58 protein-coding genes and 1 pseudogene are annotated in these 55,413 nt (G+C 74.3%); 39 read left to right on the plus strand and 20 right to left on the minus strand.

Going from position 1 to position 55,413, the window contains the following annotated elements:
- Positions 1–523: pseudogene (locus tag VGI02_RS21945) on the minus strand (hypothetical protein); the annotation flags it as partial.
- A complete protein-coding gene (locus VGI02_RS21950) occupies positions 517–984 on the minus strand; it encodes a GNAT family N-acetyltransferase (RefSeq protein WP_331630847.1) in 468 nt (155 codons plus the stop codon). The gene VGI02_RS21950 and the pseudogene VGI02_RS21945, both read right to left, overlap by 7 nt.
- Before the next feature lie 327 nt (positions 985–1,311).
- On the opposite strand from VGI02_RS21950, the gene VGI02_RS21955 reads away from it, so the two are divergent.
- The 7 genes from VGI02_RS21955 (at position 1,312) to VGI02_RS21985 (ending at position 6,456) form a co-directional block, all read left to right on the plus strand.
- Positions 1,312–1,788 (plus strand): OsmC family protein, encoded by a 477-nt coding sequence (locus VGI02_RS21955; RefSeq protein WP_331630849.1) that lies wholly within the window; start codon positions 1,312–1,314, stop codon positions 1,786–1,788.
- Positions 1,789–1,804: 16 nt separating this feature from the next.
- Positions 1,805–2,254, plus strand: coding sequence for a hypothetical protein (locus VGI02_RS21960; protein WP_331630851.1), 450 nt, complete (start codon positions 1,805–1,807; stop codon positions 2,252–2,254).
- Positions 2,255–2,376: 122 nt separating this feature from the next.
- A complete protein-coding gene (locus tag VGI02_RS21965; RefSeq protein WP_331630853.1) occupies positions 2,377–2,937 on the plus strand; it encodes a YceI family protein in 561 nt (186 codons plus the stop codon).
- 28 nt (positions 2,938–2,965) lie between these two features.
- Positions 2,966–3,853 (plus strand): patatin-like phospholipase family protein, encoded by an 888-nt coding sequence (locus VGI02_RS21970; RefSeq protein WP_331630855.1) that lies wholly within the window; start codon positions 2,966–2,968, stop codon positions 3,851–3,853.
- Positions 3,854–3,947: 94 nt separating this feature from the next.
- Positions 3,948–4,442, plus strand: a complete 495-nt coding sequence (locus tag VGI02_RS21975; RefSeq protein WP_331630857.1) for an inorganic diphosphatase — start codon at positions 3,948–3,950, stop codon at positions 4,440–4,442.
- Positions 4,439–5,092 (plus strand): hypothetical protein, encoded by a 654-nt coding sequence (locus VGI02_RS21980; RefSeq protein WP_331630859.1) that lies wholly within the window; start codon positions 4,439–4,441, stop codon positions 5,090–5,092. Before VGI02_RS21975 ends, VGI02_RS21980 begins: the two co-directional genes overlap by 4 nt.
- Positions 5,089–6,456 (plus strand): carboxylesterase family protein, encoded by a 1,368-nt coding sequence (locus VGI02_RS21985; protein ID WP_331630861.1) that lies wholly within the window; start codon positions 5,089–5,091, stop codon positions 6,454–6,456. The genes VGI02_RS21980 and VGI02_RS21985 overlap by 4 nt, the downstream gene beginning before the upstream one ends.
- Here VGI02_RS21985 and VGI02_RS21990 read toward each other — a convergent pair.
- Complete coding sequence (locus tag VGI02_RS21990; protein ID WP_414638345.1) at positions 6,423–9,962, minus strand: indolepyruvate ferredoxin oxidoreductase family protein; 3,540 nt, start codon at positions 9,960–9,962, stop codon at positions 6,423–6,425. The genes VGI02_RS21985 and VGI02_RS21990 overlap by 34 nt on opposite strands.
- Positions 9,963–10,199: 237 nt before the next feature.
- Here VGI02_RS21990 and VGI02_RS21995 point away from each other — a divergent pair, with 237 nt between their 5' ends.
- Positions 10,200–10,688 carry an Lrp/AsnC family transcriptional regulator gene (locus VGI02_RS21995; RefSeq protein WP_331630863.1) on the plus strand — a complete coding sequence of 163 codons (489 nt, stop codon included), beginning with the start codon at positions 10,200–10,202 and terminating at the stop codon, positions 10,686–10,688.
- A gap of 124 nt (positions 10,689–10,812) precedes the next feature.
- Positions 10,813–11,013 (plus strand): hypothetical protein, encoded by a 201-nt coding sequence (locus VGI02_RS22000; RefSeq protein ID WP_331630865.1) that lies wholly within the window; start codon positions 10,813–10,815, stop codon positions 11,011–11,013.
- A 7-nt stretch (positions 11,014–11,020) separates the two neighbouring features.
- Here VGI02_RS22000 and VGI02_RS22005 read toward each other — a convergent pair whose 3' ends face one another.
- A complete protein-coding gene (locus VGI02_RS22005; RefSeq protein ID WP_331630867.1) occupies positions 11,021–11,860 on the minus strand; it encodes a Clp protease N-terminal domain-containing protein in 840 nt (279 codons plus the stop codon).
- A gap of 370 nt (positions 11,861–12,230) precedes the next feature.
- On the opposite strand from VGI02_RS22005, the gene VGI02_RS22010 reads away from it, so the two are divergent.
- The 11 genes from VGI02_RS22010 to VGI02_RS22060 all read left to right on the plus strand — a co-directional run bounded on the left by VGI02_RS22010 (position 12,231) and on the right by VGI02_RS22060 (position 23,798).
- Positions 12,231–13,178 (plus strand): helix-turn-helix domain-containing protein, encoded by a 948-nt coding sequence (locus tag VGI02_RS22010; RefSeq protein ID WP_331630868.1) that lies wholly within the window; start codon positions 12,231–12,233, stop codon positions 13,176–13,178.
- 75 nt (positions 13,179–13,253) lie between these two features.
- Entirely contained in the window at positions 13,254–14,222 is a 969-nt protein-coding gene (locus VGI02_RS22015) for a phosphotriesterase family protein (protein ID WP_331630869.1), read from the plus strand.
- Positions 14,223–14,324: 102 nt separating this feature from the next.
- Positions 14,325–14,825, plus strand: a complete 501-nt coding sequence (locus VGI02_RS22020) for a MarR family winged helix-turn-helix transcriptional regulator (RefSeq protein WP_331630870.1) — start codon at positions 14,325–14,327, stop codon at positions 14,823–14,825.
- Positions 14,826–14,939: 114 nt separating this feature from the next.
- Positions 14,940–16,208, plus strand: coding sequence for an FAD-dependent monooxygenase (locus VGI02_RS22025; RefSeq protein ID WP_331630872.1), 1,269 nt, complete (start codon positions 14,940–14,942; stop codon positions 16,206–16,208).
- A 45-nt stretch (positions 16,209–16,253) separates the two neighbouring features.
- Positions 16,254–17,654 carry an MFS transporter gene (locus VGI02_RS22030; RefSeq protein ID WP_331630874.1) on the plus strand — a complete coding sequence of 467 codons (1,401 nt, stop codon included), beginning with the start codon at positions 16,254–16,256 and terminating at the stop codon, positions 17,652–17,654.
- 91 nt (positions 17,655–17,745) lie between these two features.
- Positions 17,746–18,669, plus strand: a complete 924-nt coding sequence (locus VGI02_RS22035) for an FAD binding domain-containing protein (protein ID WP_331630876.1) — start codon at positions 17,746–17,748, stop codon at positions 18,667–18,669.
- Positions 18,670–18,782: 113 nt separating this feature from the next.
- A complete protein-coding gene (locus tag VGI02_RS22040) occupies positions 18,783–21,143 on the plus strand; it encodes a xanthine dehydrogenase family protein molybdopterin-binding subunit (RefSeq protein ID WP_331630998.1) in 2,361 nt (786 codons plus the stop codon).
- Entirely contained in the window at positions 21,136–21,624 is a 489-nt protein-coding gene (locus VGI02_RS22045) for a (2Fe-2S)-binding protein (protein WP_331630880.1), read from the plus strand. The genes VGI02_RS22040 and VGI02_RS22045 overlap by 8 nt, the downstream gene beginning before the upstream one ends.
- The gene (locus VGI02_RS22050; protein WP_331630882.1) at positions 21,621–22,313 is read left to right on the plus strand and encodes an SRPBCC family protein; all 693 of its coding nucleotides are present in this window, start codon (positions 21,621–21,623) and stop codon (positions 22,311–22,313) included. The genes VGI02_RS22045 and VGI02_RS22050 overlap by 4 nt, the downstream gene beginning before the upstream one ends.
- Complete coding sequence (locus VGI02_RS22055; protein WP_331630884.1) at positions 22,300–22,965, plus strand: isochorismatase family protein; 666 nt, start codon at positions 22,300–22,302, stop codon at positions 22,963–22,965. The genes VGI02_RS22050 and VGI02_RS22055 overlap by 14 nt, the downstream gene beginning before the upstream one ends.
- The gene (locus VGI02_RS22060) at positions 22,962–23,798 is read left to right on the plus strand and encodes an alpha/beta fold hydrolase (protein ID WP_331630886.1); all 837 of its coding nucleotides are present in this window, start codon (positions 22,962–22,964) and stop codon (positions 23,796–23,798) included. The genes VGI02_RS22055 and VGI02_RS22060 overlap by 4 nt, the downstream gene beginning before the upstream one ends.
- Before the next feature lie 49 nt (positions 23,799–23,847).
- Here VGI02_RS22060 and VGI02_RS22065 read toward each other — a convergent pair whose 3' ends face one another.
- Together VGI02_RS22065 and VGI02_RS22070 are read right to left on the minus strand one after the other, a co-directional pair.
- The gene (locus VGI02_RS22065) at positions 23,848–24,639 is read right to left on the minus strand and encodes an aspartate racemase/maleate isomerase family protein (RefSeq protein WP_331630888.1); all 792 of its coding nucleotides are present in this window, start codon (positions 24,637–24,639) and stop codon (positions 23,848–23,850) included.
- The gene (locus VGI02_RS22070; RefSeq protein WP_331630890.1) at positions 24,636–25,667 is read right to left on the minus strand and encodes a 2,5-dihydroxypyridine 5,6-dioxygenase NicX family protein; all 1,032 of its coding nucleotides are present in this window, start codon (positions 25,665–25,667) and stop codon (positions 24,636–24,638) included. The genes VGI02_RS22065 and VGI02_RS22070 overlap by 4 nt, the downstream gene beginning before the upstream one ends.
- A 150-nt stretch (positions 25,668–25,817) precedes the next feature.
- Between VGI02_RS22070 and VGI02_RS22075 the strand changes: the two genes are divergently transcribed.
- Both VGI02_RS22075 and VGI02_RS22080 read left to right on the plus strand, forming a co-directional pair.
- Positions 25,818–26,345: an SRPBCC family protein gene (locus tag VGI02_RS22075; protein ID WP_331630893.1), complete on the plus strand. Its 528-nt coding sequence runs from the start codon at positions 25,818–25,820 to the stop codon at positions 26,343–26,345.
- Complete coding sequence (locus tag VGI02_RS22080; RefSeq protein WP_331630894.1) at positions 26,342–27,376, plus strand: LLM class flavin-dependent oxidoreductase; 1,035 nt, start codon at positions 26,342–26,344, stop codon at positions 27,374–27,376. The genes VGI02_RS22075 and VGI02_RS22080 overlap by 4 nt, the downstream gene beginning before the upstream one ends.
- A 13-nt stretch (positions 27,377–27,389) precedes the next feature.
- Here the strand turns inward: VGI02_RS22080 and VGI02_RS22085 are convergent, their stop codons facing one another.
- The 3 genes from VGI02_RS22085 to VGI02_RS22095 are packed head-to-tail and all read right to left on the minus strand — an operon-like array spanning position 27,390 to position 30,396.
- Complete coding sequence (locus tag VGI02_RS22085) at positions 27,390–28,091, minus strand: LutC/YkgG family protein (RefSeq protein WP_331630895.1); 702 nt, start codon at positions 28,089–28,091, stop codon at positions 27,390–27,392.
- Positions 28,091–29,545 carry a lactate utilization protein B gene (locus VGI02_RS22090; protein ID WP_331631001.1) on the minus strand — a complete coding sequence of 485 codons (1,455 nt, stop codon included), beginning with the start codon at positions 29,543–29,545 and terminating at the stop codon, positions 28,091–28,093. The genes VGI02_RS22085 and VGI02_RS22090 overlap by 1 nt, the downstream gene beginning before the upstream one ends.
- A gap of 17 nt (positions 29,546–29,562) precedes the next feature.
- A complete protein-coding gene (locus VGI02_RS22095) occupies positions 29,563–30,396 on the minus strand; it encodes a (Fe-S)-binding protein (RefSeq protein ID WP_331630896.1) in 834 nt (277 codons plus the stop codon).
- A 161-nt stretch (positions 30,397–30,557) separates the two neighbouring features.
- Between VGI02_RS22095 and VGI02_RS22100 the strand changes: the two genes are divergently transcribed.
- A complete protein-coding gene (locus VGI02_RS22100; protein WP_331630897.1) occupies positions 30,558–31,019 on the plus strand; it encodes a group II truncated hemoglobin in 462 nt (153 codons plus the stop codon).
- Between the two features lie 7 nt (positions 31,020–31,026).
- On the opposite strand, the gene VGI02_RS22105 is transcribed toward VGI02_RS22100, so the two are convergent.
- Both VGI02_RS22105 and VGI02_RS22110 read right to left on the minus strand, forming a co-directional pair.
- Positions 31,027–31,893 carry a hypothetical protein gene (locus VGI02_RS22105; protein ID WP_331630898.1) on the minus strand — a complete coding sequence of 289 codons (867 nt, stop codon included), beginning with the start codon at positions 31,891–31,893 and terminating at the stop codon, positions 31,027–31,029.
- 191 nt (positions 31,894–32,084) lie between these two features.
- Positions 32,085–33,236, minus strand: a complete 1,152-nt coding sequence (locus tag VGI02_RS22110; protein WP_331631003.1) for a lysylphosphatidylglycerol synthase transmembrane domain-containing protein — start codon at positions 33,234–33,236, stop codon at positions 32,085–32,087.
- Between the two features lie 171 nt (positions 33,237–33,407).
- Between VGI02_RS22110 and VGI02_RS22115 the strand changes: the two genes are divergently transcribed.
- A complete protein-coding gene (locus VGI02_RS22115) occupies positions 33,408–34,409 on the plus strand; it encodes a helix-turn-helix transcriptional regulator (RefSeq protein ID WP_331630900.1) in 1,002 nt (333 codons plus the stop codon).
- Between the two features lie 32 nt (positions 34,410–34,441).
- Positions 34,442–35,731, plus strand: a complete 1,290-nt coding sequence (locus VGI02_RS22120) for an aminotransferase family protein (protein ID WP_331630902.1) — start codon at positions 34,442–34,444, stop codon at positions 35,729–35,731.
- A 48-nt stretch (positions 35,732–35,779) separates the two neighbouring features.
- Here VGI02_RS22120 and VGI02_RS22125 read toward each other — a convergent pair whose 3' ends face one another.
- The 3 genes from VGI02_RS22125 to VGI02_RS22135 all read right to left on the minus strand — a co-directional run bounded on the left by VGI02_RS22125 (position 35,780) and on the right by VGI02_RS22135 (position 38,329).
- A complete protein-coding gene (locus VGI02_RS22125; protein ID WP_331630904.1) occupies positions 35,780–36,544 on the minus strand; it encodes a putative hydro-lyase in 765 nt (254 codons plus the stop codon).
- A 25-nt stretch (positions 36,545–36,569) separates the two neighbouring features.
- Positions 36,570–37,628: a magnesium and cobalt transport protein CorA gene (locus VGI02_RS22130; RefSeq protein WP_331630906.1), complete on the minus strand. Its 1,059-nt coding sequence runs from the start codon at positions 37,626–37,628 to the stop codon at positions 36,570–36,572.
- Positions 37,629–37,696: 68 nt separating this feature from the next.
- Positions 37,697–38,329, minus strand: coding sequence for a hypothetical protein (locus VGI02_RS22135; RefSeq protein WP_331630908.1), 633 nt, complete (start codon positions 38,327–38,329; stop codon positions 37,697–37,699).
- A gap of 140 nt (positions 38,330–38,469) precedes the next feature.
- Here VGI02_RS22135 and VGI02_RS22140 point away from each other — a divergent pair, with 140 nt between their 5' ends.
- Entirely contained in the window at positions 38,470–39,093 is a 624-nt protein-coding gene (locus tag VGI02_RS22140; RefSeq protein WP_331630910.1) for an L-threonylcarbamoyladenylate synthase, read from the plus strand.
- Positions 39,094–39,128: 35 nt separating this feature from the next.
- On the opposite strand, the gene VGI02_RS22145 is transcribed toward VGI02_RS22140, so the two are convergent.
- Together VGI02_RS22145 and VGI02_RS22150 are read right to left on the minus strand one after the other, a co-directional pair.
- Entirely contained in the window at positions 39,129–39,776 is a 648-nt protein-coding gene (locus VGI02_RS22145; RefSeq protein ID WP_331630912.1) for a DUF4333 domain-containing protein, read from the minus strand.
- A gap of 216 nt (positions 39,777–39,992) precedes the next feature.
- A complete protein-coding gene (locus VGI02_RS22150; RefSeq protein WP_331630914.1) occupies positions 39,993–40,493 on the minus strand; it encodes an Hsp20/alpha crystallin family protein in 501 nt (166 codons plus the stop codon).
- 122 nt (positions 40,494–40,615) lie between these two features.
- On the opposite strand from VGI02_RS22150, the gene VGI02_RS22155 reads away from it, so the two are divergent.
- From VGI02_RS22155 to VGI02_RS22165, 3 genes are all read left to right on the plus strand, one after another.
- Positions 40,616–40,894, plus strand: coding sequence for a hypothetical protein (locus VGI02_RS22155; RefSeq protein ID WP_331630916.1), 279 nt, complete (start codon positions 40,616–40,618; stop codon positions 40,892–40,894).
- 105 nt (positions 40,895–40,999) lie between these two features.
- The gene (locus tag VGI02_RS22160) at positions 41,000–41,767 is read left to right on the plus strand and encodes a PP2C family protein-serine/threonine phosphatase (RefSeq protein ID WP_331630918.1); all 768 of its coding nucleotides are present in this window, start codon (positions 41,000–41,002) and stop codon (positions 41,765–41,767) included.
- A gap of 29 nt (positions 41,768–41,796) precedes the next feature.
- On the plus strand, positions 41,797–42,531 hold the full coding sequence (locus VGI02_RS22165) for an HAD family hydrolase (RefSeq protein WP_331630920.1): 735 nt from the start codon (positions 41,797–41,799) through the stop codon (positions 42,529–42,531).
- 184 nt (positions 42,532–42,715) lie between these two features.
- Here the strand turns inward: VGI02_RS22165 and VGI02_RS22170 are convergent, their stop codons facing one another.
- Complete coding sequence (locus tag VGI02_RS22170) at positions 42,716–43,537, minus strand: N-acetylmuramoyl-L-alanine amidase (RefSeq protein WP_331630922.1); 822 nt, start codon at positions 43,535–43,537, stop codon at positions 42,716–42,718.
- A 114-nt stretch (positions 43,538–43,651) separates the two neighbouring features.
- Between VGI02_RS22170 and VGI02_RS22175 the strand changes: the two genes are divergently transcribed.
- Positions 43,652–44,500 (plus strand): SAM-dependent methyltransferase, encoded by an 849-nt coding sequence (locus VGI02_RS22175; protein ID WP_331630924.1) that lies wholly within the window; start codon positions 43,652–43,654, stop codon positions 44,498–44,500.
- A gap of 4 nt (positions 44,501–44,504) precedes the next feature.
- Here VGI02_RS22175 and VGI02_RS22180 read toward each other — a convergent pair whose 3' ends face one another.
- The gene (locus tag VGI02_RS22180; protein WP_331630926.1) at positions 44,505–45,944 is read right to left on the minus strand and encodes an MFS transporter; all 1,440 of its coding nucleotides are present in this window, start codon (positions 45,942–45,944) and stop codon (positions 44,505–44,507) included.
- Between the two features lie 54 nt (positions 45,945–45,998).
- On the opposite strand from VGI02_RS22180, the gene VGI02_RS22185 reads away from it, so the two are divergent.
- The 5 genes from VGI02_RS22185 to VGI02_RS22205 all read left to right on the plus strand — a co-directional run bounded on the left by VGI02_RS22185 (position 45,999) and on the right by VGI02_RS22205 (position 49,853).
- Positions 45,999–46,859: a class I SAM-dependent methyltransferase gene (locus VGI02_RS22185; protein WP_331630928.1), complete on the plus strand. Its 861-nt coding sequence runs from the start codon at positions 45,999–46,001 to the stop codon at positions 46,857–46,859.
- The gene (locus VGI02_RS22190) at positions 46,856–47,218 is read left to right on the plus strand and encodes a YciI family protein (RefSeq protein WP_331630930.1); all 363 of its coding nucleotides are present in this window, start codon (positions 46,856–46,858) and stop codon (positions 47,216–47,218) included. Before VGI02_RS22185 ends, VGI02_RS22190 begins: the two co-directional genes overlap by 4 nt.
- Positions 47,219–47,221: 3 nt before the next feature.
- Positions 47,222–48,457 carry an RNA polymerase sigma factor gene (locus VGI02_RS22195; protein WP_331630932.1) on the plus strand — a complete coding sequence of 412 codons (1,236 nt, stop codon included), beginning with the start codon at positions 47,222–47,224 and terminating at the stop codon, positions 48,455–48,457.
- A 221-nt stretch (positions 48,458–48,678) separates the two neighbouring features.
- A complete protein-coding gene (locus VGI02_RS22200; protein WP_331630934.1) occupies positions 48,679–48,939 on the plus strand; it encodes a DUF2795 domain-containing protein in 261 nt (86 codons plus the stop codon).
- Between the two features lie 89 nt (positions 48,940–49,028).
- Complete coding sequence (locus VGI02_RS22205; RefSeq protein WP_331630936.1) at positions 49,029–49,853, plus strand: alpha/beta hydrolase; 825 nt, start codon at positions 49,029–49,031, stop codon at positions 49,851–49,853.
- 34 nt (positions 49,854–49,887) lie between these two features.
- On the opposite strand, the gene VGI02_RS22210 is transcribed toward VGI02_RS22205, so the two are convergent.
- Complete coding sequence (locus VGI02_RS22210) at positions 49,888–50,730, minus strand: SAM-dependent methyltransferase (RefSeq protein WP_331630938.1); 843 nt, start codon at positions 50,728–50,730, stop codon at positions 49,888–49,890.
- Between the two features lie 207 nt (positions 50,731–50,937).
- On the opposite strand from VGI02_RS22210, the gene VGI02_RS22215 reads away from it, so the two are divergent.
- From VGI02_RS22215 to VGI02_RS22230, 4 genes are all read left to right on the plus strand, one after another.
- Complete coding sequence (locus VGI02_RS22215) at positions 50,938–51,846, plus strand: helix-turn-helix domain-containing protein (protein ID WP_331630940.1); 909 nt, start codon at positions 50,938–50,940, stop codon at positions 51,844–51,846.
- Positions 51,847–51,980: 134 nt separating this feature from the next.
- Positions 51,981–52,217, plus strand: coding sequence for a DUF397 domain-containing protein (locus VGI02_RS22220; protein WP_331630942.1), 237 nt, complete (start codon positions 51,981–51,983; stop codon positions 52,215–52,217).
- Positions 52,217–52,495 carry a hypothetical protein gene (locus VGI02_RS22225; RefSeq protein ID WP_331630944.1) on the plus strand — a complete coding sequence of 93 codons (279 nt, stop codon included), beginning with the start codon at positions 52,217–52,219 and terminating at the stop codon, positions 52,493–52,495. The genes VGI02_RS22220 and VGI02_RS22225 overlap by 1 nt, the downstream gene beginning before the upstream one ends.
- Positions 52,496–52,654: 159 nt before the next feature.
- The gene (locus VGI02_RS22230; protein ID WP_331630946.1) at positions 52,655–53,881 is read left to right on the plus strand and encodes a LuxR C-terminal-related transcriptional regulator; all 1,227 of its coding nucleotides are present in this window, start codon (positions 52,655–52,657) and stop codon (positions 53,879–53,881) included.
- A 110-nt stretch (positions 53,882–53,991) separates the two neighbouring features.
- Here VGI02_RS22230 and VGI02_RS22235 read toward each other — a convergent pair whose 3' ends face one another.
- Entirely contained in the window at positions 53,992–55,347 is a 1,356-nt protein-coding gene (locus tag VGI02_RS22235; protein WP_331630948.1) for a cytochrome P450, read from the minus strand.
- Between the last annotated feature and the right edge of the window lie 66 nt (positions 55,348–55,413).

Genomic DNA, 55,413 nt, shown 5'->3' on the forward strand with positions numbered 1-55,413 from the left:
CCGGGCGGCCGGCCACGTTGCCGCCCGGGTAGTAGTGGGAGTTCTGGGTGGACGTGCTCGGCGAGCCGGTCACGGTGCGCCCCTCGACGTCGACGCTGCGGTCGCCGGTGAGCTCGCCTGCGCGGGCGCGGTCGGTGCTCGACGGGAGCTCGGGACCCGGGTCCATGCCCATCGCGGTCCGGGCCGCGCGGACGAAGTGCAGGCCCTCCAGCGCGGTGTCGGTGACGAGCCGGTACTGGCCGGGCGTCGTCGCGGACGACAGCTGCGACCCGGCGGCGGTGTACCGCTCGGAGGCGTCGGCGAGGGCCTGGCGGGACGGGTCGTCGCTCCCGGTCAGGGAGAGGACCTGGCCGCCGAGGCGGTCGTACCAGCGGCGGGCCTCGGCCTCGGCGTCGACGTCGGCGGCCCCGGAGCCCGCTCCGGGCGAGGACGCTCCGGCGCCGAGCGCACGGGGCGCCCGGCGCGACACGGCCAGCGCGATCAGGCCACCGACGACGAGGAGGAACAACAGGACGGTCAGCACGATGTTGACGATCCACCACGTTCCTGAACGGCACCTGTGGACGCCCTGAGCATGGGAACGTGCGGGATGCCGTCCTCGTCGTAGCCGGGACCGTCGACCACGAAGCCGAGGCGCTCGTAGAAACCCTGCACGCGGACCTGGGCGCCGAGCACGACGGGCCCGGGCAGCGTGGCCAGCGCCGCGCGCATCAGCACAGCACCCGCGCCGGTCCCCCGGGCGGCGGCCGGGGTGACGACCCGTCCGATGCGGTGGACCCCGGGCTCGACGAGGACGCGGAGGTATCCGGTGAGCGCGCCGTCGTCGTCGCGGCTCCACCAGTGGACCGCATCCGGCTCGACGTCGCGGCCGTCGATCTCGGCGTAGGCGCACTCCTGTTCGACGACGAACACCGCGACACGCAGTGCCAGGACGTCGTGGACCTCGCGCGGCGACATCCTGTCGAGGGCAGCACTGTGGATCACCGATCCACGGTAGGACGACGCGGGTGGGACCTGGACCACCGAGGGTGGCACCGGCCCGGGAGATCGGTGTATGAACATCACGTGACGTCGGCGGGCGAGGTTCTCGAGCGGTTCTGGCCGAGCCGCCGCCTCGACGCGTTCGACGAGCTCTGTCGACGCTTCGGCTGATCGCGCCCCTCCCGCGCCCCCGCTCGGCTCCCCGCCCTCCCGCCCGATACGGGCAACCGGCGGTGTGCGCCCGTGCCGGGTCACCGCGCGGTCGAGTTCCCGGATCGCCCCACGGCCGAGCCCGCGCTCGCCCGTCCCCATCATCGGAGGACCATCCGCATGCCCACCGTCACCTTCTCCGCCACCGGCACCGGCACCGGCGTCCGCCAGGACCTCGACGTCGTCGGCTCCGGGCACGTCATCCGCTCCGACGCCTACGAGTCCTTCGGCGGGAAGGACGAGTTCCCGAGCCCGCTGGCCTACGCACTCGCCTCGCTGACCACCTGCAACCAGGTGACGGCGTCGATCGTCGCGAAGGAACAGGGTTTCGAGATCCGCTCCTACGCGTTCTCGGTCGACGGTGATTTCAACCCGACCGTCATGACGACCGGCCGCCAGGCCGACGACGACCACCCCGACACGTTCACCGCGGTACGGCTGAGCGCACAGGTCGACACCGACGCGAGCCCCGAGCAGGTCGAGGCGCTCGGCGCCGAGGTGGAGCGGCGCTGCCCCGTGAGCGCCCTCTACCGCCGGGCCGGCACCGCGCTGTCGAGCACGTGGACCGTCCGTACCGCCGCCACGACGGCGTCCTGAGCCGAGGAGTCCGACGATGAGCATCACCACCGAACGACCGGTCGCACTCGCCGACCACACCGTCGTGCTCGACCCGGTCCGCCACGGGCTCGTCGATCCCGTCGGTGGCAGCCGCGACCTCGACGCCATGCTCGACGAGGCCCGCGAGGCCGAGGAGGCAGGCGCCACGACGGTCGTCGTCCCCGCGGCGAACGCGGGCGCCCCGGAACCGCGCCACTGGCCCGCCACGGCGCAGGCCCTCGCGGTCCTGCTCGCCACGACCCGGGTGCGCGTGGTCGTCCCGATCCGTGCCCGCGTGTGGGACTTGGAGGCCGTGGTCCGTTTCGCGACGAGCGCGACCGGCCTCGCCGGTGACCGCCTCGTGGTGCACGTCGTGGGAGCCGGGGCCGAGTCCTTCGCCCGCCGGCTGGGTGAGCGCTGGCCGGGCACCGTCGTGCTCGGTGACACGGAGCCCGCGGCCGCCTGACCTCCCGCCCTCCGGGGCCTGGGCACTGTGATCGGTGCCACAGCTCCAACAGTTGAAGCTTGAAGCGATGGTGTTAGGCTCGTGTCCGCAGTAAGTTGATGCTTCAAGCGTGGAGGAACACCATGACGGAGACCGCCGCCCCGACCCTCACCCTCGCCGGCGAGTACCAGATCGACCCGGCCCACAGCCGGATCGGCTTCACCGCCCGGCACGCGATGGTGACCAAGGTCCGTGGCCAGTTCGGGGAGTTCCGCGGAACCGCGCGGCTCGACTCCGCGAACCCGGCCGCCTCGGCCACCGAGATCGTCATCGTCGCCGGCAGCTTCGACTCGAGCCAGGAGCAGCGCGACGGTCACGTCCGCAGCGAGGACTTCCTCAATGTCGAGGTCTACCCGGAGATCACCTTCCGCTCGACCGGCGTCGAGAAGGCGGGGGACGACGTCTGGCGCGTGACCGGTGACCTGACCATCCGCGACGTCACGGCGCCGGTCACCGTGGACTTCGAGTTCACCGGCCTCGCCAAGGACCCGTTCGGCAACGTCCGCGCCGGCTTCGAGGGCGCCACCACGATCAACCGCAAGGACTTCGGCATCACCTTCAACGCCGCGCTCGAGACCGGTGGCGTGCTGGTGAGCGAGAAGGTCGGGCTCGAGTTCGACATCTCGGCGATCAAGCAGGCCTGATCCCGGAACACCCGTTAGCGTGCCCGTCGTGACCTCGGGAGACGGCCCCGCAGCCCGGTCCGGCACGACGGCGCTGGTGCTCTCCGGCGGTGGGGTGGCCGGCATCGCCTGGGAGATCGGCGTCCTCCACGGGCTGCGGGCCGCGGGCGGAGCCCTCGCGACGGCGCTCGACGCCCCCGCCCTCGTCGTCGGGACCTCGGCCGGCTCGGTGGTGGGGACGATGGTCGCCGCCGCCGCGGACCGCGACGCGGACTGGGACCTCCACGACGCCTCGGCGGCGCAGCACGAGCCCGCCACGTCCGAGGTCCGGCGCACCCTCGATCTGCAGGGGCTGTTCTCCCGGATGGCCGACCCGGCGGTCGCGGACGACCCGGTCACGGCCCGGCGCCTCGTCGGCGCGTTCGCCCGCGAGGTCGACCCCGCCGACGCGCCGGGTCGCGGCCTGTCGGTGTCGGCCCGGCTCCCGGTGCACGAGTGGCCCGCCGTTCCGCTGCGGATCACCGTGGTCGACGCGCACACCGGGGAGGTCGTCGTCCTCGACGCCCGCAGCGGGGTCGAGCTCGACGACGCGGTGACGGCGAGCTGTGCCGTCCCCGGGGTCTGGCCGGTGGTCCCGATCGGCGGCCGCGAGTACATGGACGGCGGCATCGCGTCCCTCGCCCACGCGCCACTCGCCGCGGGCCACGACCGGATCGTCGTCCTGGCTCCCATGATCACGCCGACCGCGGGCGCGGTGCGCGGGCTGGAGGACGAGCTCGCCGAGGTGCGGGCGACGGGCGCCGAGGTGGTCCTCATCGGCCCCGACGACGACTACCTCGCCGGACCCGGCGCCGCCGCCCTGGACCCCGCGGGGCGCGCCGAGGCCGCCGCCCTCGGCGAGCGGTTCGGCCGTGCGGTCGCGGCCGCCCACCCCTGAGATCGACAAGCCCCGTGCGCGGCGGGCTGGCCGTCGGGCATCACGCACGCCACACTGAGTGTCCGCACGAACGGTGACCGGACAGGAGCAGCGCGTGGATTTCGACGTCTTCGTCGAGGTGCCCCGGGGCAGCCGCAACAAGTACGAGCTCGACCACGAGTCGGGCCGGATCCGGCTGGACCGGACGCTGTTCACCGCGACCCAGTACCCGGCCGACTACGGCTTCATCGAGAACACCCTCGGCCAGGACGACGACCCGCTCGACGCGCTCGTGCTCGTGCAGGAACCGACCTTCCCCGGCTGCCTCGTCCGGAGCCGGGCCATCGGCATGTTCCGCATGACCGACGAGGCAGGCGGCGACGACAAGGTCCTCTGCGTGCCCGTCGACGACCCGCGCCTCGAGCACCTGCGCGACATCCACCACCTCGACCAGTACCACCGCATGGAGATCCAGCACTTCTTCGAGGTCTACAAGGCGCTGGAGCCCGACAAGCAGGTCGAGGGCCACGAGTGGGTCGGCCGCGCCGCGGCCGAGAAAGAGGTCCAGGCCTCGGTGGAGCGGGCGACGAAGGCGGGCTTCACGACATGACGCGCGCGGACGATCCTGACGGCCTCGGGTACTCGACGGGGGACGGGCCGCTGCCCAAGTTGGTGATCGTCGCGATCGTCTGGGCCGGTTTCGGCGCGGTCGGGCTGCTCACCGCCCTGCTGATGCACTCCGCGGGGATCGCCGTGTTCGGCGTCCTGTGCGTGCTCGCCGGCGGGGGGCTCTACCTCGGCCAACGCACCCGGGAGCAGCTCGAGCACGAGGAGGAGCGCCTGCGCGCCGACCCGTGGGGCACCCCCGAGGACGCGGAGGAGGTCGACGACACCGACGACGCCCCGCGCTCGGCCCCGGCCGACGAGGACACCACCGCCTACGGGAGCGAGCACGACGAGGACATCGTCGATGCCGAGTTCTTCGAGTACTTCGACTACGACCAGGCGCCCGCGGACCAGGACGACGGCACCGGCTACGACGAGGAGGAGATGGCCTACCAGCGCTATCAGGCCGACCGTCGCGCCCGCGAGACCGAGACCGTCGCCGCGGACGACGAGGACGCCCCGGCCGAGAGCGCCGAGGACGCCGGGAACGACGACGCCGCGGACGACGCCGGCCGCACGTCCCGTATCCCGACCGGCGGGGTCATCGAGGCGGACCCCCCGACGCACGAGGGTTCCGACGGGAGCCGCCGGTGACCCCGACCGCGGGCGAACCGGTGGTCGTGGACACCCCTTCGGGGGCGGTGCGCGGCCGCGTGCACGCCGACGGCGACGTCGTGGAGTTCCTCGGCCTGCGCTACGCCCGCGCGGAGCGCTTCGCGCCGCCCGACCCAGAGCCTCCGTGGCCCGGGGTCCGCGACGCCCGCGCCCCCGCCCCGCAGTGCCCTCAGCTGGCCTCGCGGATGGACGAGGTCGCGGGCCCCTCCGAGGCCGAGGAGCTCGGCCAGGACGAGGACTGCCTCACGGCCACGGTGCGGGCCCCCCGCGATGCCGCACCCGGTGACCGGCTGCCGGTGCTGGTGTGGATCCACGGCGGGGCCTACGTCATCGGCGCCCCGTCGCTGGCCTGGTACGACACCGCGCGTCTCGTCCGCGAGGGCCGGGTGGTGACGGTCAGTGTCGGCTACCGGCTCGGGATCCTCGGCTGGTTGCGCGCCCCGGGCCTCTCGCCCGGCAACCTCGGTCTGCTCGACCTCGCCGCTGCGCTGAGATGGATCCGCGACCACGTGGCGGCCTTCGGCGGCGACGCGGCGGCGGTGACGCTGATGGGCGAGTCGGCGGGCGCGCACGCGATCGCCTGCCTCATGAGCGTCCCCGGCTACCGGCCCCTGTTCTCCCGGGTGATCCTGCAGAGCGGCCAGCTCGGCCTGGGGCTGGGCACCGAGCGCTCGGCGGCGCGGGTGGCCGGGTTCGTCGACGACGCGCTGCGCGAGTGCGCCGGGCCCGACGCCGACCCGCGCACCGTCGACGTCGGCACCCTCCTGCGGGCCCAGAAGCGCACGATGGTCCGCCACGCCGGGCCCGGCGGCGTGAACTCCGCGCCTGCCTTCGCCCCGGTGGCGGGGGTGGCGCCGCTGGTCGGGGTCCCGGCCGGTGACCCGTGGGTCGCCGCCGCCCACTCCGGGCACCCGATGATCGTCGGGGCGACGGCCGACGAGGCGAACACCTTCATCCGGATCGCCCCGTCCCTGCGCCGGCTCGGGGAGGGCCCGCTGGCCCGCCTGGTCGCCCTCGGCTCGCGGGTGGCGACCCGCCGGGTGTTCACCGCGCCCGCCGACCGGCTCGCGACCCGCGCCGCGGCCGCGGGGACCACGGTGAGCACCTACCGCTTCGCCTGGCACGCCCCCGAGGGCGGCCTCGGGGCCTGCCACGCGATCGACCTGCCGTTCGTGTTCGGCAACCGCGCCGCCTGGGAGCGGGCCCCGATGCTCGCCGGGGCGTCGTGGGACGACGACGTCGAACCGGTGTCCCGGGCGCTGCGCCGCTGGTGGCTGGCGTTCGCCACGAACACCGACCCGGTCGCGGCTCAGACGCCCTCGGCGACCAGCGCCTCCCGGTAGCGGGCGACGTTGGCCAGCTTCACGCCCTCGTAGCCCCGGACCATGTCGGGCAGCGCGGCGATGCGCACCGCGCGGTCGGCGTCGCCGTCGGCCGCCATGGCCGCCAGCCGCGGCACGAGCGCCCGGTACTCCTCGGCGAGCGCCCGCTCGACGCGCCGCACCTCGGCCCGGCCGAACGGGTCGAGCGGCGTGCCCCGCAGTCGGCGCATCGCGTGCAGCGTCGAGTACGCCGGACCGAACCACGGCCCCAGCGTGAGCTTGCGGCGCAGCCCCATCGCCCGCAGCGACGGCGGGTGCAGCTTCCACGAGATCCGCGCGTCCGGCCCGAACTCGGCCCGTACGCCCGCCCCGAACGCCGGGTCGGTCGAGAGCCGCGCCACCTCGTACTCGTCCTTGTAGGCCATGAGCTTGTGCAGGCCCACCGCGACGGCCTCGGCCAGCCGCGGGTCCGCGTCGGTCAGGCCCCGGAGCACGTCCGCGTACGAGCGGGCGTAGGCCGCGTCCTGGTAGGCCACCAGCTCCGGCACGCGGACCCCGAGCAGGCGCGCGAGCTCCGATCCCTCGGGCGCCCCGATCGAGGCGACGATCTCCGCGGCGGCCGCCGCCCCCGCCGTCGTGAGCCCGGGGACGCCGTCCTCGGCGGGACGGGTCACCGACTCCACGACCGCGGCGAACGCCGCCGGGTCGGCCACCGACTGCCTGCCGCGTCGGAACGCCTGCACGTTCTTCGCCACGGCCGCGCCGTTGAGCTCGAACGCCGCCTCGACCGACTCGGCGCTCAACGGCAGCGCCCCGAGCTGGTGGGCGACCCCGAGCAGCAGCGTCAGCGCGAACTGGTCGTCACCGAACAACGCCTCGGCGAGTGCCCGCGCGTCGAGCACCGCGCCCACGTCGGAGCGCGTGGCGGACGCGATCCGCCCGAGGACCGCGTCGACGGCCGGGTAGGTGACGCTCGGGTCGACGACCTGGTCCCCGGTCGGGATCTTCGCGCTGGACACGACGGCGACCGTGCGGTCCGGGGAGGCGGCCGCGAGGTGGGCCGGGTCGGCGGCCACGAGGAGGTCGGCGCCGAGGTAGAGGTCGCACTCGCCCGCGGCCGCGCGGCCGGCGAGCTCGGCGTCCCCCAGCTTGACGTCGGAGACCACCGCGCCGCCCTTCTGCGCGAGCCCGGTCTGGTCGAGGCCCCGGGTGGGCCTGCCCTCGATCCGCGCCGCGGCCGCGAGGACCTGGGAGATCGTGGTGACCCCGGTGCCGCCGATCCCGGCGAGGCGCACGGTGGCGTCGTCGGGCACCGTCCGGGCAGGCGCCGGCAACGCACCGGCGTCCATCGCGTCCACCGCGGCGGGCTTCGGGGCGGTCCCCGGCTCGACGACCGTGAACGCGGGGCAGTCACCGTCGAGGCACGAGTAGTCCTTGTTGCACGACGCCTGGTGGATGCGGGTCTTGCGGCCGAACTCGGACTCGACCGGGGTGACCGAGAGGCAGTTCGACGTCTGCCCGCAGTCGCCGCAGCCCTCGCAGACCCGTTCGTTGATCACGACGCGCGTGGTCGGGTCGGCCAGCGTGCCGCGCTTGCGCTTGCGGCGCTTCTGCGCGGCGCACTCCTGGTCGTGGATCAGGACGGTGACGCCGGCGGTGTCGGCGAGGGTCTGCTGCGCCTCCTCGATGCGCGAGCGGTCCCACACCACGACGCCCTTGGCGAGCCGGACCTTCCGATACCGGGCGGTGTCCTCGGTCGTGACGATCACGCGGGCCACGCCCTCGTCGAGCAGGACCCGGACCAGCGCGGGCATGCCGAGCGCGCCGACGGCGTCCTGCCCGCCGGTCATGGCGGCGGCGCCGTTGTGGAGCAGGCGGAACGTCATGTGCGCGCCCGCGGCCACGGCGGCCCGGATCGCGAGGCTGCCCGAGTGGTGGAAGGTGCCGTCGCCCATGTTCTGGACCCAGTGCGAGGCCTTCGCGGGGTCGGCGAACGGCTGTGTCCCCAGCCAGTGCGCGCCCTCCCCGCCCATCTGGGTCAGCCCGGTGACGTCGCCGACCTGGCCCTCGGGCATGAGCATGACCATGGTGTGGCAGCCGATGCCCGCGCCGACCAGCGAGCCCTCGGGCGCGGAGGTCGTCGAGGTGTTGTGCGGGCAGCCCGAGCAGTAGAACGGCGTGCGGTTCGCACCCGCGATCGGCAGGTCGATGCGCGTCCGGGCGCCCCGGCGGCGCTCGTCCCAGGCGACCACGCTCGGGAACTCCGGGCCCGGGTGGGCGAGCAGCCGGCGGGCGACGCCCGCCGCGACGGCGTCCGGGTCGAGGTCACCGTGGACGGCGAACAGGCCCGCCCCGGCGGGGTCGGTCTTGCCGTGGACGGCGGGTGCGCCGGGGCGGCCGTAGAGCCGCTCCTTGATCTGGGTCTCCAGGAACGCGCGCTTCTCCTCGACGACGACGATCTCGTCCAGGCCGTCGGCGAAGTGGTCGACGACGCCGGGCTCCAGCGGCCAGGGCATCCCCACGCGGAGCAGCCGGACGCCGCGGGCGGCGAGCTCGTTGTCGGTCAGGCCGAGGGTGGCGAGCGCCTGCCGCAGGTCGAGCCAGCTCTTCCCGGCGGCGACGATGCCCACGCGCGCCGGGCCGCGCCCGACGATCGTGTTCAGCCCGTTGGCCGCGGCGTAGCGGCGGGCGAGGACGAGGCGGGCCCGGTGCAGGTCGCGCTCGAGCGGAGCCAGGCGCGGCCCGAGCAGCTTCGCGTGCGGCTCGTGGTGGAAGATCTTCCCGGCGATCTCCAGGTCGGGCACCACGGGCACGATGCGATCCGGCGCGACGGTCGCGGTACCCGACCCGTCGGCCACCGCGGTGACCATCTTCAGGCCGACCCAGCAGCCCGAGACGCGCGAGAGGTGCACGGCGTGGCGTCCGAGGTCGAGGACGTCCTGGACGTCGGCCGGGTAGAGCACCGGCACCGCCATGTCCGCGAGCGCGGCCTCGGAGGCGCACGGTACGGAGGAGGACTTCGCGGCCGGGTCGTCCCCAACGATCGCGAGGGCGCCGCCGTGGGCGGAGGTACCGGCCAGGTTGGCGTGGCGCAGGGCGTCCGTGGCGCGGTCGAGACCGGGGGCCTTGCCGTACCAGTAGCCGGTGATCCCGTCGGCGACGTCGTCGCGCAGGGCGCCGGTGGCCGGGGCGAGCTGGGTGCCCTGCACCGCGGTGAGGGCGATCTCCTCGTTGAGCCCGGGGGCGACGACGACGCCGTGCGCGTCGAGCAGGTCGCGATTCCGGAGGAGCTCGAGGTCGTAGCCCGCGAGGGGGGAGCCCTCGTACCCGGACACGTAGCCGCCGGTGCGCAGGCCCGCGGCGGCGTCGGCACGGCGCTGGTCGAGCGGGAGGCGGACGAGGGCCTGCACCCCGGTGAGCGCGACAGGGCCGTCCGTGGCGGTATAGCGGTCGCGCAGCGTCATCGGCGTGCCCACCGGCTCGGACCGGACGGGCGTCGCGCGGGTGCGCGGGATCTCGAGGGTCATGGTGGCGACCTCCGATCGGGACCGGGGCGACGCGGGCCGGGGTCACCGGACCGCCCCGCCGAGCGACGTCCGTGCGGACGGAATTGCTCGGATGGACCCGAAAGCTAGAGACCTACTCACCAGTGGTCCAGACTCGGATCACGATGTTGAGCCGTTGGTACAGTTCGAGTCGGGATCCGGCGGGCATCCTGGTCCGTTGGACCACCCCCGGCCCGGCCGCTCACGAGGGAGTCACGGGTGACGCTCGACGACCTGGACCGTGCGCTGCTGCTCGCGCTGCTCGAACGCCCGCGCGTCGGCCTGCGCGAGCACGCACGCACCCTCGGCGTCGCGCGCGGGACCGTGCAGGCCCGGTTCGTGCGTCTGCAGGAGGCGGGCGTCATCACCGGATTCGCCCCGCGGGTCTCACCGTCCGCACTCGGGTACGAGGTGCTCGCGTTCGTCACGCTGCACATCGCCCAGGGCCGTCTCGACGCGGTGGCCGAGCACCTCGCGTCCGTGCCCGAGGTCGTCGAGGCACACAGCATCACCGGGGACGGCGACCTGTGGTGCCGGGTGGTGGCCCACACGAACGCCCACCTCGAGCGGGTCATCCAGCAGCTCCTGGCCTCCCCCGGGGTGGAGCGCACCCAGTCGGAGATCTCGCTGACCGAACGGGTTCCCGCCCGGGTGCTGCCCCTGGTCCGTGCGCTCCCCCGCGCCGGTCGCCGACGCGAGGAGCCCTGACGCGCCGCTCGGCGCAGCGCGTCGCACGCTCGGGGGGTACCGGGAGCGACCGGCGTCACGATGGGACCGCGGGGGTATCGACATCGATGTCGGCCCCCGTGTCGCGCTCACCGGAGGATTCACCATGACCGCACCCGAACTCCGCCCCGCCGCCCTCGACGACACCGCGCTCGGCGACGTGCGCCGCCTCGAGGACCAGCTGGGCGCCCCCGTCGTCGCCTACGAGGCCGTGAGCCCCTTCGCGGCTCTCTCCGCCGACCAGCTGGCCGAGATCCAGCGCGTCGAGTCCACGCTCGGCGTGCGCCTGCTCGCCTACCGGGGGTAGGTGCGCTTCACGAGGCCGAAGGCCACCGGACCTGACCGCGGGTGCTGCGGCGGGCGGGCGACCCGGGCGGCGGGCCGATCCGCAGCGGCGCGGTCGCGTCGGGCGACGGCGGCGCCCCCGGGAGCATCAGGGCGACCGGGGCGACGGTGCCGACCGGCGTCGGCGCCGCCACGGGCGGCCGGACGTCCGCGCGCACCGGGGCCGTCACGGGCAGCTCGAGGTCCTCGCGGGCGAGGACGTCGGCGAGATCGTCGCGGTCGACCCCCAGCGCGGTGAGCAGGTCGGCCGACCGCCCGACGTCGAGCAGGCCGAGCGCCAGGTCCCTCGATCGGCACGCGCGGCCACGCGCCGCACCGCGTCGCCGCGCCCGGCCGAGGGCCGCGGTGGCGGCCGTCGAGAGGCCCGCGGCACCGTCGGGGGCCACGAGGTCACCGGGGGCCGGAAGGTCGGCGCACGCGGCGGCGATCACCGCCGCCCCCGCCCGGCGGAGCCCGAAGGCCCGACCGACCTCACCGCCCGCGCGCACCAGCGCGAGCATCAGGTGCTCGGTGCCGACCCGTCCGTGGCCGAGCACCGCCACCTCCCGGCGGGCGGCCTCGACGATGCGGACGAGTTCGTCGTCGGGCGGCCCGGGGGCGTCCGGGGCCGCAGCGGGCCCGCCGTCGTCGAGACATCCCAGCCCGAACGCGGTCGCGTCCTCCGGGCCGGGGCGCGGCACCGGGGAGGGGCGCCGTACCGGAGCGACGACGATGCCCCCGCCCACCGTCCGGCGGTCGTCGGGGACCTCGGGGTCCTCCGCGGCACCGCCGTGTGCGGTGAGGTCGTCGAAGATCGGCGTGACGGTCATCGGCCCGGCTCCCTTCGCAGCGCCTCCGAGGGCGTTATAGCGGCGTCGGGCGCCGGGCGGGTGGATCCCGGTCCCCCACCGGCGCGCGGGAGTGATCGCCCGTCCGGGTGGTCCGATGCCGCCGGGTGACCGGTGCGCCCGGGCCGGGCGACGGCGACCGGGGTCGCGACACGTTCGGTCGGCCCAGCGTGGTCGCACACCGGAGCGGTTTCTCACCCCCACGCGCCCCAGGCGACCGCCGGGCGACCCCTTCGGGCGATTCCCGTGGCCGTCGCGTGGGACGGAGCCCGGTCCGCCGTCGGCCGGCGCCATGTGTGAGGCTGCCGCCACGTGCGGGCAGGGGGTCCGGACGCGTGGCAGGGGAGGTGCGATGACGGTCGGTCGCCCCCACGTGGCCCCGCCCGCAGGTCCCCCGCGTTCCGCGGCCTCCCGCGCGGTCGTCGCGGCGCTCGCCCGGGTCTCCCCGCCCGCCCGCGACCGGGACGCGGGCGCCGAGGCCGCGGCCATCGTGCGCTGGGCCCGCACGTCCGGTCCCGCCGGGACGCTCGCCGCGGAGCTCGACACCCCGGAGGCCGCGTCGCGCCTGGTGTCGCTGCTGACCCGGATCGGGGCCACGGACGGTGTGGTGCTGGGCGACGCGGACCGGGACGCCTGGCGGGTGGAGATGCCCGACCCGGACGGTCCCGCGGCCGGGCGTGACCCGATCGCCGCCCGTCTCGGGCTCGTCGACGGGCGGGGGCGCGCTCTCCCCGCCCCGCCGGACTGGCTCACCGGCGGGTCGCTGCCCGGCGCCGTCGCCACCTGGCGCGGTGCGCTGCTGGCCCGCGGACGGCTCGAGCCCGCGGGCGCGGGCATCGTGATCGACTGCCCCGCCTCCGGCCCGGCCCTGACGCTCGCCGAGCTCGGGCTGCGCCTGGGGGTCCGGGCGGGGACCCGTCGCGACGGCGCGGGAGCCCGCGTGCTCGTCTCCGACCCCGCCGAGGTCACGCTGCTGCTCACGACGTGCGGCGGGCGGGCGACGGCGGCCGCGGCGGGGGTGGATGAGCCGCCCGCGGATCCGACGGCGGGGTCCGCGAACGAGGCCCGGGCCACGGTCGCCGCCTCCCGGGCGGGGGCCGCCGTCGCGGAGGCCTTCACGACGCTCGAGCGCGCGGGCGTCCCCGTACCGGACTCCCTCGCCGAGGCAGGCCGCCTGCGTCTCGCCCATCCCGACCTCGGGCTCGCCGAGATCGCGGCCCGCGCCGACCCGCCGCTGTCCAAGGACGCCTTCGCCGGACGGCTGCGTCGGTTGCTCACCCTGGCCGGCCGCCACCGCTGACCCGCCACCGCCGACCCGGCGGCGCGCCCCGACCGCTCCTAGGGTGCGGTGATCACGAGGGCGGGAGGCCGGCCGATGGTCGAGACGGTGCGGGGCGCGGTCGACACGGCGACCCTCGGGACGACGCTGATGCACGAGCACGTCTTCGTCCTCACTCCCGACGTCCTCGCCAACTACGGGCACGAGTACTGGGACGAGGAGCTTCGGGTCGCCGACGCCGTCGACAAGCTGACCCGGCTGCGTGCGCTCGGCGTCGAGACCATCGTCGACCCGACCGTCGTCGGGCTCGGGCGCGACATCCCGCGGGTGGCCCGGGTGAACGCCGAGGTCGACATCAACATCGTCGTGGCGACGGGGCTCTACACGTTCGACGAGCTCCCCCGCTTCCTGCAGAACCGCGGTCCCGGCACCCTGCTCGGCGGCGAGGAGCCGATGACCGGGATGTTCGTCCGCGACATCCGGGAGGGCATCGGCGGGACCGGCGTCCGGGCGGCCTTCCTCAAGGGTGTCGTCGAAGCGCGGGGCCTCACCCCGGACCAGGAGCGCATCCACCGGGCGATCGCCGCGACCCACCGCGAGACCGGGGTGCCGATCACCGTCCACACGAACTCCGAGTACGGGACGGGCACGCTCGCGCTCGATCTCTACGAGGCCGAGGGCGTCGATCTCACGAAGGTCGTCGTCGGCCACGCGGGCGACTCCAACGACCTGGACTACCTGCGCTCCCTCGCCGACCGCGGCGCGACCCTGGGCTGCGACCGGTTCGGGCTGGACCGCTACAACCCGACCGCCCGCCGCGTCGCGACCGTCGCCGCGCTGTGCGCCCGGGGCTACGCGGACCGGATCGTGCTGGCCCACGACGCGTCGTGCTACGTCGACTTCTACCTCGGTGACGCCGCCCAGGAGGCGCTGCGCCGGGCGGCCCCGAACTGGCACTACGAGCACATCAGCCGCGATGTGCTCCCCGCACTGCGCGATGCCGGGGTCACCGACTCCCAGATCACGACGATGATGGTCGACAACCCCCGCCGCTACTTCTCGTGATTCCGCGTCGCCGCACTTGATCCGGACACGTACCGTATGAGGACGTGAGCACCGTGGACGCTCGGACGACCGGACCGGACGATGTCACCTAGGGTGACCGCCGTGGGCGATACGCAGGAGACCCGTCCGCCCGGCCGCCGGCGGCAGAGCTTCGGGCCTCCCTCGGATCTCACCGCCGCGCCGGGCTACGGCGCGAGGCGGCTCTACCAGGCCTACCTCGCGGCCTGGAACCGGCACGTGGACTCCCTGCTCACCGGCCCCCAGTTCGCCGTGCTCTCCGCGATTCGCGCCTACCCCCAGGCCGACCAGAGCTCGTTGGCCTCCGCGGTCGCGCTCGACACCTCGACGATGGCCGATGTCTGCCGCCGCATGGAGAAGCGCGGGCTCATCGACCGCCACGAGTCCCCGCACGACGCCCGGGCGAAGGTCCTGACCCTCACCGACGACGGCGCCCGGGCCCTGACCGACGTCAACCGCCGCGCGCGCGCCCTCGACGCCGCCCTGCTCGAGGGCTGCCCTCCCGAGCACCGCGAGACGATCGCCGGGCTGCTCAACGACATCGGGGCCCACTGGGAGTCCGTCGCCGAGCGCCGGGAGCTCTGACCCGCCCGACCTCTCGCGTTACGGGCACGTCTCGTTACCGAGAGTTTATTGCGTCCTCGGATAGTACGTGCTCGGATTGTCTTCGAACGCACGAGAACACCGGGAGGTCAGCGCATGGCGGCGAGCCAGTCGTTCGAGGTCACGATCGTCGGCGGCGGTCTGGGCGGTCTCTGCGCGGCGCTCTCGCTGCGCCGCCGGGGTCTGCGGGTCACGGTCGTGGAGGCCGCGGCAGAGCTCGGTGAGATCGGCGCGGGCATCCAGACGGCGCCGAACGCGAGCCGGATCCTCGTCGGGCTGGGCCTGCGCCCGGAGCTCGAGGCGATCCGCACCCAGCCCGAGGACCAGGTGCGGCGGCGCTGGGCCGACGGCGGCATCATCGCCCAGCTCCCCCTCGGGCAGCGGGTGATCGACACCTACGGGGCGCCGTACTGGCACTACCACCGCGCCGACCTGCACCGCGTGCTGCTCGACGCGTGCCTCGACGCCGACGGGCCGGGTCCCGTCGTGCGCGTCGCGACCGGCGCGACGGTCGTCGACCTCGATCGGAGCGACCCGCTGCGCCCGGCCGCGATCACCGCCGACGGCCGCCGGTTCGCCGGCGACGTGCTCGTCGGCGCGGACGGCATCCGCTCCGCGGTGCGCGATCTCGCCGGGTTCGACGACACCCTCGTGTTCTCCGGCGAGATGGCCTACCGCGCCCTGATCCCCGGCGAGACGATCGCCGCCGATCCGGCGACCCGCTTCCTGCTCGACCGCTACCACTCCACGATCTGGTACGGCCCCGACAAGCACCTGGTCCACTACGTGATCCGCGGTGGCCAGTACCTCAACGTCGTCGCGATCGTCCCGTGCACCGAGACGATCGCCCGCGACTGGAGCGGCCCGGCGAGCGCCGAGGACCTGGCGGCCGAGTACGCCGACTGGGACGACCGCGTGCCCGCGATGCTGGCCAAGGCCAAGGACGACGTCTCGGTCTGGGCGATGTACCGCAGGCGGCGGGACCCGGTGTGGGTCGACGGCCGGGTCGCGCTGCTCGGCGACGCCTGCCACGCGATGCTGCCCTATCAGGCCCAGGGGGCCTCGCAGTCGATGGAGGACGCCGCGGTGCTGGCCGAGGAGCTGGGCCGCGTCACCCGGAGCGGCGTCGACGACGCCCTCGTGCGCTACGTCGACCGCCGCGCCAAGCACGCGGGCATGGTGCAGGACGCCTCCCTGCAGAACATGGACTTCTACCACCTGCCCGACGGTCCCGAGCAGCGCGCGCGTGACGAGAAGCTCCGCCGCTTCGACGGCGAGTCCGACCTCTCCTACGACTGGCTCTGGAGCGGCAGCCCGCTCACCGACCCGGACACCGAGTCCATCCACTACCAGTTCGCCCGCTGACGCGGGAACCGACCGACCCACCCTCCGCGACCAGGGAGCGAACCCATGCGCACCGGAGATCAGATCGTCCAGGACCTGCCCTGGCGCTGGAACGTCCAAGGCAAGATCTTCCTCATCGGCGGCCTCGGCTACATGTTCGACGCGTGGGACGTCGCCCTCAACGGCTTCCTCACCCCGCTGGTCGGCGCCGAGTTCGCCCTGACGGCAGGCGAGAAGGGCCTGGTGGCGACGGCGAACCTCATCGGCATGGCCGTCGGCGCCGTCGCCTGGGGCACCGTCGCCGACCGCATCGGCCGCAAGAAGGCCTTCAGCATCACCCTGCTGGTCTTCGCGCTGTTCTCGGTGTTCGGCGCCATGTCCCCGAACATCGAGCTGTTCCTGCTGCTGCGCTTCCTCGCCGGGGTCGGTCTGGGTGGCTGCATCCCGGTGGACTACGCGATCGTCAGCGAGTTCTCCCCCCGCCGTTCCCGGGGCCGGGTGCTCGCGGCGATGGACGGCTGGTGGCCGATCGGCGCAACGCTCGCCGGGGTGTCCGCGACCCTGCTCGTGCCGGTCGACGGCAACTGGCGCTGGATGCTCGTACTGATGATCCTGCCCGCGGTGCTGCTGTTCTGGATCCGCCGTGGGGTGCCCGAATCGCCGATCTACCTCTCCCGCATGGGCCGCGAGGTGGAGGCCCGCGTCGTGATCGACGACCTCGTCGCCGGGACCGGCGCGACGCCCGAGCCCTACGCCATCCCGGCACCGGTGGCCGAGGACAAGCGCGGCGGGGCGCTCACGGCGGCGGCCGACCAGCTGCGGCGGGTGTGGGCGTTCAACCCGACGATCACCGGGGTCGCCTGGTCGCTGTTCATCGCGGTCATGCTCGTCTACTACGCGGCCCTGAGCTGGATGCCCACGATCCTCAAGGCGCAGGGCTTCGGCGAGATCGCCGCGTTCGCGTCGACGACCCTGATGAACGCGCTCGGCATCGTCGGCGTCGCGGTGTCGGTCCTCGTGGTCGACCGCTTCGGCCGCAAGCGCGTCATCGCGATCGCCGGGCCGCTCGCCTCCGCCACCCTGGTCGTGTTCTCCCTGCTGCTGGGATCCCCCGCGGCCGCGGTCGTCGCCATCGGGGCGTTCGGGCTCGTCGCGCTCGTCGTCATCCCGGTGATGTACGCCTACGTCTCCGAGCTCTACCCGACGGAGCTGCGGGCATCCGGCTTCGGCTGGGCCTCGTCGTCGAGCCGCGCGATCACCGGCTTCGCCCCGCTGCTGTTCGGCAGCGTGCTCTGGCCGGTGCTCGGGCTCCCGCTGACGTTCACGTTGCTCGGGGTGCTCGTCGTCGCGGCGGTCGTCTTCATGTGGTTCGGCGCGCCCGAGACCGCGGGCCGCGAGCTCGACCGGATCACCACCGACGCGCCGCAGGTCCCCGCCGAGGCCGCTCCGGAGCGCGCCGGCTCCTGAGCGCCGCGTGCCCGATTCGAGCGAAGGGGCCCCTCGCTCGACACCGCCGTCGACCCGCACCGGGCCCGACACCGCCGAGGAGGCGTGAGCCGTGAAACCCGCCGCGTTCAGCTACCACCGGGCGCACGACGTCGCGGACGCGGTCGGCCTGCTCGCCGACCTCGAGGCCGCCGGGGACGACCCCAAGATCCTCGCAGGCGGGCAGAGCCTGATGCCGATGATGAGCTTCCGGCTCGCCCGGCCGGGTGCCCTCGTCGACGTCGGGCCGCTGCGCCGCCTGCCGGCGATGACCGCCCTGGGTGCCGACGACGCCGGGGCGCTGCGGATCGGCGCGCTCGTCACCCACCACGCCGTGGAGACCGCGGTCCTCGACCCCGGTTTCGCAGTACTCGCCCGCGCGATGCGCTGGGTGGGTCACCTACCGATCCGCAGCCGTGGCACGGTCGCCGGGAGCCTGGTGCACGGCGACGCCACCGCCGAGTGGTGCCTGCTCGCGCTGCTGCTCGACGGGTTGATCCTGACCGAGGGACCCGCGGGCCCCCGCGAGATCCCGGCCGCCGAGATGTTCCACGGCTTCTACGCCACCGCGGTGGAGCCCGAGGAGGTCGTCGTCGCGATCCGGTTCACCCGGCCCGCCCCGCACGCCGCGCTCACCGAGTTCGCCCGGCGCTATGGCGACTTCGCGATCGTCGACGCCGCGGTGTCGCTGGATCTGCACGAGGACGAGGTGCGGAGCGGGCGGGTGGTGGTGGGCGGCGTCGCGCCGGCGCCGGTCCGGGTGCCCGAGGCCGAGGCGGTGCTCGCGGCGGGCGGCGTGCCGGGGCGCGAGCTGTTCGGTGCGGTCGCCGACGCCGCGGCCGCCGCGGTCGACCCACCCGCGGACGCCGCCGCCACCGCCGGCTACCGCCGCCGGCTCACCCGCCACCTGGTCGCCGACGGGCTGCGGCAGGCCTGGGAGCAGACGGGCGATGGAGCGCGCCGGGGCACGGACCGGGAGCAGGGGGTCGCCTCGTGACCCGTTCCACCACCGTCCCGGCCGACACCGATCCCGATCGGCCCGAGCGTGGGCACGCCCCCGCCGGGACCGGCAACCAGGGGCCCCGGTTCGACGACCGGGCCGGTCGCTGGGTGGGGGCGTCGGTGCCACGCCGGGAGGACCCACGCCTGCTCGGCGGCCGGGGTCGTTTCGTCGACGACATCGTGCTGCCGGGGATGCTGCACGCCGGGTTCGTGCGCTCGACCGTCGCGCACGGACTGGTCAGCGAACTCGACCTCGCCGCCACCCGAGCGACCCCCGGCGTCGTCGCCGCCTACGACGCGGCCGATCTCGATCTCGGGGACATCGTCGCGCTCCTCGACCGGCCGGCCGCCGAGTTCACCCCCACCGCGATGCCGATCCTCGCCGGTAGGCGCCGGAGCGGGCGGAGCGACGGGGGACCCGACAAGGTGCGGTTCGTCGGGGAGCCCATCGGGCTGGTCCTCGGGAACGACCCCTACGTCGTCGAGGACGGGATCGAGGCCGCACGCGTGTCCTACGAAGCCTTCGCCGCGGTCCTCGGCGGCGAGGGCGCCGCGGGGGTCGCGGTGCACGAGGAGGCCCCCGACAACGTCCTGCTCGACGTCTCGATGTTCGACACGCCCGGGGTCGACGAGGCGTTCGCCGCCGCCGGGTGCACGGTCGAGGTCGTCACGCGCTCCGCGCGCCAGAACGCGCTGCCGCTGGAGACCCGCGGCGTCGTCGCCTCGTGGGACGCCCGGGACGACCAACTGCTCGTACAGACGTGCAGCCAGGTCCCCCACCAGGTGCGGACGGTGCTCGCCCGCTCGCTGGGAATCCCGGAGCGCACGGTGCGGGTGACGGTGCCCGACATGGGCGGCGGGTTCGGGCAGAAGTGCGTGGTGGGCCGGGAGGAGATCGCGGTGGCCGCCGCGGCGAAGCGCCTGGACCGGCCGGTGAAGTGGATCGAGGACCGGCGCGAGGCGCTCACCGCCGGGTTCCTCGCCCGCGAGCAGCGCTACCGCACCCGGGCGGCCTTCGACGCCGACGGGCGCATCACCGCGCTCGACGTCGACGTCGTCTGCGACATGGGCGCCTACTCCTGCTACCCCTTCACCGCGGGCATCGAGCCGCTGATGGCGTCGGCGGAGATGCCGAGCGTGTACCGGGTCCCCGCCTACCGCGTGCGGGGCCGTGCGCTGACGACGAACAAGGCGCCGAGCGCCCCGTACCGCGGGGTCAGCCGGCCGCAGTACGTCACGGCGATCGAGCGGGTGATGGAGAAGGCCGCCCGCGAGCTGGGGTTCGACCCCGTCGAGCTCCGCCGCCGCAACGTGATCACCGAGTTCCCCTACCTCGGGATCAACGACGTCACCTACGACCCGGGGACCTACCGCGAGTCGCTCGACCTCGCCGAGGCGACGATCCGCGAGGAGGGCTGGGAGCGGGTGCGCGACGAGGCCGCGGCGGACGGTCGCGCGGTCGGCATCGGCTACTGCTGCTTCTCCGAGCGCACCGGCTACGGCTCGGAGGCGTTCGCGAAGCGCAGGATGACCGTGGTCCCCGGCTTCGACGTCTCCGAGATCCGGATGGACACCACCGGCTCCGTGGTCGTCACCAGCGGGACGATGAACCACGGGCAGTCGCACGAGACGACGTTCGCGCAGATCGTCGCCGACCGGCTCGGGATCGACGTCGAAGCCGTGAAGCTGCGCCAGGGCGACACCGAACGGATCGCCTACGGGTGGGGCACGTTCGCGTCGCGGTCGGTGACGATCGGCGGGTCGGCGGTGGCGCTGGCCTCCGAGCGGCTCGGCGAGCTGTTGTGCCGGATCGCGGCGCACCTGCTCGAGACCCGGCCGGAGAACGTCGCGCTCGACGGCGACGGCGGGGTGGTCCAGCTCGACGACCCGTCGCGCCGGATGGACTTCACCGACATCGCCGACGTCGCCTACCTGCGCGCGCACCTGCTCCCCAAGGACGTCGAGCCCACGCTGTCGGCGACGGCGAGCTTCGACGTCCCGGGGGACGGGACATTCTCCAATGCCACCCACGCCGTCGTCGTCGAGGCCGACCGCGGCACCGGGGCGGTGCGGATCCTGCGCTACGTGTGCGTCGAGGACTGCGGGGTGGTGATCCACCCGCAGGTCGTCGACGGCCAGTGCCGCGGCGGGATCGCGCAGGGCATCGCGGGCGCGCTGTTCGAGGAGGTCACCTACGCGGAGAACGGCGAGCCGTCGGCGGCGTCCTTCATCGACTACCTCGTCCCCACCGCCACCGAGATCCCGGACGTCTCGATCCGCCACCTCGAGACCCCCTGCGCGTTCACCGCGAACGGCGCGAAGGGCGCCGGAGAGGGCGGGACGATCGGCGCCCCCGCGGCCGTGCTGAACGCCGTCAACGACGCGCTGCGCTCGACGGGCGTCGAGCTCGACGCCACCCCGATCCATCCCCAGACCGTGCTGGCCGCGCTGGAGGGCTCCGATGTCTGACCCCCACCTGCTGTCCCTGACCGTCAACGGCACCGAGCACGAGGTCGTCGTCGAGCCGCGCCGGACGCTGTCCGACGTGCTGCGGGGGGACCTCCGCCTGACCGGCACCCACGTCGGCTGCGAGCACGGGGTGTGCGGCGCGTGCACCGTGCTCGTCAACGGCCTGCCCGCCCGGGCGTGCCTGATGTTCGCGGTGCAGGCCGAGGGCTCCGAGGTGCGGACCGTGGAGTCGCTGGCCTCGGCCGACGGCACGTTGTCCGACCTGCAACAGGCGTTCTCCGACCACCACGGCCTGCAGTGCGGGTTCTGCACGCCCGGCTTCCTCATGCTCGCCGAGGGGGTGCTGACCGAGAGTCCCGGCGCCGACCGCGAGGAGCTCCGCGAGGCCCTCTCGGCCAACCTCTGCCGCTGCACCGGCTACCAGACGATCGTCGACGCCGTCTGCGCCACCGCGGCCGCCCGGAAGGAGGCGACCCCGTGATCCTGGACAACCACCTCGACGTCCCGGCCGACCCCGACGCCGTGTTCGCGCTGATCAACGACGTCGAGCGGGTGGCGGGCTGTCTGCCGGGCGCAACGCTCGACGGCCGCGAGGACGACGCGTACCTGGGGCGCGTGACGGTGAAGGTCGGCCCGGTCAAGGCCGCCTATGCCGGAAAGCTGCGGTTCACCGAGGTGCTGCCCGACGAGCGCACGCTGCGGCTCTCGGCCCGGGCCACCGACGCGCACGGGGCGGGCGACGCGGAGGCCGACGTGGTGCTCACGGTCGCGCCGTCCGGTGGCGGGTCGGCCCTCGACCTGCGCACCGACCTCGTCGTCCGCGGGAAGATCGCGCAGTTCGGCAAGGGCGCGATCACCACCGTGTCGAATCGCCTGCTCGACCAGTTCGCCCGCAACCTCGCGGCGCAGCTGGAGGGCCCGGCCGCCGCCCCGGATGTCAGCGATGCGGCGTCGCTGACGTCCAGTGTCAGGAGGTCCACATCGTCGACCGAGCCGACTCCGGCCGGCGGCGAGCCGCTCGACGGACTCGCGATGCTGCTCCCGCCGAACGCCGGCCGGTACGCCGCGCTCGTCGCCGCCGCCGGGATCGCCTTCGCGCAGGGCTGGCTGCTCGGCCGCCTGCGGGGCAAGAACGAGCTGATCGAGGAGCTGCGCCATGCCCGCCGCTGAGCACGGAGGACTCCACGGCGCCGACGCCGACGCCCTCTACGACCGCGCGGGCTTCGGCGCCGCCGTCCCCCGCGGGCCGCGCCCGGCCCTCGTCGTCGTCGACCTGACCCGGGGGTTCACCGAGCCCGGGTTCCCCTCGGGATCGGACCTGACCGCCGAGGTCGAGGCGACGAACCGCCTCGTCGCGGCGGCCCGCGCCTCCGGTACCCCGGTGGTCTGGACGGTCATCAGCTACACCCCCGCGGAGGCCGACGGCGAGGCGATCGCGTGGCTGCGCAAGGCTCCCGGGATGCGCGCGCTGCGCGACGGCAGCGACGCGGTCGCCCTCGACCCGCGCCTGGACCGCCGCGACGACGATCACCTCGTCGTGAAGAAGGGGGCCTCGGCGTTCCACGGCTCCGTCCTGGCGACGCTGCTCGGCGGTCTCGCGACGACGACCGCCGTCGTCTGCGGCGCGACCACCTCCGGCTGCGTGCGGGCGACCGCCGTCGACGCCGTGCAGTCGGGCTTCGACACCCTCGTCGTCGCCGACGCCTGCGGCGACCGTGCGAAGGGCCCGCACGACGCCGCGCTGTTCGACGTGGCCGCCAAGTACGGCGACGTCATCGATCTCGACGACGCCCTCGCCTACCTCTCCGGGAGCTCGCGATGAGGACCCTCACCCAGGCCGCCGTGGCCGACCTCGCCGACGTCCCGGCGACGAGCCGCTGGGTCACGACCGGGCAGGGCGTGCGCCTGCACGTCCTCGACTACGGGCCGGGTGACGCCGTGCCCGTGCTCGTCGTCCCCGGGATCACCAGCCCCGCGATCGCGATGGACTTCGTCGCCCGCGGGCTCGACGGCGTCCGCCCGCTCGTGCTGGACGTGCGCGGGCGCGGCTTCTCGGACGAGGGCGACGACTACGACCTCACCACCTACGCGACGGACGTCGAGGCCGTCGTCCGGGCGCTCGATCTCGACGGGCCGATCCTGTTCGGGCACTCGATGGGCGCGCGGATCGCGGCGGCGGTGGCCGCCCGGAACGAGGTCCCGGTGCGGGGAACCGTGTTGGTCGACCCCCCGATGAGTGGTCCCGGACGGGGCCCGTACCCGACCACGCTCGCCGCGTTCCTCGGCCAGCTCGCCGAGGCGCAGCGGGGCACGGACGCCGACGAGGTCGCCCAGTCCTGGCCCCGCTGGCCGCGCCGGGAGCAGGAGCTCCGGGCGCGCTGGCTCGCGTCGTGCTCGGAGGCGGCGATCGCGGCGACGCACACCGGGTTCGAGACCGAGGACTTCTTCGACGTCTGGCCCGGGGTCCCGGCGCCGACCGTGCTGATCCACGGCGGCGACAGTCCGGTCGTCACCGCCGACGGGGCACGGGAGGCCGCGGCCGCCAACCCGAAGGCGACGCTCGTCGAGGTTCCCGGCACGGGGCACATGGTGTTCTGGGACGACCCGGCCGCCGGGCTCGCCGCGGCCCGCGACGCCCTCGCCGCCGTGCTCTGACCCTCCCCCGACGACGGGGGCTTGCCGGGCACCCGCCGCGCGGAGGGATTCAGGCCGGGGCGACCGCCGGAGCCGGGACCTTCCCGGAGAGCAGGTGACCCGCGCCGGGGACCCAGGGCTCCAGACCCAGCTCGCCGAGGATGCGGAACGTCGTCGCGGTGGCCGCGGACAGCACCGGGATGCCGACCTCGTCCTGCACTGCCTCGATCGACGGCAGCGACGGCATCTGCACACAGGCCGACAGCACGAGGGCGTCGGCCCCGCTCAGGTCGAGTCGGCGGTGGTGTCGACGCAGGTCGGAGGGGTCGAGCCGGGCAACGGCGAGGTTGTCCGGCACCTCCAGGGACAGCGAGTCGACGACCTCGATGCCGGCGTCGGTCAGGTAGGCGACGACGGCCGCCGTCAGGGGCTTCATGTACGGGGTCACGATCGCGACCCGCCGCGCGCCGAGCGCCTCGATCCCGGAGATCAGGGCTCCCGCGCTCGACACCACGGGCGCCGTGGAGCCCTCCGCCCGCAGGGCGCGGGTGATGTCGTCCTCGGCGGTGCAGTGGAAACCAGGGCCCTGCGCCATGATCGCGACGAGGCAGGCGGTCGCGACGACGTCCGGGCGCGCGTCGGCCAGCTCGGCCGCGGCCCGTACCGCCTGGTCGTTCATGGCCCGCAGCTGCTCGGGCGTCACGTGCTGCATTCGCGCCCGCGCGGCGTGGAAGACGAACCGGTCGTCGGGACGGGCCTGCTCCCGCGCGACGAGCATGCGCGGGAGCTCGGTCTCCATGGTCAGGTTGGAGCTCGGGACGATCATCCCCACGTGATGCGTCCGGCTGTGGTGGTCGGTCATCGCTTCGCGGCGGGACGCATCTCGGGGACGGTCAGCTCGCCCTTGTCGACGATCAGCTCGTCGTCGAGGTGCAGGGAGTTCCCGCGCATCGGGATGTCGAAGTGGCAGGGGGTGTCGTTCGGGCCGCCGAGCTCGTTGTTCGGGCCGATCGAGAACATGACGTTGCCGTAGAAGCTGCGGAGCTCCATGCCCATCCCGCCGGGGAACTGGGTGAGGCCGTGCCAGTGCGCGCGCTCGTCGAGGCCCCAGCCGACGTGGGACATGCCGTAGCCGCGCGGGTCGTCGAAGCTCTGGATGTAGGAGCTCAACAGATCGGCGTCGAGCGAGCCTCGGATGTCGCGGATGAATCCCTGCTCGATCGTCAGGGTGACCGGGGTCTGCACGTAGGTGTTGAACGGCAGCAGCACGTCGCCGGGCGAGAGCACGATCCGGCCGTCCACACCGTCGTCGGCGCCGCCGGAGAACACGAACGCGGCCGGCCAGTGGTCCCAGCGACCGGGGGTGTCGGTGTAGCCGTACTCGCTCATCGTCGGGTAGACGCCGAGCCGGTAGGTCACATCCGTGCCGCCCGGACTGGTGATCCGCATCGTCGAGGCCTTCGCCAGCAGCTCGGCACCGATCTCGACGCGCTCGCGCAGCTCGGTGGTCGGCATCAGGCGTGCGAGCAGCTCCGGCGGCTCGACCGCGGTGAGGATGCGGGTGCCCGCGTCCTGGATCGCGAACTGTTCGGGGCTGAACAGCAGGAACGTGCAGTCGACGAGCATGTCGACGGCCTGGAGCGCCTCGACCGCGAGCGGGATCCGCCCGAGCCCGGAGTCGCCGACCGCCCAGGCGCCCGACGCGCTCGTCGGCGGGGGCAGCCGCAGGTGGTACGCCGCGGCGCCGAGCTGCTGCGCGGCCCACAGGAACGCGTCGGCGTACTCGCCGCGCTCGGCGCCCCGGGTCAGCACCGCCACGGTCTCGCCCTCGTGGACGCCGGACAGCGTCAGCTGCCGCAGGCAGATGTCGTTGAACAGGTTCTGGTCCATCTCGACCACCTCCACATATGATCCGAGCACGTACTATCCGAGCACGCAAGGCCCGCGACGGAATCGTCATGCCCGCGCCGGGCTGGGTGGCGCGTCACAACCCAGGCTCTCTAGGGTGGCCCGGACGTCCCCGGACCCGAGGAGCCCACGATGGAGTGGACCGGCGCCCGCTACGCCGACCAGCCCGAGGTCGAGGTCGAGACCTGGATGGCCGCCCCTCCGGAGCGGGTGTGGCCCCTCGTCAGCGACGTCGGGGCGATGCCGGCCACCAGCGGGGAACTGCAGGCCGTTGACTGGACGGACGGCGCGACCGGACCGTGCGCCGGAGCCCGCTTCGTCGGGCACAACAGCCACCCGTCGCTGGGCGAGTGGTCGGCGACGGCGACCGTGGTGACGTGCGAGCCGCCCGCGGAGTTCGCGTGGGAGGTCGACGGCGAGGGCGGCCCCGCGGCCCGGTGGTCGTTCCGGCTCGAGGGCGACGACGGCGGGACACGGGTCCGGCAGCACGTCCGGCTCGGGCCCGGGCGCTCGGGGCTCAGCCACGCCATCGACCGTATGCCGGACAAGGAACAGAAGATCGTCTTCGTCCGGCTGCGCGAGTTCGAGGCCTCGATGACGGCGACGCTCGCCGCGATCCGCACCGCCGCCGAGTCCTCCTCTGAGGGCGCTGTTCCGTGAGGACCGCAACGACCGTCGAGGGCTCGGATCCGGCAACCGTCGACTTCGTCGTCGAGGCCGAGCGCCTCGGGCTCGACGAGTGCTGGGTCGCCGAGGCCTGGGGCTCCGACGCGCCCTCGGTGCTCGGCTTCCTCGCCGCGCGCACCGAGCGCATCCGGCTCGGCTCGGGCATCGTCCAGGTCGGCACGCGTACCCCGGTCGCCGTCGCGCAGGCCGCCCTCACCCTCGACGCCCTGTCCGGCGGCCGGTTCGCGCTCGGGCTGGGCTCGTCCGGGCCCGGAGTGATCGAGGGGCTGCACGGGGTGCCGTTCGCGCGGCCGCTGACCCGGATGCGCGAGACGATCGAGGTCGTCCGCCAGGCGTTCGCCGGCGAGAAGATCGCCTACTCCGGGACCACGGTGTCCATCCCGCTCCCCGGCGGCGAGGGACGGCCGATGCGCCTGTCGATGCCCGCCAACCCCGACCTGCCGATCTACGTGGCCTCGCTGTCCCCGCGGATGCTGGAGCTCACCGGGGAGGTGGCCGACGGCTGGCTCGGGACCAGCTTCGTGCCCGAGGGTGCGTCGGCCTACTTCGACCACCTCGACGCCGGGCTCGCGCGCTCCGGGCGGTCCCGGGCCGACCTGACCGTCTGCCAGGGCGCCGAGGTCGCCTTCGCGCAGGACGAGGCTGAGCTGGCCTCCATGGTGGCGGCGCGACGGCGGGGACTGGCGTTCTCCCTGGGCGGGATGGGCACCGCGAGCACGAACTTCTACCACGACGCGTACGCCCGGCAGGGCTGGTCGGAGATCGCCGACGCGGCCCGCGAGCGCTGGCAGGCGGGCGACCGCGACGGCGCCGCGGCACTCGTCCCGGACGAGATGGTGCTGGCCACGACGCTGCTCGGCACCGAGGAGATGGTGCGCGCCCGGCTGGCGGTGTGGCGAGATGCCGGGGTCGACACGGTCCGGCTCTACCCCGCAGGCGAGAACCTCGACGAGCGCCTCACCACGCTCGGCCGCGCGATCTCCCTGGTGGCTGACGCCTCGTGAGCAGAAAGCGCCCCTATACCCGCATGGAGTGCTCAACAGCGCGGAGCGCACCTACTAACACCACATCCAGCCGGCGCGGCCCGTGGACGCCCTCGACGCGGTCGAGCTCGATGTCGCTGGTCGCCGACGGCCCGGAGACGAACGTGAGCGGGCGGGACGGATCGAGCCGCGCGATGGCCTCGGGGACCGAGCAGACGACGTCGGCGGCCCGGATCACGCAGACGTGGTGGTCGGGCACCAGCGTGATCACCCGCCGTCCCTGGTCCGGGGAACCGGAGTCCAGGACGAACGTGCCGGTGTCGGCGACGGCGACCGCGGCGCCGGTGACGACGGCGTCGAGGTGGTCGAGCGCGTCGACCGACAGCGGCGGTGAGTCCCGGTGGACCTCGCCGGAAAAGGCCGCGAGCCAGGCGTCCGGGAGGCCGGGGGGCACGACGATCCCGGTGGCGGCCTCGAGGAACGCCGCCACGGCCGTGGGGACGTCCGCCTCGGCGGCCACCCGCACGACGGTCGCACGGTAGTCGGTCAGGGTCTCGTCGAGCCGGGCCACGGCCTGCTCGCCGCCGGGCGCGTACCGCCCGGCGGGCCGGTAGTTCCGCGGCACCACGACCGGCGACGACGGGGCCCCGGCGTCCCGGGCCGAGCGCAGGCGGGCGAGGACCAGCTCACGGGTCGAGCTCCGCTGCGCTGCGTCTCCCGGCTCACGGGCGTCCATCACGTGTCCCCGTGCGTCCGCGTCCACCACTGCCGGAAGGTCTCCACGGGCGGCGCGGGCAGGTCGCGGGCGTTCGTCCAGCCCGCCAACGGCCACGGCAGGGACGTGATCCGGCCCTTCCGCCCGGCCAGGACCCGCCCCACCCCGAGGGCCTTCTCGGCGAGCCGGAACCGGCCCGGGGTCGTCATGGTGATCGCCGCGGCCTGCATCGCGACGTCCAGCCCGGTGGGCCGGGTGTGGGAGGCGACGGCGGCGGCGCGCTGCTGCACGAGCAGGTACGGGATGTCGATGCGCACCGGGCACGCGTCGAAGCACGCCCCACAGAGCGACGAGGCGTACGGCAGCGAGGCGTTGACGTCGTCGGGACCGTTGATGCCGGTCATCTGCGGGGAGAGCACGGCCCCGATCGGGCCCGGGTAGACCGAGCCGTACGCGTGCCCGCCGGTGCGCTCGTAGACCGGGCAGACGTTCAGGCACGCCGAGCAACGGATGCAGTGCAGCGCCTGGCGTCCGTCGGGCGAGGCGAGCACGTGCGAGCGGCCGTTGTCGAGCAGCACCAGGTGGAAGGCCTGCGGTCCGTCGCCCGGGGTCACCCCGCTCCACGTGGAGGTGTACGGGTTCATCCGCTCGCCCGTCGACGAGCGCGGCAGCAGCTGCAGGAACACCTCGAGGTCGGCCCACGTCGGGACGAGCTTCTCCACGCCCATGACGGTGATCAGCGTCTCGGGCAGCGTCAGGCACATCCGCCCGTTGCCCTCCGACTCGACCACCGAGATCGTCCCGGAGTCGGCGACGGCGAAGTTGACCCCCGAGATCCCGACCTTCGCCGCGAGGAACTTCCGGCGCAGGTGCGCCCGCGCGGCCATCGCGAGCCTGCGGGGATCGTCGGACAGCGTCGGGTCCACGTCCGGCATCTCCCGCAGGAAGATCTCACGGATCTCGGCGCGGTTGCGGTGGATCGCCGGGACGAGGAAGTGGGAGGGCCGGTCGTGCGAGAGCTGCACGATCAGCTCGGCGAGGTCGGTCTCCAGTGCGGCGATCCCGGCGCCCTCGAGCGCCTCGTTCAACCCGGTCTCCTGGGTGGCCATCGACTTGACCTTGACGACCTCGTCGGCCCCGGTGCCCCGGACGAGGTCGACGACGATGCGGTTGGCCTCCTCGGCGTCGCGCGCCCAGTGCACCACCCCGCCGCGCGCGACGACCTGGGACTCCAGCTCCACCAGCAGCTCGGGCAGCCGCGTCATGGTGTCGGCCTTGATCGCCTCGCCCGCCCGGCGCAGCTCCTCCCAGTCGTCGACCTCGGCCACCACGCCCGCCCGCTTCGCGCGAATCGTGCGGGTGGCGTGCCCGAGGTTGCGGCGCAGCTGGGTGTCGGCGAGGGCCTTGTGGGCGGCGGCCGGGAAGGACTCGGTGCCGCGCAGGTGGCCGTGCGGGTCCGACGCGACCGTCGGCATGCCGAGCGGGACGGCGGTCACGGGCCGACCCCCGCTGCGTCTCCCGTCGCCCGGGTCGAGCTCCGCTGCGCTGCGTCTCCCAGCACCACGTCCGCCGAGGCGTTGCCCCGATCGGTACTGGCCAGGATCTCCGCCAGGTGCACCGTGCGCACCCCGGAGCGCAGCCGGGAGAGACCGCCGCCGATGTGCATCAGGCACGACGAGTCCCCCGCCGTGACGACCTCGGTCTTCGAGCCGAGCACGCAGGCCATCTTGTCGGCCAGCATCGCCGTCGAGGTCTCCGCGTTCTTCACCGCGAACGTCCCGCCGAACCCGCAGCACACCTCGGCGTCGGGCAGTTCCACCAGGTCCAGACCGCGCACCGCGCGCAGCAGCCGCAGCGGCTTGTCGCCCACCCGCAGCATCCGCAGCGAGTGGCAGGTCGGGTGGTAGGTGACCCGGTGCGGGTAGTAGGCGCCGACGTCGGTCACACCGAGGACGTCCACGAGCAGTTCGGAGAGCTCGTAGGTCCGCTCGGCGCCGTGCTCCGCGGCCCGCGCCAGTCGCTCGTCGCCCGCGCGGCGGGCGACCATCGCGTGCTGGTGGCGCACGCACCCGACGCACGAGCCCGACGGGGCGACGACCGCGTCGACACCCTCCTCGAGGGCGCGGCCGAACACCTCGACGTGGTGGCGCACGACCGGCAGCGCCGCGTCCAGGTAGCCGGTGTTGACGTGCATCTGCCCGCAGCAGGTCTGGTCGGCCGGGAAGACGACCTCGTGTCCCAGTCGCTCCAGCAGTTCCACGGTGGCGATCGGGGCCCGGGGGAACAGTGCGTCCCCGAGGCAGGTCGCGACGACGGCGATCCGCATCGGCTGCCCCTTCTCCCTCGACGACGACTCTCCGCCGTGGAGTCTGCCCGGCAGGTGCGCTCCGCGCTCGCCTGCGGGCGGTCCGTCTCGCCGGAGGACGACCGCGCCATCGGCCCGGTCTGCCCCTGGCTCAGGGGCACCACCGTGATTACAGTGTTGCAATGCCGCCGACGCTGTTCGAGTGGGCCGGCGGGCGCGACGCGTTCCGGCGGCTCATCGACGCCTTCTACGACCGGGTCGAGCACGACGACCTGCTGTCGCCCCTCTTCCCGGGCGGGGTCTCCGAGGAGCACCGCGCGCACGTCACGCTGTGGTGGGCCGAGGTGTTCGGCGGCCCGGCCGGGTACACCGACACCCTCGGCGGGTACGAGCGCATGCTCGCCCACCACCGCGATCTCGGCATCACCGCCGAGGCGCGCCGCCGGTTCGCCGAGACGATGAGCCGGGCCGCCGACGACGCGGGCCTGCCCGACGATCCCGAGTTCCGGGCCGCCTTCGTCGGCTACGTCGAGTGGGGCACCCGGCTGGCCCTCTACAACTCCCAGCGCGGGTCCGAGGTCGTCGAGCACGCCCCGGTCCCGCGCTGGGGATGGGGCATCGCCCCGCCCTACCAGCCGTCCTGACCCGGGGTCAGGCGACGGGTGCGGGAAGCTGCTCGGGCTGCCGGGCCGCGGGCGCCTCCGCGGACACCGTCGGGACCGGTCCGGAGGCCGGGGACGTGCGCGGCGCCGGGCAGCCGTCATCGGGCTGCGGGCCGCGACCCAGTTCCAGCGTCATCGGCGCGAAGCCGAGCAGGCGCTGGAAGTGGCGCAGGCCGGGCTCGAGGAACAGGGCGGTGTCCACGCCGAGGTGGCGCACCCCGCGCTCCGCGAGCTCGGTGACCAGGTGCGCGGAGAGGAGGTACCGCGAGGGACCCGCCTCCCGGCCCGGCGCCGCGAGCATGAGGTCGAGCCGCGCGAACACCCCGTCGACGGAGGTGAGGGCGACGACCTCGGTCGCGTCCTCGGCGTCACGGGCGAGCCAGGCGTGGACGAGCCCGGTGTGCAGGTCCTCGCGCACTGAGTCGATCAGCCCGTCCTCGCCGCGCGCCCGGAGCACCGCGGTGATCCGCACGTCGGCCTCGACCCGGCCCATGCGACGACAGGTCACGCCCGCCTCGATCGCCCGGTTGCCGTTGGTGCGCACCGCCTGCCGGGAGCGGCCGCGCAGGTACTCCTCGCCCCGGCCGGGCAGCGCCAGCACCGAGACCGCGAGCCGGCACGGGACCCCGCGCCGGTGCCCGCCGTACTTCGCCTCCATGCGGTCACCGAGAGCGGTGGGCGAGAAGCTCACCGCCAGGGTGGGGAGCTCCGCCAGCACCGGCAGGCGATCGCGCAGCGCGGGGACCGCGCACGCCATCGTCGCCGCCGCCCGTCGCACCCGTGCCTGCCGGCCGTCCCGCGCCTGCAGCGCCTCGCCGAGACGAACGAACTCCGGATCCGCCAGCCCGCTGCTCACACAAGCTCCCGTCGGTCGTGTCCTCCGTGGGAGCCCGCCGCTCCCACGCTGTCCACTCCCGACAACGGCGCGTCTGTATGGAGTTCCTGATACTCCGAACGGCTCACAAGCCTTCTAGGCCGTATAGACCACTCGACTAGGTGACGGGCTCACGCCGATGTCCACGGAGTGGACGGTTCCCGAGAGGCGGCTCAGCCCGAGCGGGGCCGCACCGGGTCGCCCCTGCGGGGCCTCGGGGTCCCGGGCTCGGCTCGGGCCGACGGGAACGGCATGGTGTGGATCTCGTCGTCGGTCGGGTCGTCCCGGTCGTCGAGGGGGGCCTCGTCGACCCCGCCTCGGGTGTGCACCCACAGCCACGCGACCCAGCCGACGGCGGCGACCCCGACGAAGCTGATGAGCCGGTAGAGCAGGACGGCGGCGAGCGCGGGCTTCGAGGGCACCCCGCCGGCGACGAGGGCCGCCAGCAGGGCGCCGTCGACGAGACCAAGCCCGCCGGGCAGGAAGGCCGCGCTGGACGCGGCCGTCGCCGCGGCGTAGGCGACGAGGACCAGCGAGATCGTCATGCCGTTCGCCCCGACCGCGACGCAGCACGCCGCGAGGCAGGCGATGTCGAGCAGCCAGTTCAGCAGCGCGGACAGGCCGACGACCAGCCGGCCGCGCACCGTCAGCTCGATGAGGGCGAGACCCTCGATCTGGGTCACCAGCTCGTCGACGCCGGTCTCCCGGGGGCGGCGGCGCACGCGGTTGAGCAGGCGCAGGCCTGCCGTCGCGGCCGCGGTGATCACCCCGGGCCTGCGGCTGACGACGACGATGAGCGCGCCGAGCGCCACGACACCCGCGAGCTGCAGCATCTGCGGCCCGAACGTGGTGGCACGGCCGTTGACGACGAGCGCCGAGCCCACCGCAATCCCGGCGAGGGCGAGGCTCGCCGCCACCCCGCCGGTGACCATCGTCCAGGTGGTGACCGGAGCGCTGGCGCCCCAGCTGCGACGCTTGCGGAAGGTGTAGGCGGTGGAGAGGGCGGCGCCGCCGGGCACGGTGAGGTGCAGGGCGTTCGCGGCCAGGGTGACGAGCACGACCGCCCGGAAGCGGATCCGCACGGCGGCCGCACGCAGCAGCCGGTGGTGCAGGAGCGCGAACGCCAGGATCGAGCCCGCCTCGAAGGCGATCGCGAGGCTCACCCAGAGTGGGTCCGCGGCGGCCAGCGTGGCGCCCGCGGCGTGGATCGTCGGGAGGATCAGCACGCAGCCGACGGCGAGGGCCGCGACCACGACGGTCGCGGCCACGATGCGCGCGACGCGGCCCGAGGCGACCCGGCGCACCTCGCGTACCACGTCCTGCATCGTCACGGCCACGACCTCCACTGTCCTCCATCCATCGACGTCCGGAAACGTCGGGGCGTGGCGACGGAGATCGCATCTCGGGGTGATCGGAGGCTCCTGGGCCCGCCGTGACCCGCGCGGGAGCACCGATACCGGGCGACATCCGCCCGGTATCGACGACACACTGACCGGGTGCCCCGACCCACCGCCCGCGTGCTCGCCCTGCTGGAGGTCCTGCAGGCCGGCGGCACCCGGACCGTGGCCGATCTGGCCGGTCTGCTCGGCGTGGACGAGCGCACCGTGCGGCGCTACGTGGAGCACCTGGTCGACCTCGACGTCCCGGTCCGGTCGGTCCGCGGCCGCTACGGCGGCTACCGGCTCGCGCCGGGCTACCGGATGCCGCCGCTGATGCTCACCGACGAGGAGGCGCTGGCCGTGCTCCTCGGCCTGCTCGCCGGGCAACGGTCCGGGCTGGTCGGCGCCTCGGTGGCCGCCGTGGCGAGCGCGTCGGCGAAGGTCCGGCGGGTGCTGCCCGCGGCGCTCGGTGAGCGGCTCGACGCCCTCGTGGCCACCGCCGCCTTCACCGGGCCCACGCGCACCGGGGAGGCCCCGGAGACCGACGTGCTGCTCGCGGTGGCCGGGGCCGCCCGGGCGCACCGGCCGATCGCCGTCCGCCACACCGGCCGGGACGGCGCGACCACCGAGCGCACGGTGGACCCGTACGGGCTCGTGGTCCACGGCGCACGCTGGTACGTGACCGGGGCCGACTCGGCCAGCGGCGAGATCCGCACGTTCCGGCTCGACCGCATCGTCACCGCCACCGTCCTGCCCGGCTCGTTCGGGGTGCCCGCGGGGTTCGACCCGGCGGCACGGGTGCTGTCCGGGCTCGCCGAGGTCCCCCGCAGGCACGCGGTGTCGCTGCGGGTCCACGGAACGGCCGAGCACGTCCGGGCCCGTATCCCGGCGGGGATCGCGACGGTGGACGCGCTCCCCGACGGCGAGGACGGGCCGGTGGTGCGTGTGCGGCTGCGGGCCGAGCGCCTGGACTGGGTCCCGTCGCTGCTGGCCTGGGTGGACCGGCCGTTCGTGATCGAGGAGCCGGAGGCGCTGCGCGGGCACGTGCACGCCCTCGCCGCCAGGCTCGCGGCCTGCGCCGACTCGTCGGCCCCGGATTCCTCGACGCCAGGCGGATGACCTGCGGCCCGCGAGCGGCCACAATCACCTCCATGGGAACGCTCTGGCACCCCTTCTCCGACATGGCCGCCGTCCGCGACCACGAGTTCGTCGTCGACCGCGCCGAAGGCGTCTGGGTGTACGACGAGGCAGGCCGCCGCTACCTCGACGGCTGCGCGAGCCTCTGGTACGCCAACGTCGGCCACGGCCGCACCGAGATCGTCGAGGCCGCGACGGCCCAGATGGCGAAGCTCGAGGCGTACTCGTGCTTCGCCGACATCGCGAACCGCCCAGCCCTCGAGCTCGCCGACCGCCTCTCCGCGCTCGCCCCGATGGGCTCGGAGGGCGACCCGGCCAAGGTCTTCTTCGGCTCCGGGGGCGCGGACGCGATCGACACGGCCGTGAAGCTCGCCCGCGGGTACTGGCAGGCGCGGGGCGAGCACCAGCGCGTGCACATCGTCTCCCGCGAGACGGGCTACCACGGCACGCACGGCTACGGGACCTCGATCGTCGGCATCCCGGCCAACCGCGAGGGCTGGGGTGTTCTCGCCGGCGAGAACACGGTGGCCCCGCAGGACCTCGAGGGCGTGGAGAAGGTCTTCGCCGACATCGGACCGGAGCGGATCGCGGCGTTCGTCATGGAGCCGGTCACCGGCGCGGGTGGGGTGCACATCCCGCCGCCGGGCTACGTCGAGGGCGTGGCGGAGCTCTGCCGCCGCCACGGCGTGCTGCTCGTGATCGACGCCGTGATCTGCGCGTTCGGCCGGCTCGGCACGTGGTTCGGCATCGAGCGCTTCGGTGTCCGCCCGGACCTGATCACGTTCGCGAAGGGCGTGACCTCGGGCTACCTGCCCCTCGGCGGTGTGATGGTGTCCCCCGAGGTGGCGAGCCCGTGGTGGACGACGCCGGGCGAGCGCACCCTGCGCCACGGGCCGACCTACTCCGGGCACCCGACCTGCTGCGCGGCCGGGCTCGCGACGCTCGACATCTACGAGCGCGAGGACCTCATCCCGCGGGGACAGCAGCTGGAGGCCGCGCTGGAGGCGGCCCTGGCGCCGCTGCTCGACCACCCGTACGTCGCGGGGATCCGCTCGGGCCTCGGGCTGCTGGCCGCGGTCGAACTGACCCCGGAGGTCCTCTCGGCGGTGCCCGACGCCCCGAACGTCCTGCTGCGCGGGGCCCGCGAGGCCGGCGTGCTGGTGCGGGGCCTCGGTAAGGGCGTGGCCGTGTCGCCGCCCCTGACGGTGACCGGCGAGGAGATCCGCCTGCTCGGCGAGGGCATCCGTGCCGGGCTCGACGCGCTGCCCTCCGAGGCGCCGGTCCCGAGCGCGCCGGGCGCGTAGCGAGGCGGCGCACCGCGACGGGTGGGTGCGACGACGGGTGGGTGTGACTCAGACGTGCAGGTCGGCGTCCCGGCCGTCGGTGATCGCCATGTGTCCCGGCGCATGGGTGATCGCCAGTGGCGGGCGGCTCGCGGCCACCGCCGCCTGCGGCGTGACCCCGCAGGCCCAGAACACCGGCAGCTCGCCCGCCCGCACCTCGACGGGGTCGCCGTAGTCGGGCCGGTCGAGGTCGGCGATGCCCAGCGCCGCCGGGTCGCCGACGTGCACCGGTGCGCCGTGGACCGCCGGGTACCGGGCGGTGACCCGGACGGCGGTGGCCACCAGCTCGGCCGGGACCGGACGCATCGAGACGACCAGCGGGCCGCCGAGCGACCCGGCCGGACGGCAGGGCCGGTCGGTCCGGTACATCGGGACGTTCCGGTCCTGCTCGACGTGGCGCACCGGCACCCCGGCCGCGATCAGCGCGTCCTCGAAGGTGAAGGAGCAGCCGATCAGGAACGCGACGAGGTCGTCGCGCCAGTGCGCGGTGACGTCCGTGACGTCGCCCGCCGCGTCGCCGTCGACGTACACGCGGTAGGCGGGCAGGTCGGTGCGCAGGTCGCCGGGGAAGAGCGGGGTGCTCGTCGCCCCGGGTTCGGACACGTCGAGGACCGGGCACGGCTTCGGGTTGCGCTGTGCGAACAGCAGCATGTCGTAGGCCAGGTCGCGGGGGACGACGACGAGGTTGGCCTGCGTGTGGCCGGGGCACCAACCGGCGGTGGGGACCGCGAGACCGGCCCGGAAGCGCGCCCGGGCCTCGGCGGGGGTGGTCATGGGATGCCTCCGGCCCGTGCGCGCACTACAGCCACCCGCGGCGCTTGAAGACCAGGTAGAGCACCACCGAGGCCAGCAGCATGAGCGCGAGCGCGAAGGGATAGCCCAGCGTCCAGTGCAGCTCGGGCATGTCGTCGAAGTTCATGCCGTAGATGGCGCCGATCAGCGACGGGGTGAACAGGATCGCCGCCCAGGAGGAGATGCGCTTGACCTCCTCGCCCTGGGCCAGGCTGGTCTCGGAGAGCCGGCGCATCTCCTCGTTCTGGCGCTGACCCACCAGTGAGGCGTTCACCGTGAGCAGCCGCTCGAGGAGCTGGCGGTACCCGTCGGCCGCCTCCACCGCCTGCTCGACGTGGTCGGCGACGTCACGCAGATTCCGGTGCAGGTTGATCAGCGTGGGATCGACCTCGTCCTCGGCGGTCTCGTCGAGCAGCGAACGCATCATCCCGCGGAGCGGGTCGGTGGCGCGCTGGAACTCGATGACCTCGCGGGAGAGCCGGTAGATGCGCCGGGAGACGTCGGGGTCACCCCCGAACACCTCGGTCTCGATCTGGTCGATGTCGCGGCGCAGTTCGGAGATGACGGGGGCGTAGTCGTCGACGATGCGGTCGAGGATCGCGTAGAGCACCGCGCGCGGTCCGATGGCGAGCAGGTCGGGATCGGCCTCGAGCCTCGTGCGCACGGCGGCGAGGTCGGGACGCTCGGCGTGCCGCACGGCGACGACGAAGTCGGACCCGAGGAAGAGGTGGATCTCGCCGACCTGGACGTCCTCGTCCTCGTCGACGTACCAGGCCGGCCGCAGCACGACGAACTCGATGTCGTCGTACCGCTCGATCTTCGGGCGCTGGTGGGCGGTGACCGCGTCCTCGACGGCCAGCGTCGGCAGCCCGAAGTCCCGGGCGATGTGGGCCATCTCGGCATCGTCGGGACGCAGCAGGCCGATCCACGCGAAATCGCCCCCGGTGTGCCCGGCCGTCCCGTCCCGGGTCTCCTCGTCGCGCAGCAGCCCGAGGGTCCGGTCGAGGGAGTCGGGCTCGGCCTCGCGGTGCCCGGACCGGTAGACCGCGTTGTCCACGACGCTCATGGCTGTGCGGGTACCCAGCATGGGAGTGGATTCCGCCGCTCCGGCGACGAAATCCGCTCACATGGGCGCTAGCCCCCGATCGGCTGACTGGACGGTGCGGACCCGGCTGCCGGGGCCTGCCCGGCGATCGGCTGCACGGTCGTCTTGTTCGGAACAATCGAGGTCGGCTTCGGGGCCGGCTTCGGTGCCTGCTTCGGCGCGGGCGCCGGTGTCGCCTGGTGCGTGCTCGACGAGCCCGTCTGCCCGGGGAAGGAGCTGCCGAACAGACCCGACGACGAGTCGTGGTCCGAGTCGCTGGCGGAGGAGTCGCTGCGGGAGGAATCGCTGTCGGAGAAATCGCTGCCGGAGGAGTCGGAGCCGTCATCGGAGGACGAGCTCTGCGACGTCCGACCGCCATCGTCCGACGAGCAGGAACCGCCGAGGTCGACGTCGCCGAGCACGTCGCAGAGGGTCTGCTGGGCGAAGCCGTGGGCGCCGTCCACCCGCTCGGTGGCCGCGTCCTGGAAGTCACCGTGGTCGGACCGCGAGTCCTGACCATCGTGCGAGTGCCCGGAGTGTCCCGAACCGGCGTGGCCCTCCGAGGCGAGCGCGGTGCCTCCGGTCAGCACGCCGGTCGCCGTCGTGACCAGCGCGACCGCCACACCGGCGGTCGCCGTGGCCGTGCGGCCCGGATGATGTCCGGGCGCCGTGTGCGCACCCATGGTCGGCCTCCTGCTTCTCGGGTGCGACGCCTGCCGCTCCCGTACCGCGAAAATCTCGATTCGGTAACGGGGTAACCGGGTCCCTCCGCCCCCACACCCGCGTCGTGCCGCCGAAGCCCTGCTGTGCCTAGGCTCACCGGATGGCCCGGTACTACGACGTGCACCCCCGCAACCCCCAGCGCCGCACGATCGGCCAGGTGGTGGGGCTGCTGCGCGAGGGCGGCCTGATCGTCTACCCCACGGACTCCGGATTCGCCCTGGGCTGCAGCATCGACGCCCGCGAGGCCCTCGAGCGCATCAAGACGCTGCGCAAGCTCGACGACCGGCACCATTTCACGCTCGTGTGCCGCGACTTCGCCCAGCTCGGCCAGTTCGTCGAGGTGTCCAACCCGGTGTTCCGTGCGGTGAAGGCGGCGACCCCGGGTCCGTTCACCTTCATCCTGCCCGCCTCGCAGGAGGTCCCCCGCCGGCTGGCACACCCCAAGAAGCGCACGGTCGGCGTCCGGATCCCCGACAACACCGTCGTCCGGGACCTGCTCGACGAGCTCGGTGAGCCGCTGCTCTCGAGCACCCTGCTGCTCCCGGGGGAGACCGAGCCGCCGACCGAGGGCTGGGAGGTCGCCGACCGGCTCGGGAACGCGGTCGACGCCGTCCTCGACTCCGGCGACCAGGGCAAGGAGCCCACGACGGTCGTCGACCTCTCCGGCGATGAGCCCGAGATCGTCCGCCAGGGTCCGGGCGAGGAGCGCATCTGGCGCTGGTGAGCCCCGGCCGCGGGTGGGTCCAGCCGCGGGTGGGTCTAACCGCGGGTGATGTCGAAGCGCACGTCACGCCCGTCCACGGTGCTCACGGTGGCCTTCAGCGCAATCGGGGCGCCGTTCTGGGTGCCGGTGCAGGTGATGCTCGCCCCGATCTGCGCGGGCAGCGGGCCGGGGCACCGCACGGAGCCGGCGGGCAGCGGCACCGTCTTCTCGATGGTGCTCTGCACTGAGGCCGCGGGCAGGTCCGAGGTGGGCAGCCAGCCCTCGGGGACGGCGACGAACAGCGCGAGGGCGAGGACCGCCTCGGCGAGGGTCAGCAGGATGCCGAGCAGGATCGCGGCGGTCGCCGCCGCGCGGCCGGTCAGCCGGACCGGCGCGTCCGGGGCCGCCGCGGACCGGATGATCCGACGGCGGGCGACGATCCCGAGGACCAGGCCGACCGGCGGCACGAGCACGGCGGCCACCACGACGGCGACCGCGAGCCCCGAGAGCCGATCGGTCCGCTTCGCCGGACCGTGGGGTGCCCCCGGGGGCCCGTAGGCCGACTGGACGGGCGGGCGCGGCGGCGGGGCGGGGAAGCCCCGTCCGGCGGTCGGGACGCCGGGCCCGGGCCGGGGCGGGCGCGGCGGCATCGGCCGCGGGGGGACCGGTCCCGGGCGACCGGGCGGCGGGACCTGCGAGGACATCCGGTCTCCGGCGGATCGTGCGGACGAACGGCCCGCGGATGGTAGCGATCTCGAACGCTCCGGGGCACCGACCGAGCCGACATCGGGCCGCCCGGCGGCATTCCGGACGCGGAGGATCACGACGGCGGACAGCACGACGCCCGCGGGGCGGCGGCGGCCCGGGTGGACCGCCCGCCGCGTCCCGCGGGCGTCGGAGGCCCGGAGGGTCCTCGGAGATCAGGCGGCGTTCTCGCCGGACGTCTCCCCCTCGGGCGTGGTGCCCTCGGCGGCGGCCGGGGTGGCCCCGGTGATCTCGATCCGGCGCGTCTCCGGCTCGGTGTGCACACCGGTGACCCGCACCGTCAGCACGCCGGCGTCGTAGGAGGCGCTGACGGCCTCCGGACCGACGTGCTGCGGGAGCGAGAAGCTGCGACGGAACGCGCCGCGGCGGCTCTCGCGGAAGCCCTCGCCGGTGTGGGAGTCGCGGCGCTCGCCGCGGACGACGAGCCGGTGCCCGACGACCTCGACGGTGACGTCGGAGGCGATGTCGACGCCGGGGACCTCGAGACGGACGACGGCGTCGTCGCCCTCACGGACGACGTCGGCGGCCGGGACGTACCAGGCCGACTCGGTGGCGCGGCTCGGCGCCGAGAGGCGACGGAGCAGGGCCGACGGGTCGCTGAACCCGAACGGGGCGAACGGGGCCCGTGGCCCCCAGAAGCTGAGTGCGGTGCTCATGAGTGGTTGCTCCTCGATGAAGGTGGCCCGACCTTGCGGGTCTCAAAGTCAGACAACATGAGTCGAGCAGACTCAATTCCCGGCTCTGTCAGGAACGTCCCCCGACCGGGACACTGGCCGATATGACGAGCAGTGAGCCGGATCCGGCGGGTCCCGACGAGCGCACCGACCCGGTGGTCGGAGACCCCGTGGCCCCGGTGAGCACGGACTACACCGCCGAGGGCGTCCCGACGTTCGACTTCGTCCGCGACCGCATCGAGGGCCGGGCCGCGACCGCCGAGGGCCGGGGCGTGCTGGACGCCGAGACGCCCGAGGGCCGCACGCTCGCCCAGCAGGAGGCCGATCGGGACGCCGCGGCGCGCGACCGGCTCGAGCAGATCCGCCGGAGCATGGGCGGCTGATCGGTTGCCCCGGGTCGGTGTCGCGAACCGCACACCGATCACTCAGCCGCCCCACAGTCTCCGCGCGCACCGTGGAGGAGACGGTGCGGAAGGGGAGGTCGGGCGATGAGCGTGGCGACGGTCGCGGGACGGCGCAGCGAGGCGCGGGCGGTGAGCGGGACCCCGTCGTGGACCGCCTCGGCGCGCGGTCCGCGGCGGCACCAGGCCGACGCCACCGCACGTTTCGAGGGCCGCGGCCGGGTCGCCGTGGCGGTGGCTGACGGCGTCGGCGACTCCGCGGGTGCCGCCCTGGCGGCCCGCGCGGCGGCGGACCACGCCGTGCGGGTGGCCGTCCTCGACGGGCGCGCCGACCTCGCCGTCCTCGCGGCCCGCGACGTGCTGCTCGCCGCGGGCGGCATGATCGGCGGCGACGCGGCGCTCACCGTCGCGCTCTCGCCGAGCGCCGATGCCGTCGGCGCGCCGTGGACCGTCGCGTGGGTCGGCGACTGCCGCGCCTGGTCCTGGGACGGGCGCGCCGTGCACCCGCTGACCCGCGAGCACACCGTCGCCTCCGAGATGCGCGCCGCGGGCGTCGCGGTCGCCCCGCGCCTCGACAACGTCCTGACCACCAGCGTGCGCACGGTGCGCGGCGCCACGGAGATCGGCATGACCGCGGTGCCCGCGCCCGTCGCCCTGGTGCTCGCCAGCGACGGGGTCCACCGCAGCGTCGACCCGGCCCGTCTCGCGCGGCTCGTCGCCCACGTCCCGCCGCCCGTGCTCGCCCGCACCCTCGTCGACTCCGCCCGGGCCGCGGGCACGCACGACAACGCGACCGCCCTCGTCGTCGACACCCGGAGCGCGGGACCCGTGATCCCCGCACCACGGCGGCCCTGAGCCCGGCCCCGCCCGGCAGACTGGGCGCCGTGCGCGCCCTGTTCGACCTGACCACCGCCTACGAGCCGACCGACGACGAGCGCCGCGACCCCGTCCCGGCCGTGGGCGCCGTCCTCTTCGACTTCTCGAACACGCTCTTCCACATGGTCGACGTCCGGACCTGGCTCGAGCGGGTCGCGGCGGTGACCGGGCACGCACTCGACGTCGACGACGCGCTCGCCGACGTCGCCACCGCGGCCGCGCGGCCGGACGTCCTCGCCGCGCAGGAGGGTCGCGACCTCTCCGAGACGGCGCACCGTGACGCCATGCGCGCGTGGTTCTCGCACGTCCCGGCGCTCGCAGGGGTCGAGGACACGGCGGTGGACGTGCTGCGCGCGCCCGAGGCCTGGGTGCCCTACCCGGACACCGCCGAGGTGCTGGGCGCGCTCGCGGCGCGGGGGGTGCCGGTCGGGGTGGTGTCGGACATCGGGTGGGACATCCGCGCGCACGCCCGGCACGCGGGGCTCGCCGACCTCGTCGGGTCGTGGACGCTCTCGTGCGAGATCGGGACCGAGAAGCCCGACCCCGTGGTGTTCCGCGCGGCGTGCGCGTCGCTCGGCGTCGACCCCCGGGCCGCGCTCATGGTCGGCGACAATCCGGCCCGTGACGGCGGCGCGGTGACCCTCGGATGCCGTGCTTTCCTCCTGCCCGGCGAGCACCGGCTCGGCGAGCGGGGACTGCGGGCGGTGCTGGACCTCGTCCCCCAGCCGGTCGGGGCGCGCTGACTGCCGGCGCGGCTCCCATCGCGAGGGGCACACCACGCATGCGCGAAGGCCGCAGACCCTGCGCCGTGTGCTCCTGATCAGCGGGGACCGGACCGCGGCCACCGCCCACCTCGCGAGGGGCACACCACGCATGCGCGAGGCCCTGCGAGCTGCGTCATGTGCTCCTGATCATGAGCCGCGGCGCTCAGCCCAGGGCGTTCGCGATGGCCTCCGCGAGGCGCTGCTGCCCCTGCGGGGAGCGGGCGAGGGCCGCGTCGGCGGGGTTGGCCAGGTTCGCGCACTCCACGAGCGCGCTCGGCACGGTCGCGAGGTTGAGTCCGGCGATGTCGGCCCGCCCGTCGAGGCCGCCGCGCCCGATGTAGGTCGCCGGCGTGAACCCGGCCCCGCGCATCGACGTGACGACCGCGTCCGCGAGCGACCGCGCCGGGCCGCGCTGCGCCGGGTTCAGCGGCGGGGCCGAGTAGAGGACGTGGAAGCCGTGCCCGCTGGTCGGCCCGCCGTCGGCGTGGACCGAGACCACCGCCGCCGCACGGGCCTTCGCGCCGGCCTCGCCGCGCACGTCGACGCACGGTCCGACGCCGTCGTCGGAGTCGCGGGTGAGCACCACCCGGTAGCCGCGCGCCCGGAGCCGGTCGGCCAGCGCCTGCGACACCGCCCAGGTGAACGCGTGCTCGGGGTAGCCGTCGGCCGCGCTCGCACCCGTGGTGTTGCAGGGCTTCGTGCCCCCGCGACCGTCCGGCACCGGACGGTTGATGCCCGACCCCGGGCCGTTGCGGCCGTTGTGCCCCGGGTCGACGACGATCGTGGCCCCGGGCGGGAGCCCGAACGTCCCGGGCCGTGCGGCGGCGGGCGACGCGGGCGCGGCTGCCCGGGTCGGGGGTGGGGCCGGGGCGGGTGACGGGGTCGGCGCGGCCGCGGGCGCGCTGCCGGGCCCGGCGCAGCTGCAGAGAACCGCGACGAGTGTCGCGACCAGGGCGACGCGCGAGGGGCTCGGACGGTTCGGCACGGCACGATGGTGACGGGGACGGGGCGCCGCGGCGGGGACCCGTCCCGGTCGTGTCGCGCGTGAAGGTCGACTCACCTCGTTTCGCATGCTCACGATCCGGGGGATCTCGACGTCGTGGCACTCACCATCCCCCAGGGCGTCGGCTGGACCGCACTCGTCGTCTCGGCGCAGCGCGCCGCCGAGTCCCGCCGCCCGGACGCGCTCTTCCGCGACCCCGTCGCCGAGGCCCTCGTCGACACCATCGGCGAGGCCGCCGTCGCCGCGGCTCCCGACCCGGACCACGACGGGACCGGGGAGGACGCGCTCACCCGCGTGATGGGCGACTTCCTCCCGGTGCGGACGTGCTTCTTCGACCGGCTCGTGACCGAGCACCCCACCGCGCAGGTGGTGATCCTCGCCGCCGGTCTCGACGGCCGGGCCTACCGCCTCGAACGGCCGGCGGGGACGGTGTTCTACGAGGTCGACGTGCCCGAGGTGCTGGCCTTCCGCGACGCGGTCGCCGGAGATCTGACCCCGACCGTCGAGCACCGCTCGGTCGCGATCGACCTGCGTGAGGACTGGCCCGCGGCCCTCCTCGCGGCCGGCTTCGACCCGACGAGGCCGACGACCTGGCTCGTGGAGGGACTGCTCATCTACCTGCCCGCCGACGCCGCGGACCTGCTGCTGGACCGGCTCACCGGCCTCTCCGCGCCGGGCAGCGCGATCGGCGTGGAGTACGCCGACCGCGATCCGGCCGCCGCGATGTCCGGTGTCGCGGGCGACGATCCCGGGGCGCGCCGGTTCGCCGACCTGGTCGACGCCGGGCCCCGCGACACCCCCGCACGCTGGCTGGGCTCACGGGGCTGGACGGTCGAGGAGTCGACGGTGCGCGAGCAGGCCGCCCTCGTCGGGCGAGAGGTTCCCGTGGTGATGGACCCGGACCGGGGCGGGATGGACGCCTGGCTCGCCCGCGCCCGCCGCTGAGGCGCTACACCGCCCGCCGGGCGCGCAGCGCCGCGACCGCGCCGAGAACCGCGACCGCGCCGAGCCCGCCGTAGAGCAGGTGCGCGGACGCGAGGGGGTCGGCGCCCAGCGCCACCGCGACGCCGGCGAAGGACGCGCCGAGCGCGACGGCGAGCATCTGCACCATGGTGATCGCGGCGGAGGCCCGGTCACCCTCGCCGTCGCCCGCGTCGGCATCCTCCGCCCCGGACCCGACGGCCAGCGCCCCCGCCGAGAGGTGCGGCCAGGCGACGCCGACACCCGCTCCGGCCGCGGCGAGCGAGATCGCCCACACCAGCACGGTCACCGTCGACGCGTCCGCCCGCTGGGACACCGCGAGCGCCACGAACCCGAGGACGGTCACCGCGGGACCGAGGGTCACGCAGACCCGGGCCCGGCCGACGCTCGCGCTCACGACCTCGCCGACCACCCACCCACAGGCCAGCGCCACACCGAGGAAGCCGGCCGTCACCGGCTCCAGCCCGCCGAGACGCTGGCCGAACAACGGCACGAACACCTCCACCGCCGACACGCCGACCAGCACCCCGATCAGCACGTAGACCGCGCCCAGACCGCCGCCCCGGAGGAAGGTCGCGGCGGGGAGCACCCGGCCGCCACCCCCACCCGGCCGGTGCTCCACGACGACGAGCCCCCCGAGCAGCAGCAGCGCGACGACGAGCCCACCGGCCGCCACCGCGATCCCGCGCCCGGTGACCCCGGACCCCGACACGGCGAGCCCGGAGACGGAGAGCACCGCCGCCGCGGCCGCCACGAGCAGCACCGAGGCCAGCGGGAACGGGCCCGACGCCCCGGACGGCGCCGCCGCGGTGTGCCGCAGCCCGGCGGGGACCCCGGCGCCGATCGCCACCGTGATCACGACGAGCGCGACGAACGCCAGCCGCCACTGCCCCGCCTCCGCGAACACCCCGCCCAGCGTGGGCCCGACGAGCAGCCCCACGCCCCACATCGTCGAGATCGAGGCGCTCGCCCGCGTCCAGAGCCTGCGCGGCAGCGCGGTACGGATCAACGCGTAGGCCAGCCCCGCGAGGAGCCCGCCACCAACGCCCTGGACGGCCCGTCCGACGAGCAGCACCGCCATGTCCGGCGCGGCCGCGTCGATCGCGGCACCCACCCCGAACGCGGCGAGCGCGAGCACGTAGGCCCGGCGCGCGGGCCACGCGGCGAGCAACCTCCCGACCAGTGCGGACGCGACGACGGCGGTGAGCAGATAGACCGTGGTCACCCAGGCGTAGAACCGCTCGCCCCCGATCTCGGCGACCGCCGAGGGCAGCAGGCTCGCGGTGACGTAGGTGTCGGTGGCGAAGAGCAGCACCCCGCCGCACAGGACGGCCACGGTCGGTCGGCGCCCCGCGGAGAGGAGGTCGCGCCAACTGCCGATCGGGACGCCCACGCCGCCGTCGTCCACGCCCACCGACGCTACGTCGCGGCCGGGTGCGGCGCCCGGCCGTACGGTGGCGCCGTGCTGGACCGCTACGCCCGCGCCGCGCCCGGCTGGGCCGGCGGGGCCGCGCACGTCTACGGGCCGCTCGCCCGCGCCCTCGTCGGGGCGGCGCCCCACCCGCTGGCGGGGCGCCTCGTCCTCGACGCGGGCGCGGGCACCGGCCTCGCCGGCGACGCCCTCGCCGCGACGGGTGCCCGCCCGGTCGCCCTGGACGTCTCGCCGGCGATGCTGCGCGCCGTGCCCGGCGGACGCCCGAGCGTCGCCGGGTCGGTTCTCGCCGTGCCGCTGCGCACCGCCGCCGTCGACGACGCCGTCGCCGCGTTCGTCCTCAACCACGTGCACACCCCCGTCGACGCCCTCACCGAACTGGCGCGCGTCGTCCGCCCGGGCGGGGCCGTGCTCGCCACGGTGATGTCCGCGGGGAACGCCAGCCCGGTCCGCGACCGGATCGACGCGGTCGCCCGCGCGTACGGCTTCACCCCGCCCGGCTGGTACGCCGAGCTCACCGGCGAGCAGGCCCCGTTGCTGGGCTCGGCGGAGCGGATGGAACGGGCGGCCCGGGGGGCGGGGCTCGTCGCGGTGCGAGTGGAGGAGGGCCCGGCCGACCTCGGGCTCACCGGCCCCGCGGCGCTGGTCGACTACCGCCTCGGCCAGGCCCAGTTCGCGGACTGGCTGCTGGGTCTCGACCCGGGCACCCGCACCGAGGTCCGCCGCGAGGCGGTCGCCTCGGTCGCCCCGGTGATGGAGCCCTACCGCCCTGGTGTGGTCCAGCTCACAGCAATCGTGCCGCCCCGGATGTCGATCCCGACGACCGCCGTGCGTGGTGGGGACGACGGCCGCCGCACCCCGCGGGGCGCCCGAGGAGGAGGACGACGATGACCCGCTACCTGCTCGCGATCCAGCAGCCCGACGACCCGACCGCGCCCGATGCCCAGCGCCCCGAGCCCGACCGGCTCGCGGCGATCATGCGCGACGTGGAGGCCGTCCGGCAGGACATGGTGGACGCCGGGGTGTGGGTGTTCTCCGGCGGCCTGCACCCGGTGAGCTCCGCGACGGTGGTGCGCACCCGGGGCGACGAGGTCCTGCTCACCGACGGTCCCTATGCCGAGGGCAAGGAGCAGATCGGCGGGCTGACGATCCTCGACGCCGAGGACCTCGACGCCGCGCTGGGGTGGGCGGGTCGGCTCGCGCGCGCGATCCACCCGCTGCCGGTCGAGGTCCGTCCCTTCCAGGACTGAGACGTGACCCGGGAGATCGCCGACGTGTTCGCCCGCGAGTACGGGCGCTGCGTCGCGACCCTCACCCGGGTCCTCGGCGACATCGACCTCGCCGAGGAGGCGGTCGCGGACGCCTTCGGGGTCGCCGTCGAGCGCTGGCCCGCTCTCGACGGCGGCCTGCCGGCCAACCCGGGCGGCTGGATCGTGACCACCGCGCGACGCCGGGCGATCGACCGCATCCGGCGGGAGTCGACGCGCGAGGGCAGGCACGTGGAGGCGGCCCGGCTGGCGCCGGACGGGGACGACCCCGCGGAGGAGGTGGGCCCGGTGCGCGACGACCGGCTCCGGCTGCTGTTCACCTGCTGCCACCCGGCGCTGGCCGCACCGGCTCGGGTGGCGCTGACCCTGCGCCTGCTCGGCGGCCTGGAGACCCCAGCGATCGCGCGGGCGTTCCTGGTCCCCGAGGCGACGATGGCCCAGCGGCTTGTCCGGGCGAAGGCGAAGATCCGCGACGCGAACGTGCCCTTCCGGGTCCCCCGGGACGCCGACCTGCCCGACCGGCTGCGGGCCGTGCTCGCCGTCGTCTACCTGGTCTTCACCGAGGGACACACGGCGACGTCGGGGGCCTCCGACCGACCGGACCTCGCCGCCGAGGCGATCCGGCTGGCCCGCCTGGTGTCCGAACTGATGCCCGACGAGCCCGAGGCGCTCGGGCTGCTGGCCCTGCTCCTGCTCACCGACGCGCGCCGGCCCGCGCGCGTCGGTGACGAGGCGGCCGAGCACGCCGGCCGGGGCGCCCTGGTGCCGCTCGCCGAGCAGGACCGCTCCCGCTGGGACGGCGCGGCGATCGCCGAGGGGCACGCGCTGGTACGCCGGTGCCTGCGGCGCGGGGCCCCGGGCGTCTACCAGATCCAGGCCGCGATCAACGCCGTGCACACCGACGCCCCGACGGCCGCCGCGACCGACTGGCGGCAGATCCTCGCCCTCTACGACCAGCTCACCGTCCTCGACCCGGGGCCGGTGGTGGCGCTGAACCGGGCCGTCGCGCTCGCGGAGGTCGAGGGACCCGGACCCGCGCTCGCCGTCGTCGAGGGCCTCGACCTGCCCCACCATCACCTGCGCGAGGCGGTGCGCGCGGACCTGCTCACGCGGCTGGGCCGGCGCGAGGAGGCACGGGCGGCGCTGGACGCGGCCCTCTCCGGCACCGCGAACCCCGGCGAACGGGCACTGCTCGCCGACCGTCGGGAACGCCTGGGATGAGACGACGTCGATCGGACCGCGGTACGGCGTGCTCGAGCGGATCTCCGACGTCCACGCGTTGCGACGAACGGGCTCGCTCCCCGGAGAGGGACCTCTACCCCCTTCGATCCCTCGCCCCGTCACGTCGTTCGCCCGGTGGTAGGACCGTTCCACGATCAGGATCGCCCGAGGCGGCACCGACCCGTGCCCGTGCTGCCGAGGCCCGGCCCCCGGAGGTCGATGTGCGCGCCCCTCTCGACGAACGCCTGTCCCCCGTCCTCGACGCCCTCGATTTCCCCGCTGCGCGGTGGGAGATCATCACGGTCGCCGAGGAGTACGGCGCGGACCTCCGCACCCGGACCGCGTTGCGGGCCCTGACCCGCCAGACGTACTTCTCACGGGGGATGCTCCTGCGGGAGATCGCCGAGAACGGGTCGCCCTCCCCCAGGCCCGTCGCCGGGCCCCGTGCCGTCCCCTCCGCCGTCGTACCGCGGAGCGCCTGAGCCCTCGCACGGTCCCGTGCGTGGACGATGATCACCCTTCCCGGCACCGGGCGGGGAGCCCACCCTCCGAGGCAGAAAGGGGCCACCACGTGGCCGCTCCGACCCGTACCGACCGTCCCGCGAGCCGCGGCAACCTGGCCGTGCACCGTTGGGAGGGCAGTGCGACGACGCATGTCGTGCTCCTGGCGCACGGCATCAGCGAGCATGCCCGCCGCTACGACCACGTCGCCGACGCGCTCGTCGCGCACGGCGCGGCGGTGTACGCGCCCGATCACTACGGGCACGGCGAGTCCGAGGGCGAGCGCTCCTCCGTCGACGACGTCGAGGTCATGGTCACCGACCTGGCGGCCGTCGCCCGGCTCGCGCAGGAGGACCACCCTGAGCTGCCGGTCGTGCTGCTCGGGCACTCCCTGGGCGGCTTGATCGCCACCCGATTCGCCCAGCGTCACGAGGCCGACCTGGCGGGCCTGGCACTGTCGGCCCCGTTCGTCGGGGGGAACCCCGCCTTCGCGCCGCTGCTCGACATGGACCCCATGCCCGAGGTCCCGCTCGACCCGACGCTGCTCTCCCGCGACGAGTCCGTCGGGGATGCCTACGTCGCCGACCCGCTGGTCTACTCCGGGCCGATCCTCGAGGCCTCCCTGCGGGGACTCTTCGCCGCCGTGGCCGCCGTCGCCGCGGGTCCCGCACTCGACGTGCCCACCCTGTGGCTGCACGGGGACGCCGACGGCCTCGCACCGCTCGGGGTGACCCGGGACGCCCTGGGCGCGATCCGTCCGGAGCAGCTCGAGGAGCACGTCTACCCGGGGGCGCGCCACGAGATCTTCAACGAGACCAACCGCGACGAGGTCATCGGTCACCTCGTCGACTTCGTCGACCGCATCGTCGCCGCGCGATCGGTGACGAACGCCTGACCCGTCGACCTGGTGGACCCGTCGACGCGGTGGGTCAGGGCTTGCGGGCCACCATGCCGACCGCGCAGCGCTGGGCCGGGTCGAGGGCACGCAGCCGCGGACCGTCGGGCCACCAGTCGGCGAGCAGGACGAGGCCGGGATCCACGATCTCGAGCTCCGGCGGGATCATCGCCTCGATCTGCGCGCGCGTGCGGAAGAGCCCCGTCCCCATCGGGCTGTTGACCATGACGTTCTCGATCCGCCGGGCGACGCCGCTGTCGTCGTCCTCCGGGTCGAGGAAGTGGGTCATCGCGAGGTAGGAGCCCGACGGCAGGGCGTCGACGTACTCGGCGACGATCTCGGCGGGCGTCGGGGTGCCGTCGTAGTGGTGCAGCACCCCGAGCAGGAAGAGCGCGATCGGGGCGTCCCACTTCAGGAACGAGCGGACCGACGGGTCCTCGATGACCTCGCTCGGCGTGAAGATGTCGGCGGGCACGAACAGCGTCTGCTCGTTCTCCTCGAGCAGCGCACGGCTGTGGGCCACGACCGACGGGTCGTTGTCGACGTAGACGACCTTCGAGCTCGGCGCGATGCGCTGCGCGACCTCGTGGGTGTTCTCCGCGGTCGGCAGGCCGGACCCGCAGTCGAGGTACTGCACGATCCCGGTCTCGGTGGCGAGGAAGCGCGTCGCGCGGATCAGGAACGCACGATGGTCGAGCGCCAACTGCTGCACCTCGGGGACGACCGCGCGCATCCGCTCGAAGACCTCGCGGTCCACGGCGTAGTTGTCCTTGCCGCCGAGTGTGGCGTTGTAGACGCGGGCGATACTCGCCTTGTCCCGGTCGACCCTGACGGGACCGTCGGTGGCCGGCTGCGCCGACCGGGCCGTACCTGCCATGCGTGTGCCCCACCTGATGATCGATACGAACCGGCCGTCATCACGACCTGCGACGACCCCTCGCCCGCACACTATGCGCCGGATGCCGCGCGCGAGGATCCAGGGTTCACAGCGTACGAGAATCGGCGGACGACCTGTAGTCTCCCGATTCCGGGCCGTGACCATGGGCCCGTGACGGCCCACCCCGAGGGCGACCGGAGGTCATCCGTGGCCAGCGAGCAGGCACCCGACCCTCAGGACGCGACGGATTCGTCGCCCGCCGGGGACGACGTCGGGCCCACCGCCCGCCGGATCATCGTCGGGGCCCAGCTGCGCCGCCTCCGGGAGAACGCGGACGTCACCCGGTCGACCGCCGGTTACCACATCCGCGGCAGCGAATCGAAGATCAGCCGGATGGAGTCCGGCAAGGTCGGCTTCAAGCTGCGCGACGTCGAGGACCTGCTGTCGCTCTACGGCGAGCACGACCCCGAACGCCGCGATCACCTGGTCGGCATCGCGAAGCGCAGCAACGAGGCGGGCTGGTGGCAGCGCTCGGGCGACGCCGTGCCGGACTGGTTCTCGGAGTACGTGGGCCTCGAGTCCGCGGCGGTCCGCATCCAGACCTACGAACTGCTCTTCGTGCCAGGTCTGCTGCAGACCCCGGAGTACGCCCGGGCGATCGTCACCCGCGGCCACCCCGACACCGCGGGGCCCCTCGCGGAGGAGCGCGTGCGCGTGCGCATGGCCCGGCAGCGTCTGCTCGGGCGACCCGACGCGCCGCGGCTGTGGGCCGTCGTCGACGAGTCCGTGCTGCATCGGCCCATCGGCGGGCCCGAGGTCCTGGCCGGCCAGCTCGACCACCTCCTCGAGATGTCCCGGCGGCCCACGATCTCGCTGCAGGTCGTGCCGAACGCGCTCTCCGGCTACGGCGGTGAGGCCGCCTTCACGATGCTGCGCTTCGCCGAGCCGGACGTCCCGGACATCACCTACATCGAGGGCCTCACGGGTGCGCTCTACCTCGACCGGCAGGGCGAGGTCGAGGAGTACACCCGCGTGATGGACCAGCTCACCATCGACGCGTACAGCCCGGAGGAGACCCGGAGCCTGCTCGGCAAGCTCCGCTCCGTCCTGGACTGACCGCCCTCGACGCTGCGTGTCCGCCGACACACCCAGCGTCGCTGCCTGCACATGCAGATGCCCTGGGCCGGTGTTACCGTCACTCGCACGGCAAGCAGCACGTGCGGAAGACGGACAGGGGGCTGATCCCGACCATGCACACCTCGGCTTCGCGCCTGATCGGCGCGCAGTGGCGGAAGAGCCGCTACAGCGGCGCGCAGGGCAACTGCGTCGAGCTCGCGGCGGTCCCCGCCGCGGGGAACGGCGGTGTGGCGGTGCGCAACTCCCGCTTCCGGGACGAGCCGGCGCTGCTCCTCACCCGCTCCCAGCTGGCCACGCTGATCGCCGAGGTCAAGGACGGCGACTTCGACGACCTCCTCGAGGGCGCGTGATGACCATCCTCCCGGCGTCCCCTCGACGCGGCACCGCGTCCCGGTCGGCCGTCCGCGCGCACTGGCTCACGTGCGCCCTCGACGGCCGCGACCACGCCGTCGTCGATCACGACCCGGTCTCCGGCGCACACCTCTCCGCGTGCGCGAAGACCGTCTGGGCCTCGTCGCTCGCCAGCCCGCCCGCGGCGCGCTGCTCGGACTGCCGGCATTCGGTCGGCGACACGGCGGACGACGACCGCCGCTCCGGCCTGCTCGGGCGCTGGCTCCGTTCCTCCTGAGCGACGCATGAGCGGCCGTCCTGCCGGTCACGGATCCGCAACGACTCGACGTCATCCCCCGGCGACTCCCCGTTCAAGGGCATGACCCCCCTCGTCCGGGGTACGAGTATCGTGTGTCCGGCGTTACAGCTGCGGGAAGGACCTCGGCGAGGAGGCTCGATGGCGGTGGCGACGAACAGATCTGACGGTTCGGTCGACGACGTGGACCGGGTCGGCGCGCTCCTCCACGCGGACCGCGACGACGTCGTGGACCTGGTCGGGGACGTGGCCCGGATGACGGGCTCACTCCCCGTCGTCGGGGCGCAGGACGTCCGCGACCACGGGAGCGCCCGGCGCGCCCTCGACCTCGCGTGGGACCAGATCCTCTGCGTGATGTCGGCAGGCCCCACCGCGACCGCCCACGCGGTCGACCTGCTCCGACGGGTCAAGGAGGTGGACGAGGCTCTCCTGCGCCGCGACATCGCGGCGCGCAACCAGCTCTTCCACCGGGTGCGCGAGGCCCTCGCGGCGCTCTCCGACATCGGATCGACGGCGGCCCTGGTCGCCAAGGTCCCCGACCTCGCCTGCGCGCTCGGGTTCGACCGCGCGATCATCTCCCGCGTCGAGGACTCCGTGTGGATCCCCGAGAACGTCGTGGTCGAGCGTGACCCGACGTGGGCCGGGGAGATCCTCGCGATCGGCAGGGACAACCCGCTGACGCTGACCTCCGCGCTGCCCGAGAGCGAGATCCTCCGCAGGCGGGTCTCGCTGGTCGTGGAGAACGTCCAGCACCGCGAGAGCGTGCACAAGCCGATCGCCGAGGCCTCGCTCTCGCGCAGCTACGCCGCCAGCCCGATCCTGACCGCGGGCGACGTCGTCGGGTTCCTGCACTGTGACTGCTACTACCAGCGGCGGGATCTCGACGAGACCGATCGTCAGGTGCTCGCGACGTTCGCCGAGGGACTGGGGCAGGTGCTCGCCCGGACGATGGTGCTCGATCAGGTCGGCGCGGTGCGCAGCGGCCTGGACGAGATCGCGTCCCGCCTCGGCACGCCGGGACTGGGCGGCGAGCTGGCGGACGTGTTCCGCGCGCCGCGGTCCGAGCCGATCCCGGCTCCGACCTCGCCGGAACCCGCGCCGGCGCCGTACTCCGGGTTCGGTCACCGGGCCCCGAGCGGGGCCTCCGGAGGCAAGGCCGACCTGACCCGCCGGGAGCTCGAGGTGCTCCGCCACATGGCGGCGGGCGACACGAACGCCCGCACCGCACGGCGCCTCGTCATCTCCGAGGGCACCGTGAAATCGCACGTCAAGCACATCCTGCGCAAGCTCGGCGCCGCCAACCGCGCCGAAGCGGTGTCGCTCTGGTGGCAGATGCAGGATCGGCACCACCGCGGCGCGAGCGCCTGAGGTCGCTCGCTCCGCGGCGGTGCCGGGTCCTCGTCGAGGACGACCAGGGAGCCGTCGTCCTACGCCTCGCACCGATCCGGGGCCCGCCGTCTCGCAGGTTGCTGCTCGTGTCAGGCCTTCTCGGGCGTGAAACGGAACGGCATCCGCTTCACCCCGCGCATGAAATTGGTACCGAGCAGCTCGGGCTCGCCCGCCTCGAAGTCCGGGATGCGGGTCAACAGTTCGCGGAAGAGCTCCCGCAGCGCGGACTTGGCGAGCTGGTTGCCGAGGCAGAAGTGCTTTCCGCCGCCGCCGAATCCCACGTGCGGGTTGGGCGACCGGGCGAGGTCGAACGCCTCCGGGTCGGTGAACACGTCGGTGTCCTGGTTGCCCGAGGGGTAGAACATCACGACCTTGTCGCCCGGCATGATCCGCTTGCCGCCGAGATCGGTCTCCGTGACCGCCGTGCGGCGGAAGGTCATCACCGGCGAGGCGTAGCGGACGAACTCCTCGACCGCGGTGTCGATGCGTCCGTCGAAGTCCTCCGCGAGCCACTCCTGCTGATCCCGGAAGTGGGTCATCGCCCGCACCGTGAACGCCGACGTGTGCTTGGTGGTGTCGGTCCCGGCCACCGACATGAGCACGAAGAACGCGCCGATGTCGAAGTCGTCGAGCTTCTCGCCGTCGACCTCGGCGTTCATGAGCGCCGAGAACAGGTCCTCGGTCGGGTTCTCCTTGCGGGCGTTGATGAGCTCCTCGGCGATCTCGTGCAGCGCCGCGGCGGCCTCGACCTGGACCTCGTCGGCCGGCCGGCCCGCGAGGTACTCCGGGTCGGCCCAGGCGACGATGTCGCCCGCCGCCTTCACCGTGCGGGTGCGCATGTCCTCGGGGACCCCGAACATGTCGCAGAAGATCCGCTCGGGCAGCCGCTCGCCACAACGCTCGACGAAGTCGATCTCACCCGAGGGATCGGAGGCGAACGAGTCGACGATCTCGCGCGCGGCGGTCTTGATCTGGTCCTCGAGCCGCTTGATCTGCTTGGGCGTGAACGCCGAGGCGACCAGCTTGCGCAGGGTGTCGTGCTTCGGGTTGTCCATCGCGAGGAAGGACTGCGTCATCTGCAGGAAGATCTCGGGCAGCAGGTCGAACAGCACGCCCTGCCCGGAGATGTACGTGTCGTTGTCCCGGCTGACCCGCACGATGTCGGCGTGCTTGACCAGCGCCCAGTAGCCCGGGTCGTCGGGGTCGGGGGTGACCGCGTCCTCGACGGGGCGCTGCCAGGACACCGGATCCGTCTCGCGGAGCATCTTGAACCGCTTGTCGCGCTCCTCGGAGGTCTGGTTCCAGAACTCCTTGGACGAGATGTCGATCTCGGAGTGCGGCGGCTTGCCCTCGCCGGAGGCGGGGATGAAGTCCGGACCGTCGTCGGACCCGTCGTCGTCGAAGATCGCGTCCCAGTCGGCGGGCGTCGCCGCGTCGGTGGTCACCGGTGGTACCTCCAGGGGATGAAGCGGGGAAGGACGAGGCCTCCGGCGGCCCGCCGGGGGGTGGTC

It is taken from the genome of Actinomycetospora sp. (assembly GCF_036497245.1).
Lineage (GTDB): Bacteria > Actinomycetota > Actinomycetes > Mycobacteriales > Pseudonocardiaceae > Actinomycetospora.

Bases quoted from the DNA above. Each gene is read 5' to 3' on its own strand.
- VGI02_RS21955 (WP_331630849.1), top strand. From the start codon at position 1,312: ATGCCCACCGTCACCTTCTCCGCCACCGGCACCGGCACCGGCGTCCGC.
- VGI02_RS21960 (WP_331630851.1), top strand. From the start codon at position 1,805: ATGAGCATCACCACCGAACGACCGGTCGCACTCGCCGACCACACCGTC.
- VGI02_RS21965 (WP_331630853.1), top strand. From the start codon at position 2,377: ATGACGGAGACCGCCGCCCCGACCCTCACCCTCGCCGGCGAGTACCAG.
- VGI02_RS21980 (WP_331630859.1), top strand. From the start codon at position 4,439: ATGACGCGCGCGGACGATCCTGACGGCCTCGGGTACTCGACGGGGGAC.
- VGI02_RS21990 (WP_414638345.1), bottom strand. From the start codon at position 9,962: ATGACCCTCGAGATCCCGCGCACCCGCGCGACGCCCGTCCGGTCCGAG.
- VGI02_RS22000 (WP_331630865.1), top strand. From the start codon at position 10,813: ATGACCGCACCCGAACTCCGCCCCGCCGCCCTCGACGACACCGCGCTC.
- VGI02_RS22005 (WP_331630867.1), bottom strand. From the start codon at position 11,860: ATGACCGTCACGCCGATCTTCGACGACCTCACCGCACACGGCGGTGCC.
- VGI02_RS22010 (WP_331630868.1), top strand. From the start codon at position 12,231: ATGACGGTCGGTCGCCCCCACGTGGCCCCGCCCGCAGGTCCCCCGCGT.
- VGI02_RS22015 (WP_331630869.1), top strand. From the start codon at position 13,254: ATGGTCGAGACGGTGCGGGGCGCGGTCGACACGGCGACCCTCGGGACG.
- VGI02_RS22025 (WP_331630872.1), top strand. From the start codon at position 14,940: ATGGCGGCGAGCCAGTCGTTCGAGGTCACGATCGTCGGCGGCGGTCTG.
- VGI02_RS22030 (WP_331630874.1), top strand. From the start codon at position 16,254: ATGCGCACCGGAGATCAGATCGTCCAGGACCTGCCCTGGCGCTGGAAC.
- VGI02_RS22045 (WP_331630880.1), top strand. From the start codon at position 21,136: ATGTCTGACCCCCACCTGCTGTCCCTGACCGTCAACGGCACCGAGCAC.
- VGI02_RS22055 (WP_331630884.1), top strand. From the start codon at position 22,300: ATGCCCGCCGCTGAGCACGGAGGACTCCACGGCGCCGACGCCGACGCC.
- VGI02_RS22060 (WP_331630886.1), top strand. From the start codon at position 22,962: ATGAGGACCCTCACCCAGGCCGCCGTGGCCGACCTCGCCGACGTCCCG.
- VGI02_RS22065 (WP_331630888.1), bottom strand. From the start codon at position 24,639: ATGACCGACCACCACAGCCGGACGCATCACGTGGGGATGATCGTCCCG.
- VGI02_RS22070 (WP_331630890.1), bottom strand. From the start codon at position 25,667: ATGGACCAGAACCTGTTCAACGACATCTGCCTGCGGCAGCTGACGCTG.
- VGI02_RS22075 (WP_331630893.1), top strand. From the start codon at position 25,818: ATGGAGTGGACCGGCGCCCGCTACGCCGACCAGCCCGAGGTCGAGGTC.
- VGI02_RS22085 (WP_331630895.1), bottom strand. From the start codon at position 28,091: ATGGACGCCCGTGAGCCGGGAGACGCAGCGCAGCGGAGCTCGACCCGT.
- VGI02_RS22090 (WP_331631001.1), bottom strand. From the start codon at position 29,545: ATGCCGACGGTCGCGTCGGACCCGCACGGCCACCTGCGCGGCACCGAG.
- VGI02_RS22095 (WP_331630896.1), bottom strand. From the start codon at position 30,396: ATGCGGATCGCCGTCGTCGCGACCTGCCTCGGGGACGCACTGTTCCCC.
- VGI02_RS22100 (WP_331630897.1), top strand. From the start codon at position 30,558: ATGCCGCCGACGCTGTTCGAGTGGGCCGGCGGGCGCGACGCGTTCCGG.
- VGI02_RS22110 (WP_331631003.1), bottom strand. From the start codon at position 33,236: ATGCAGGACGTGGTACGCGAGGTGCGCCGGGTCGCCTCGGGCCGCGTC.
- VGI02_RS22120 (WP_331630902.1), top strand. From the start codon at position 34,442: ATGGGAACGCTCTGGCACCCCTTCTCCGACATGGCCGCCGTCCGCGAC.
- VGI02_RS22125 (WP_331630904.1), bottom strand. From the start codon at position 36,544: ATGACCACCCCCGCCGAGGCCCGGGCGCGCTTCCGGGCCGGTCTCGCG.
- VGI02_RS22130 (WP_331630906.1), bottom strand. From the start codon at position 37,628: ATGAGCGTCGTGGACAACGCGGTCTACCGGTCCGGGCACCGCGAGGCC.
- VGI02_RS22135 (WP_331630908.1), bottom strand. From the start codon at position 38,329: ATGGGTGCGCACACGGCGCCCGGACATCATCCGGGCCGCACGGCCACG.
- VGI02_RS22140 (WP_331630910.1), top strand. From the start codon at position 38,470: ATGGCCCGGTACTACGACGTGCACCCCCGCAACCCCCAGCGCCGCACG.
- VGI02_RS22145 (WP_331630912.1), bottom strand. From the start codon at position 39,776: ATGTCCTCGCAGGTCCCGCCGCCCGGTCGCCCGGGACCGGTCCCCCCG.
- VGI02_RS22150 (WP_331630914.1), bottom strand. From the start codon at position 40,493: ATGAGCACCGCACTCAGCTTCTGGGGGCCACGGGCCCCGTTCGCCCCG.
- VGI02_RS22155 (WP_331630916.1), top strand. From the start codon at position 40,616: ATGACGAGCAGTGAGCCGGATCCGGCGGGTCCCGACGAGCGCACCGAC.
- VGI02_RS22160 (WP_331630918.1), top strand. From the start codon at position 41,000: ATGAGCGTGGCGACGGTCGCGGGACGGCGCAGCGAGGCGCGGGCGGTG.
- VGI02_RS22190 (WP_331630930.1), top strand. From the start codon at position 46,856: ATGACCCGCTACCTGCTCGCGATCCAGCAGCCCGACGACCCGACCGCG.
- VGI02_RS22210 (WP_331630938.1), bottom strand. From the start codon at position 50,730: ATGGCAGGTACGGCCCGGTCGGCGCAGCCGGCCACCGACGGTCCCGTC.
- VGI02_RS22220 (WP_331630942.1), top strand. From the start codon at position 51,981: ATGCACACCTCGGCTTCGCGCCTGATCGGCGCGCAGTGGCGGAAGAGC.
- VGI02_RS22225 (WP_331630944.1), top strand. From the start codon at position 52,217: ATGACCATCCTCCCGGCGTCCCCTCGACGCGGCACCGCGTCCCGGTCG.
- VGI02_RS22230 (WP_331630946.1), top strand. From the start codon at position 52,655: ATGGCGGTGGCGACGAACAGATCTGACGGTTCGGTCGACGACGTGGAC.